The 56948-nt window shown below is 41.3% G+C and carries 55 protein-coding genes, 11 tRNA genes, 3 rRNA genes and 1 other RNA gene (2 of these 70 cut by a window edge); 61 read left to right on the top strand and 9 right to left on the bottom strand.

Annotation, left to right across the window (positions count from 1 at the left end):
• A protein-coding gene (recU, locus tag SM123_RS08360) for a Holliday junction resolvase RecU (RefSeq protein ID WP_320909421.1) crosses the window boundary here: on the bottom strand, positions 1–236 show its start. The gene continues 358 nt to the left of window position 1, outside the view; 236 of the gene's 594 nt are visible here — the first part of the coding sequence; its start codon is at positions 234–236; its stop codon lies beyond the left edge, outside the window.
• Positions 237–300: 64 nt separating this feature from the next.
• Here recU and SM123_RS08355 point away from each other — a divergent pair, with 64 nt between their 5' ends.
• The 5 genes from SM123_RS08355 to SM123_RS08335 all read left to right on the top strand — a co-directional run bounded on the left by SM123_RS08355 (position 301) and on the right by SM123_RS08335 (position 4281).
• A complete protein-coding gene (locus SM123_RS08355) occupies positions 301–828 on the top strand; it encodes an SLOG family protein (protein WP_320909420.1) in 528 nt (175 codons plus the stop codon).
• A gap of 69 nt (positions 829–897) precedes the next feature.
• Entirely contained in the window at positions 898–1239 is a 342-nt protein-coding gene (gene gpsB, locus SM123_RS08350; protein ID WP_049496141.1) for a cell division regulator GpsB, read from the top strand.
• A gap of 16 nt (positions 1240–1255) precedes the next feature.
• Positions 1256–1621: RNase P RNA component class B (gene rnpB, locus SM123_RS08345), an RNA gene on the top strand.
• A gap of 66 nt (positions 1622–1687) precedes the next feature.
• Positions 1688–2845 carry a THUMP domain-containing class I SAM-dependent RNA methyltransferase gene (locus SM123_RS08340; protein ID WP_320909419.1) on the top strand — a complete coding sequence of 386 codons (1158 nt, stop codon included), beginning with the start codon at positions 1688–1690 and terminating at the stop codon, positions 2843–2845.
• Between the two features lie 11 nt (positions 2846–2856).
• On the top strand, positions 2857–4281 hold the full coding sequence (locus tag SM123_RS08335; RefSeq protein ID WP_320909418.1) for a cell division site-positioning protein MapZ family protein: 1425 nt from the start codon (positions 2857–2859) through the stop codon (positions 4279–4281).
• A 229-nt stretch (positions 4282–4510) separates the two neighbouring features.
• Here the strand turns inward: SM123_RS08335 and SM123_RS08330 are convergent, their stop codons facing one another.
• Positions 4511–4993: an S-ribosylhomocysteine lyase gene (locus SM123_RS08330; protein WP_009732333.1), complete on the bottom strand. Its 483-nt coding sequence runs from the start codon at positions 4991–4993 to the stop codon at positions 4511–4513.
• 234 nt (positions 4994–5227) lie between these two features.
• On the opposite strand from SM123_RS08330, the gene SM123_RS08325 reads away from it, so the two are divergent.
• The 13 genes from SM123_RS08325 (at position 5228) to SM123_RS08265 (ending at position 19533) form a co-directional block, all read left to right on the top strand.
• The gene (locus SM123_RS08325; RefSeq protein ID WP_049492366.1) at positions 5228–6835 is read left to right on the top strand and encodes a ribonuclease Y; all 1608 of its coding nucleotides are present in this window, start codon (positions 5228–5230) and stop codon (positions 6833–6835) included.
• A gap of 106 nt (positions 6836–6941) precedes the next feature.
• Positions 6942–7574 carry a guanylate kinase gene (gene gmk / locus SM123_RS08320; RefSeq protein WP_049516131.1) on the top strand — a complete coding sequence of 211 codons (633 nt, stop codon included), beginning with the start codon at positions 6942–6944 and terminating at the stop codon, positions 7572–7574.
• 25 nt (positions 7575–7599) lie between these two features.
• Positions 7600–7914, top strand: a complete 315-nt coding sequence (gene rpoZ / locus SM123_RS08315) for a DNA-directed RNA polymerase subunit omega (protein ID WP_003010339.1) — start codon at positions 7600–7602, stop codon at positions 7912–7914.
• Between the two features lie 64 nt (positions 7915–7978).
• Positions 7979–10387, top strand: coding sequence for a primosomal protein N' (locus tag SM123_RS08310; protein ID WP_129299751.1), 2409 nt, complete (start codon positions 7979–7981; stop codon positions 10385–10387).
• 11 nt (positions 10388–10398) lie between these two features.
• Entirely contained in the window at positions 10399–11334 is a 936-nt protein-coding gene (fmt, locus tag SM123_RS08305; RefSeq protein ID WP_049483471.1) for a methionyl-tRNA formyltransferase, read from the top strand.
• A complete protein-coding gene (rsmB, locus tag SM123_RS08300; protein ID WP_320909416.1) occupies positions 11324–12637 on the top strand; it encodes a 16S rRNA (cytosine(967)-C(5))-methyltransferase RsmB in 1314 nt (437 codons plus the stop codon). Before fmt ends, rsmB begins: the two co-directional genes overlap by 11 nt.
• A 21-nt stretch (positions 12638–12658) precedes the next feature.
• Entirely contained in the window at positions 12659–13399 is a 741-nt protein-coding gene (locus SM123_RS08295; RefSeq protein ID WP_195487762.1) for a Stp1/IreP family PP2C-type Ser/Thr phosphatase, read from the top strand.
• A complete protein-coding gene (gene pknB / locus SM123_RS08290) occupies positions 13396–15267 on the top strand; it encodes a Stk1 family PASTA domain-containing Ser/Thr kinase (protein WP_320909415.1) in 1872 nt (623 codons plus the stop codon). Before SM123_RS08295 ends, pknB begins: the two co-directional genes overlap by 4 nt.
• A gap of 116 nt (positions 15268–15383) precedes the next feature.
• Positions 15384–16079 (top strand): cell wall-active antibiotics response protein LiaF, encoded by a 696-nt coding sequence (gene liaF, locus SM123_RS08285; protein ID WP_003003865.1) that lies wholly within the window; start codon positions 15384–15386, stop codon positions 16077–16079.
• Positions 16076–17092, top strand: coding sequence for an envelope stress sensor histidine kinase LiaS (locus SM123_RS08280; protein WP_118096436.1), 1017 nt, complete (start codon positions 16076–16078; stop codon positions 17090–17092). The genes liaF and SM123_RS08280 overlap by 4 nt, the downstream gene beginning before the upstream one ends.
• A complete protein-coding gene (locus SM123_RS08275) occupies positions 17089–17721 on the top strand; it encodes a response regulator transcription factor (RefSeq protein WP_003004009.1) in 633 nt (210 codons plus the stop codon). The genes SM123_RS08280 and SM123_RS08275 overlap by 4 nt, the downstream gene beginning before the upstream one ends.
• A gap of 44 nt (positions 17722–17765) precedes the next feature.
• A complete protein-coding gene (locus tag SM123_RS08270; protein WP_320909414.1) occupies positions 17766–19166 on the top strand; it encodes a bifunctional Cof-type HAD-IIB family hydrolase/peptidylprolyl isomerase in 1401 nt (466 codons plus the stop codon).
• Between the two features lies 1 nt (position 19167).
• Complete coding sequence (locus SM123_RS08265) at positions 19168–19533, top strand: S1 RNA-binding domain-containing protein (protein WP_320909413.1); 366 nt, start codon at positions 19168–19170, stop codon at positions 19531–19533.
• Between the two features lie 50 nt (positions 19534–19583).
• On the opposite strand, the gene cysK is transcribed toward SM123_RS08265, so the two are convergent.
• Both cysK and SM123_RS08255 read right to left on the bottom strand, forming a co-directional pair.
• Positions 19584–20507, bottom strand: a complete 924-nt coding sequence (cysK, locus tag SM123_RS08260; protein ID WP_003004014.1) for a cysteine synthase A — start codon at positions 20505–20507, stop codon at positions 19584–19586.
• Between the two features lie 122 nt (positions 20508–20629).
• Positions 20630–21271: a YigZ family protein gene (locus SM123_RS08255; protein ID WP_320909412.1), complete on the bottom strand. Its 642-nt coding sequence runs from the start codon at positions 21269–21271 to the stop codon at positions 20630–20632.
• A 55-nt stretch (positions 21272–21326) separates the two neighbouring features.
• On the opposite strand from SM123_RS08255, the gene SM123_RS08250 reads away from it, so the two are divergent.
• The 17 genes from SM123_RS08250 (at position 21327) to SM123_RS08170 (ending at position 30056) form a co-directional block, all read left to right on the top strand.
• Entirely contained in the window at positions 21327–22625 is a 1299-nt protein-coding gene (locus tag SM123_RS08250) for an ATP-dependent helicase ComFA (RefSeq protein ID WP_129824778.1), read from the top strand.
• Complete coding sequence (locus SM123_RS08245) at positions 22622–23287, top strand: ComF family protein (protein ID WP_320909411.1); 666 nt, start codon at positions 22622–22624, stop codon at positions 23285–23287. Before SM123_RS08250 ends, SM123_RS08245 begins: the two co-directional genes overlap by 4 nt.
• An 81-nt stretch (positions 23288–23368) precedes the next feature.
• Entirely contained in the window at positions 23369–23911 is a 543-nt protein-coding gene (gene hpf / locus SM123_RS08240) for a ribosome hibernation-promoting factor, HPF/YfiA family (protein WP_021154569.1), read from the top strand.
• Between the two features lie 310 nt (positions 23912–24221).
• A 16S ribosomal RNA gene (locus tag SM123_RS08235) occupies positions 24222–25769 on the top strand.
• A gap of 53 nt (positions 25770–25822) precedes the next feature.
• A tRNA-Ala gene (locus tag SM123_RS08230) sits at positions 25823–25895 on the top strand.
• Positions 25896–26018: 123 nt separating this feature from the next.
• A 23S ribosomal RNA gene (locus SM123_RS08225) occupies positions 26019–28920 on the top strand.
• A 79-nt stretch (positions 28921–28999) separates the two neighbouring features.
• A 5S ribosomal RNA gene (gene rrf, locus SM123_RS08220) occupies positions 29000–29115 on the top strand.
• Together the 16S, 23S and 5S rRNA genes with 11 tRNA genes alongside form the textbook arrangement of a ribosomal RNA operon.
• A gap of 34 nt (positions 29116–29149) precedes the next feature.
• A tRNA-Val gene (locus SM123_RS08215) sits at positions 29150–29222 on the top strand.
• 2 nt (positions 29223–29224) lie between these two features.
• Positions 29225–29297 (top strand) — tRNA-Asp (locus tag SM123_RS08210).
• A gap of 24 nt (positions 29298–29321) precedes the next feature.
• Positions 29322–29394: transfer RNA gene (locus tag SM123_RS08205), tRNA-Lys, on the top strand.
• 6 nt (positions 29395–29400) lie between these two features.
• Positions 29401–29482, top strand: a tRNA-Leu gene (locus SM123_RS08200).
• A 17-nt stretch (positions 29483–29499) separates the two neighbouring features.
• Positions 29500–29572, top strand: a tRNA-Thr gene (locus SM123_RS08195).
• Between the two features lie 23 nt (positions 29573–29595).
• Positions 29596–29667: transfer RNA gene (locus tag SM123_RS08190), tRNA-Gly, on the top strand.
• 7 nt (positions 29668–29674) lie between these two features.
• A tRNA-Leu gene (locus SM123_RS08185) sits at positions 29675–29760 on the top strand.
• Between the two features lie 19 nt (positions 29761–29779).
• Positions 29780–29853: transfer RNA gene (locus SM123_RS08180), tRNA-Arg, on the top strand.
• Positions 29854–29889: 36 nt separating this feature from the next.
• A tRNA-Arg gene (locus SM123_RS08175) sits at positions 29890–29963 on the top strand.
• A 19-nt stretch (positions 29964–29982) separates the two neighbouring features.
• A tRNA-Pro gene (locus tag SM123_RS08170) sits at positions 29983–30056 on the top strand.
• Between the two features lie 97 nt (positions 30057–30153).
• Here SM123_RS08170 and ntdP read toward each other — a convergent pair.
• The gene (ntdP, locus tag SM123_RS08165) at positions 30154–30687 is read right to left on the bottom strand and encodes a nucleoside tri-diphosphate phosphatase (protein ID WP_003005798.1); all 534 of its coding nucleotides are present in this window, start codon (positions 30685–30687) and stop codon (positions 30154–30156) included.
• A gap of 95 nt (positions 30688–30782) precedes the next feature.
• Complete coding sequence (gene recX, locus SM123_RS08160) at positions 30783–31565, bottom strand: recombination regulator RecX (RefSeq protein WP_254728042.1); 783 nt, start codon at positions 31563–31565, stop codon at positions 30783–30785.
• Positions 31566–31602: 37 nt separating this feature from the next.
• On the opposite strand from recX, the gene rlmD reads away from it, so the two are divergent.
• The 12 genes from rlmD (at position 31603) to SM123_RS08100 (ending at position 44229) form a co-directional block, all read left to right on the top strand.
• A complete protein-coding gene (gene rlmD / locus SM123_RS08155) occupies positions 31603–32955 on the top strand; it encodes a 23S rRNA (uracil(1939)-C(5))-methyltransferase RlmD (protein WP_320909410.1) in 1353 nt (450 codons plus the stop codon).
• A 10-nt stretch (positions 32956–32965) separates the two neighbouring features.
• Positions 32966–33409 carry a cytidine deaminase family protein gene (locus tag SM123_RS08150; protein ID WP_070673735.1) on the top strand — a complete coding sequence of 148 codons (444 nt, stop codon included), beginning with the start codon at positions 32966–32968 and terminating at the stop codon, positions 33407–33409.
• Between the two features lie 13 nt (positions 33410–33422).
• Positions 33423–33656, top strand: coding sequence for a DUF1858 domain-containing protein (locus SM123_RS08145; RefSeq protein WP_320909409.1), 234 nt, complete (start codon positions 33423–33425; stop codon positions 33654–33656).
• A complete protein-coding gene (locus SM123_RS08140) occupies positions 33656–35002 on the top strand; it encodes a DUF438 domain-containing protein (RefSeq protein WP_320909408.1) in 1347 nt (448 codons plus the stop codon). Before SM123_RS08145 ends, SM123_RS08140 begins: the two co-directional genes overlap by 1 nt.
• Positions 35003–35004: 2 nt before the next feature.
• The gene (locus SM123_RS08135; protein ID WP_195623312.1) at positions 35005–35259 is read left to right on the top strand and encodes a DUF1912 family protein; all 255 of its coding nucleotides are present in this window, start codon (positions 35005–35007) and stop codon (positions 35257–35259) included.
• Between the two features lie 180 nt (positions 35260–35439).
• Positions 35440–35787: a helix-hairpin-helix domain-containing protein gene (locus SM123_RS08130; RefSeq protein ID WP_003011968.1), complete on the top strand. Its 348-nt coding sequence runs from the start codon at positions 35440–35442 to the stop codon at positions 35785–35787.
• Positions 35788–36053: 266 nt separating this feature from the next.
• Positions 36054–36632 (top strand): flavin reductase family protein, encoded by a 579-nt coding sequence (locus SM123_RS08125; RefSeq protein ID WP_320909407.1) that lies wholly within the window; start codon positions 36054–36056, stop codon positions 36630–36632.
• Positions 36619–37185, top strand: a complete 567-nt coding sequence (locus SM123_RS08120; RefSeq protein ID WP_320909406.1) for a GNAT family N-acetyltransferase — start codon at positions 36619–36621, stop codon at positions 37183–37185. Before SM123_RS08125 ends, SM123_RS08120 begins: the two co-directional genes overlap by 14 nt.
• Before the next feature lie 64 nt (positions 37186–37249).
• A complete protein-coding gene (locus tag SM123_RS08115) occupies positions 37250–38338 on the top strand; it encodes a hypothetical protein (protein ID WP_320909405.1) in 1089 nt (362 codons plus the stop codon).
• The gene (locus SM123_RS08110) at positions 38331–40982 is read left to right on the top strand and encodes a valine--tRNA ligase (RefSeq protein ID WP_320909404.1); all 2652 of its coding nucleotides are present in this window, start codon (positions 38331–38333) and stop codon (positions 40980–40982) included. The genes SM123_RS08115 and SM123_RS08110 overlap by 8 nt, the downstream gene beginning before the upstream one ends.
• Positions 40983–41056: 74 nt before the next feature.
• Positions 41057–41983, top strand: a complete 927-nt coding sequence (locus SM123_RS08105) for a HamA C-terminal domain-containing protein (protein WP_070589677.1) — start codon at positions 41057–41059, stop codon at positions 41981–41983.
• Positions 41953–44229 (top strand): helicase-related protein, encoded by a 2277-nt coding sequence (locus tag SM123_RS08100; protein WP_070589675.1) that lies wholly within the window; start codon positions 41953–41955, stop codon positions 44227–44229. Before SM123_RS08105 ends, SM123_RS08100 begins: the two co-directional genes overlap by 31 nt.
• A gap of 151 nt (positions 44230–44380) precedes the next feature.
• Here the strand turns inward: SM123_RS08100 and SM123_RS08095 are convergent, their stop codons facing one another.
• Positions 44381–44785, bottom strand: a complete 405-nt coding sequence (locus SM123_RS08095; RefSeq protein WP_070589673.1) for a hypothetical protein — start codon at positions 44783–44785, stop codon at positions 44381–44383.
• A 126-nt stretch (positions 44786–44911) separates the two neighbouring features.
• On the opposite strand from SM123_RS08095, the gene dcm reads away from it, so the two are divergent.
• The gene (dcm, locus tag SM123_RS08090) at positions 44912–46132 is read left to right on the top strand and encodes a DNA cytosine methyltransferase (protein ID WP_320909403.1); all 1221 of its coding nucleotides are present in this window, start codon (positions 44912–44914) and stop codon (positions 46130–46132) included.
• Positions 46133–46209: 77 nt separating this feature from the next.
• Complete coding sequence (locus tag SM123_RS08085) at positions 46210–47784, top strand: hypothetical protein (protein WP_315378428.1); 1575 nt, start codon at positions 46210–46212, stop codon at positions 47782–47784.
• Positions 47785–47851: 67 nt separating this feature from the next.
• Here the strand turns inward: SM123_RS08085 and SM123_RS08080 are convergent, their stop codons facing one another.
• Positions 47852–48466 (bottom strand): TVP38/TMEM64 family protein, encoded by a 615-nt coding sequence (locus SM123_RS08080; protein WP_009732361.1) that lies wholly within the window; start codon positions 48464–48466, stop codon positions 47852–47854.
• Positions 48467–48648: 182 nt separating this feature from the next.
• On the opposite strand from SM123_RS08080, the gene SM123_RS08075 reads away from it, so the two are divergent.
• The 12 genes from SM123_RS08075 (at position 48649) to SM123_RS08020 (ending at position 56754) form a co-directional block, all read left to right on the top strand.
• Positions 48649–49176, top strand: a complete 528-nt coding sequence (locus SM123_RS08075) for a YqeG family HAD IIIA-type phosphatase (protein WP_045759146.1) — start codon at positions 48649–48651, stop codon at positions 49174–49176.
• A gap of 2 nt (positions 49177–49178) precedes the next feature.
• On the top strand, positions 49179–50285 hold the full coding sequence (gene yqeH, locus SM123_RS08070; protein ID WP_049472983.1) for a ribosome biogenesis GTPase YqeH: 1107 nt from the start codon (positions 49179–49181) through the stop codon (positions 50283–50285).
• A gap of 222 nt (positions 50286–50507) precedes the next feature.
• Entirely contained in the window at positions 50508–50819 is a 312-nt protein-coding gene (gene yhbY / locus SM123_RS08065; RefSeq protein ID WP_003005853.1) for a ribosome assembly RNA-binding protein YhbY, read from the top strand.
• A gap of 21 nt (positions 50820–50840) precedes the next feature.
• Positions 50841–51473 carry a nicotinate-nucleotide adenylyltransferase gene (locus tag SM123_RS08060; RefSeq protein WP_320909402.1) on the top strand — a complete coding sequence of 211 codons (633 nt, stop codon included), beginning with the start codon at positions 50841–50843 and terminating at the stop codon, positions 51471–51473.
• Entirely contained in the window at positions 51470–52066 is a 597-nt protein-coding gene (gene yqeK / locus SM123_RS08055; protein ID WP_302693040.1) for a bis(5'-nucleosyl)-tetraphosphatase (symmetrical) YqeK, read from the top strand. The genes SM123_RS08060 and yqeK overlap by 4 nt, the downstream gene beginning before the upstream one ends.
• Positions 52067–52567: a cysteine hydrolase family protein gene (locus SM123_RS08050; RefSeq protein ID WP_320909401.1), complete on the top strand. Its 501-nt coding sequence runs from the start codon at positions 52067–52069 to the stop codon at positions 52565–52567. It abuts the gene before it with no gap.
• A gap of 14 nt (positions 52568–52581) precedes the next feature.
• Entirely contained in the window at positions 52582–52935 is a 354-nt protein-coding gene (rsfS, locus tag SM123_RS08045) for a ribosome silencing factor (RefSeq protein WP_003005865.1), read from the top strand.
• Positions 52936–53258: 323 nt separating this feature from the next.
• Positions 53259–53999, top strand: coding sequence for a class I SAM-dependent DNA methyltransferase (locus SM123_RS08040; RefSeq protein ID WP_320910006.1), 741 nt, complete (start codon positions 53259–53261; stop codon positions 53997–53999).
• Positions 54000–54005: 6 nt separating this feature from the next.
• Positions 54006–55100 (top strand): nucleotidyltransferase, encoded by a 1095-nt coding sequence (locus tag SM123_RS08035; protein WP_320909400.1) that lies wholly within the window; start codon positions 54006–54008, stop codon positions 55098–55100.
• Between the two features lie 250 nt (positions 55101–55350).
• Positions 55351–55605, top strand: a complete 255-nt coding sequence (locus SM123_RS08030; RefSeq protein ID WP_003014291.1) for a type II toxin-antitoxin system Phd/YefM family antitoxin — start codon at positions 55351–55353, stop codon at positions 55603–55605.
• 3 nt (positions 55606–55608) lie between these two features.
• A complete protein-coding gene (locus SM123_RS08025; protein WP_006595728.1) occupies positions 55609–55863 on the top strand; it encodes a Txe/YoeB family addiction module toxin in 255 nt (84 codons plus the stop codon).
• Between the two features lie 174 nt (positions 55864–56037).
• On the top strand, positions 56038–56754 hold the full coding sequence (locus SM123_RS08020) for a YebC/PmpR family DNA-binding transcriptional regulator (RefSeq protein ID WP_003005873.1): 717 nt from the start codon (positions 56038–56040) through the stop codon (positions 56752–56754).
• A gap of 52 nt (positions 56755–56806) precedes the next feature.
• Here the strand turns inward: SM123_RS08020 and SM123_RS08015 are convergent, their stop codons facing one another.
• Positions 56807–56948, bottom strand: the 3' portion of a protein-coding gene (locus SM123_RS08015; RefSeq protein WP_070594369.1) for a DUF5960 family protein. Its footprint extends 185 nt past the window's final position; only the last 142 of its 327 coding nucleotides appear in the window; its start codon lies beyond the right edge, outside the window; the stop codon is at positions 56807–56809.

Here is a 56948-nt window from a genome sequence, read left to right as displayed (position 1 = left end):
TGCCTGAAATAGGCTTCAACAATCTTTGCCCGACTGCGACGTGGATAATCCACTTTCACGATTTGAATCGGTGTTGGTTTTTTATGGATGACAGCTAGACCTCGAGAAAGATAGTATTGATTGCTTTCATTGATCATTTTTTCAAATGTCATCCCACGATTCGCAAAGTCGACTGGATGTTTCCTTTGTGTAGAGACCAAGGTTTTTTTGGCTACTTTATGTGGATAGTTGACCATAGTTCTCCTTATTGGTACAATTACATCACTCTATTATATCATAAATTAGAATAATGAGGAAAAAATGAATACCATACTTGTTGCAGGTTATAAGAGTTTTGATGTGGGCGTCTTTTCCAATAAGGACCCTCGACTGACCATTATCAAAAAAGCCATTGAAAGAGATCTTCGTCGTTTATTTGAAGAAGGAGTGAAATGGCTAGTCTTTTCTGGTAATTTGGGATTTGAGGCTTGGGTACTAGAGGTCGCCTTTGCATTAAAAAATGATTACGATTTTCAAATGGCGACGATCTTCCTATTTGAGAATGTTGGCGAAAATTGGAATGAAAGCAATCAGGAATTATTAGCACGCTTCAAACAGGTGGATTTCGTGAAATATGCCTATCCCCACTATAGCAATCCGGGTCAACTAAAAGAATACAATCAGTTTTTGATAGATAATGCGGATGGAGCTTATGTTTTTTATGATCCAGAAAATGAAACCAATTTAAAATATCTTTACAAAATGATGTTAGAAAAAGAACCATTTTATGTCAAAGAATTAAGTTTTGATGACTTAAATGAACTTGCTGAAAATTTTTACGAAAACTAAGTGTTATACCTTGATTTTTCTTACCATTTTTTTATATAATTGAGATGATGAACTAGATTGGAGAGAGTAATGGCGAGTATTATTTTTACTGCGAAAGATATTTTTGATCAAGATTTCAAACGAGAAGTTCGTGGTTATAATAAAGATGAAGTAAATGAATTTTTGGATGATGTCATAAAAGACTATGAAACCTATGCTGCTTTGGTGAAGGAATTGCGTGAAGAAAACGCCCGCCTTCGTGAAGAACTTGCCCAAAAAGCACAGGAAACACCACAAACATCTCCGATTGCTAGCACTGCTACGCAAGAATACCCGCAAGTGACAACAGCGACGAACTTTGATATTCTCAAACGTCTCAATCGTTTGGAAAAAGAAGTTTTTGGGAAACAGATCGTAGATCGCGATTATTAATCCCATAGATTGTGCAATTTTTGGATAATCGCGTGAGAGAATCCTCTCATGAGGAAAGTCCATGCTAGCACAGGCTGTGATGCCTGTAGTGTTTGTGCTAGGTGAATCCATAAGCCTAGGGACTTGGTATTCAAGTTACGGCGAGTGAAGGAGCTAAGTCTAAGGATAAGCTCTAGTAACTCTGAAAGTGCCACAGTGACGTAGTTTTTAGGGAAACCTAAAAAGTGGAACGCGGTAAACCCCTCAAGCTAGCAACCCAAACTTTGGTCGGGGCATGGAATGCGTGGAAACGAACATAGCATTCTGACTGGAAACAGTAGACAGATGATTATCGAAGGAAATGGTACCTAGTCATTTCTGGAACAAAACATGGCTTATAGAAAATTGCATATAGGTTGATGAGGTGGAGAGAGATCTCAACCTCCTTTTTTAAAGTGATAGGAATAAGATGAAAAAACAATTTGAATTGATTGCAACGGCCTCTGCTGGCTTAGAGGCTGTTGTTGGTCGAGAACTACGCGATCTCGGCTACGATTGCCAGGTTGAAAATGGACGGGTTCGATTTCAAGGAGACCGTCGAGCAATCATAGAGACCAATCTCTGGTTGCGCGCGGCTGATCGAGTAAAAATTGTGGTTGGGACTTTTCCAGCCAAAACCTTCGAAGAACTCTTTCAAGGTGTCTTTGCTTTGGATTGGGAAAATTATTTGCCTTTAGGAGCACGTTTTCCCATTTCTAAGGCTAAATGTGTCAAATCAAAACTTCATAATGAACCTAGCGTTCAGGCCATTTCGAAAAAAGCAGTGGTTAAAAAGTTACAAAAACACTATGCCCGACCAGAAGGTGTTCCTCTCATGGAAAATGGGGCAGAGTTCAAGATCGAAGTATCGATCCTTAAAGATCAAGCCACTGTCATGATTGATACCACTGGTAGTAGCCTCTTCAAACGTGGTTATCGGACTGAAAAAGGGGGAGCCCCTATTAAGGAAAATATGGCAGCAGCAATTCTTCTGCTGTCAAACTGGTATCCAGATAAACCCTTGATTGACCCGACATGTGGTTCTGGAACGTTTTGTATTGAGGCGGCGATGATTGCGAGAAATATGGCACCTGGTTTACGTAGGACCTTTTCTTTTGAAGAATGGAACTGGATGGATGATCGCTTGATTCATGAAGTCCGTCAAGAAGCAAGCAGAAAAATCAATCGCGAGATCGAATTGGATATTATGGGAACTGATATCGATGCGCGGATGGTTGAGATTGCCAAAGAAAATGCCCAGAAAGCGGGCGTTAGCAGTGACATTACTTTTAAACAAATGCGAGTCCAAGATCTTCACTCAGATAAGATCAACGGGGTGATTATCTCCAATCCTCCATATGGAGAACGATTATCTGATGATGAAGGTGTGACGAAATTGTATACTGAAATGGGGCACGTATTTGCACCTCTCAAAACCTGGAGTAAATTTATCTTAACCAGTGATGAAGGTTTTGAATCTAAATTCGGTAGTAAAGCAGATAAAAAACGAAAACTTTATAACGGAACCCTAAAAGTTGATCTCTATCAATATTTTGGGGAACGAGTAAAACGGCAGATAAAGGCATAGAAAGGATTTTTATGACAGAGAAGGATAAAAAGCCATTAGAGCAAGAAACAGAATCAATTTTAGAGTTTGAAGATGCTAAAGAGATGACGATTGGGCAGGCCAATCGAAAGGCAGAAGAAATCGAAGCAGGTGTAACGGAAGGTGATAATGTCTTAGACAAATACATCAAACAACACCGAGCAGAAATTGAAGCGGAAAAATACGATACAAAGATCTTAGCTAAGGAAGAGTTGGCTAAAGCTGAAGAGGTGGCAGCTTCAGAAACAGTTGCCGAAGTAGCTGAAGCAGTGGAGGCACCGGAAGTAACGGAAACAGTCTTGGAACAAAGGCCTGAAATGGATGCTATCTCAACAGAATTACCTGCTAAGATTAAATTTGGACCTACACCAACTGAACCAATTGTAGAAGCAGAGGAGCTTCCTGAGGAAACACCAAGCAATGCGGGCAAACGAATCAAAGCAGTTCTATACTCTGCCTTAGGTCTAGCGATTGTCGGGTCGGCCATTTTTGTGACCTATAACTGGATGCACAGTCGTGGAAAATCTGGTGGTACAACTGTTGTATCGTCTTCATCTAGCAAGTCATCTTCTACTTCTAAATCAAGTAGCAGTGAAACACAGGCTCAAAAATTGGAAGAGTTTACCAAAGCCTACGATGCCTTTTTTGTAGATGAATCAAAAAGTGCTCTTAAAAATGATAAATTCGGAGACTTGGAAAATCTGAAGAAACTGCTGGACAAATTAGAAGGAAGCAGTGATTATAATGCGGCTAAAACAAAATATGAAGACCTTGTGAAGCAAGTTTCTGCTATTCAAAAAGTGAATTCTCAATTTAGTTCTCCAGTCATCAAAGATGGAGTTCTTGATGCAACTGCCAAAGCGAAAAGTGATGCGACCTTTGCAGAAACAAAGACAGGCAATGAAAAATTAGATAGCTTATTGAATGAGGCGGTTGCGCAAGGACGTTCACAACAAGTTGCGACACCGGCACCAGTGACAGGAACAGGTGGTACAGATTCTTCTAACGCAGCCCCAGCCCCAGCTCAAGCAGCAACGCCTACGGCCCCAGCTGTCAATGCTGCTACAGGTGGTGCAGGAACGGCAAGTCCAGGCTATTCAGGGTACGGTCTTCCAAGCGATGGTGTCCCACTTCAGCGGAACTTGAGTCGTGTGCCATATAACCAAGCAGCTATCAATGATGTCAATAACCCGGCCTGGGTATTTGGTGATGGTATCCTTGAAAAAGTATTGAATATTGCTCGTAAACGTGGACATATCACTGGCAATCAATACATTTTAGAGCGTGTCAATATCATTAACGGTAATGGCTATTACAACCTCTTCAAACCAGATGGAACCTATCTCTTTAGTATCAATGCCAAAACTGGTTATTTCGTAGGAAACGGAAAAGGTCATTCAGATGCTCTGGATTATTAATGCTTGATCAGACATCCCCTTTTTGGGAAAAATGACAATAAAAAAGAGAGTGGGACAGAAATCGGTAATTCGTTAGAATTCGATTTCGTCGTCCCACCTCCGCACAGTTGAGTAGGGCTGTAAAAGCTGATGAAATCAGCGTAGTAGAGCCCACTCAACCACTGCGTCTTGCTCGACAATCCAAAAATAATTGAGAGGCTAGGACTTTTGTCCCAGCCTCTTTTTCGTATTAAACAAGATGACGTTCAAATGGATCATCTGAGATTCCTTGATCTAGAATCAAGCGACACCATTCTTTGGCTGAGAAGAGGCTGTGATCCTTGTAATTTCCGCAAGACTCAATGGTTGTGCCTGGGACATCCTCCCAAGTGCTGATAGAAGCAATTTCTTCTAGAGAATCTTTAATCACTTTAGCAATTTCCGTACTTGAATGCTGTCCCCACATGATCATATGAAAACCGGTGCGACATCCAAATGGGGAACAATCAATCATTCCATCGATGCGTTTGCGAATAAGCATTGCAAGAAGGTGCTCGATCGTGTGGAGTCCTGCCGTTGGAATCGCATTTTCATTGGGTTGCACCAGACGAATATCGAAGTTAGAGATGATGTCTCCTTTGGGTCCAGTTTCCTCACCAATCAAGCGTACATAGGGAGCCTTCACAGCTGTGTGGTCCAATTCAAAACTTTCAACAATTACTTCTTTTGTCATACTCAAATCCTTCTTTGTTTTTCTTGATTATAGCATAAAAAAGCAGATTCAACAAAGTGGAAATAAATGAATGTCTCACAGATGTTCCATGAAAGAAAAGTCGATAAAAGAACAAGCGTTAAGCAAAAATATAAAAGGTTTTTCCTGTTTTTTTAGATTGTTAATTTTAGTAATTTATGGTAAAATGTAAAAGAATTTTTAATTCAACTAATTAAATAGATTTGGGGTAAAAGCATGAATTTTGTTATTACAGGTGTTTTTGCCGCGGTCATTGGTTTAGTCATTGGATATGTGGGAACTGCTCTTAAAATGAAAGCTTCAAAAGAAGCTGCGGAACTCACCCTTTTGAATGCTGAACAAGAAGCAACGAATTTACGTGGACAGGCTGAACGCGAAGCCGATTTGATTTTAAAAGAGGCGAAGCATGAGTCAAGTTCACTTAAAAAAGAAGCACTTTTGGAGGCAAAGGAAGAAGCCAGAAAATATCGTGAAGAGGTCGATGCTGAGTTTAAGTCAGAACGACAAGAATTGAAGCAATTAGAAAGCCGTTTGGCAGAACGTGCTAGCAATCTTGATCGCAAAGACGACATTTTAACAAGCAAAGAACAGTCTCTTGAACACAAAGAGCAAAGTCTTACAGATAGAACTAAACACATTGATGCGCGTGAACAACAGCTGGAAGAGCTTGAACACAAGAAAGTAGAAGAACTGGAACGTGTCGCTGCTCTAAGTCAAGGAGAAGCGCGTGACATTATTTTGAGTCAGACGGAAGAGCAACTTTCAAAAGAAATTGCCTCACGGATTCGTGATGCTGAATTGGAAGTGAAAGAACGTTCTGATAAAATCGCAAAAGACATTCTCGTGCAAGCTATGCAGCGAATGGCGGGTGATTTTGTTGCTGAGCAAACAAACTCAACCGTTCATTTGCCGGACGATAGTATGAAGGGTCGGATTATCGGTCGTGAAGGTCGCAATATTCGTACCTTTGAGAGTTTGACAGGTGTCGATGTGATTATTGATGATACGCCTGAAGTGGTGACCTTGTCAGGGTTTGATCCGATTCGTCGTGAAATCGCCCGTATGACAATGGAGAGCCTTCTCAAAGATGGTCGGATCCATCCAGCCCGTATCGAAGAGCTGGTTGAGAAGAACCGTCAGGAAATTGACAACCGGATTCGTGAATACGGTGAAGCAGCTGCCTATGAAATTGGTGCGCCAAACCTCCATCCAGATTTGATGAAAATCATGGGACGGTTGCAATTCCGTACTTCTTATGGTCAAAATGTTTTGCGTCACTCCATTGAAGTTGCCAAACTTTCTGGTATTATTGCTAGCGAGTTGGGTGAAAATGCTACCTTGGCACGACGTGCAGGATTCTTACATGATATCGGTAAAGCGATTGACCGTGAAGTGGAAGGAAGTCACGTTGAGATTGGAACTGAATTGGCACGGAAGTACAAGGAACACCCAGTGGTGGTCAATACCATTGCCAGTCACCATGGTGACGTGGAACCAGAAAGTGTCATCGCAGTCATTGTCGCTGCAGCGGATGCCTTGAGTGCAGCTCGACCTGGAGCACGAAGTGAGTCACTTGAAAGCTACATCAAACGCTTGCAAGATCTTGAAGAAATTGCAAATAGTTTTGAAGGAGTTAAGACAAGTTTCGCCCTTCAAGCGGGTCGTGAAATCCGTATTATGGTTAGTCCTGAGGCAATCAAGGATGATAAAGTGACGATCTTGGCTCATGATATTCGTGAGAAGATCGAGTCCAATCTTGAATATCCTGGAAACATTAAGGTTACCGTTATTCGAGAATTGCGTGCAGTCGATTACGCAAAATAAACGAAAAGCTTGAGATCTAGCATCTCAAGCTTTTTGAATGAAAAAATCAGTTGAAAATTAGGCTGATTTTTGTTACACTAGATAGAAAGACATTGAAGGAGAAATCATGGCGGATCGTGGCTTATTAATTGTATTTTCTGGCCCTTCAGGGGTTGGAAAAGGAACGGTCAGACGAGAAATTTTTGAAAACTCGGACAATCAGTTTCAGTATTCTGTATCGATGACGACGCGTGCACAACGTCCAGGTGAAGTGGATGGTATCGATTATTTTTTCCGTACACGTGAAGAATTTGAAGATTTGATCCGTCAAGGGCAAATGTTAGAGTATGCTGAGTACGTTGGAAATTACTATGGGACTCCTTTAACTTATGTGAATGAAACCTTGGACAAAGGAATTGATGTATTCCTTGAAATTGAAGTTCAAGGTGCGCTCCAAGTAAAGAAAAAAGTGCCAGATGCAGTTTTTATCTTCTTAACCCCGCCTGATTTGGATGAATTACAAGATCGATTAGTGGGACGCGGAACAGATAGTGCAGAAGTCATTGCGCAACGGATTGAAAAAGCAAAAGAAGAAATCGCCATGATGCGTGAATATGACTACGCAATTGTGAACGATGAAGTTCCTCTTGCTGCTCAACGTGTCAAACGTGTGATCGAAGCAGAACATTTCCGTGTAGACCGTGTCATTGGGCATTATCTGGATATGTTACCAAAAACACAAACTATTGTGAAGAGATAAATAATTAGAAATTAGGTATAGGAATATGATGTTAAAACCTTCTATTGATACATTGCTTGACAAAGTACCCTCAAAATACTCATTGGTCATACTTGAGGCAAAACGGGCCCACGAATTGGAAAGTGGTGCAGTGCCAACTCAAGAATTCCAATCGGTCAAATCAACATTACAAGCGCTTGAAGAAATCGAGTCAGGAAACGTAGTTGTTCACCCGGATCCAGAAGCAAAACGTGAAGCGCTTCGTCGTCGGATTGAAGCAGAGCGAATCCGCAAAGAAGAAGAAGAGCGCAAAATTAAGGAACAAATTGCCAAAGAAAAAGAAGATGGTGAAAAAATTTAAGGTTGGGGACTTCTCAATCTTATTTTTTGCTATTTAAAGGGTTCCGTGATAAAGTAAAGCTCATATGATAGAGGCTGGAGGTGAAAAAGTGATAGCAAAAGTCATCGTAGATGTTCCATTGATGCAGACGGATAAACCCTATTCCTATCAGATTCCATCAGAATTTGAAGATATGGTTGAGGCGGGAATGCGAGTTCATGTCCCCTTTGGTAAAGGGAATCGCCTCATTCAAGGGATTGTGGTAGACGTTGTAGAAGAGGCAGATACAAGCGAGGAATTGAAGGCGATTGGAGAGGTATTAGACTACACTCCTGTCTTAAATCAAGAGCAGTTCTGGTTGGCAGATCAATTGCGAAAAAGTGTCTTTTCCTACAAAATAACGATTTTAAAAGCCATGCTTCCCTCACTTCTTAATTCCAGTTATGACAAGATTTTGTATCCTCAACCATCTTTGGATCCAACTCTCAAAGTGAAACTTTTTGGTGAAAAAAATGAAGTTTCTTTTTCTTCTCTAGATGCGGCCGATCAAGCCCAAGTGATGCGGTTGGTCAGAAAAGGAGATTTGGTACTTGAATACAAGGCCAAGGATAAGAAACAAATTAAAACAGAAAAATGGTATCGCGTTAACCAGGAAGGATTAAAAGAACTTCAACTATCAGCGAGAGCTAAAAAAAGGCTAGCATTGAAAGAGCGCCTGTTACTAGAGCAAGGGGAGCAACCTTTAGCAGGATTGTATCAGGATTTTTCACGAGAAGTAGTGGCCTATTTTATTGATCAGGGTGTTTTAGAAATAACAGAACGAGAAGTGAATCGGGCGGCTGCATATTATGAAGGCAAAGGACAGACCCAGGCTCTGCTTTTAAATTCAGAGCAAGCAAAAGCTGTCGAAACAGTAGTTTCTCAAATTGGGAAAACATCAAAGCCTTTTTTATTAGAAGGTGTGACTGGAAGTGGGAAAACAGAAGTTTATCTGCAGATTATTCAGGAAGTTCTAAATAAGGGGAAAACGGCTATTATGTTGGTTCCTGAGATTTCCTTGACGCCACAGATGACGGATCGCTTTATCTCTCGTTTTGGCCAGGAAGTAGCGATTTTACACTCGGGCTTATCAAACGGTGAGAAGTATGATCAATGGCGAAAAGTTGAACGTGGTGAGGCCAAGGTAGTCGTTGGAGCGCGCTCAGCCATCTTTGCTCCTTTAAAAAACATCGGAGCCATTATCATTGATGAGGAGCATGAGGCTTCCTACAAACAAGATAGTAACCCACGCTACCACGCAAGGGAAGTCGCGGTCTTAAGAGCTCAGTACAATCAAGCAGTTTTGCTTCTTGGATCTGCTACACCAAGTTTAGAATCGCGGGCTCGTGCAACAAAAGGGGTTTATGAATTAATTCGTCTGACCCAACGGGCCAATCCGGCAGCCAAAATTCCAGAAGTTAAAGTCGTTGATTTTCGTGATTATATTGGCCAAAATGAAGCTGGTAACTTCACTCCGGTTCTAGTGGAAGCTATTGCTGATCGCTTGCAGAAAAAAGAGCAGGTTGTCTTGATGTTGAACCGCCGTGGTTATTCCAGTTTTGTCATGTGTCGCGAGTGTGGAACTGTAGATACTTGTCCCAATTGTGATATCTCACTGACCCTCCACATGGATACTAAAACCATGAACTGTCATTATTGTGGCTATAGCAAAGCGATTCCTCGACACTGTCCAAATTGCCAAAGTCCTTCCATTCGTTATTACGGGACAGGAACGCAAAAAGCCTATGATGAATTACAAGAGATCTTTCCTGAAGCTAAAATTTTGCGCATGGATGTGGATACCACTCGAAAAAAAGGGAGCCACGCAGCGATATTAGATGCTTTCGGGAATGGAGAAGCGGATATCTTGTTAGGGACGCAAATGATTGCGAAGGGCTTGGATTTTCCAAATGTGACGTTAGTGGGTGTCTTGAATGCAGATACTTCTTTAAATTTACCGGATTATCGATCCTCTGAGAGAACCTTTCAACTCTTGACTCAGGTGGCAGGAAGAGCCGGACGAGCAGAGAAAGAAGGAGAGGTTATCATTCAGAGCTACAACCCCAATCATTATGCGATTCGATTTGCCAAAGACCAAGATTATGAAGGCTTTTTTGCTTATGAAATGCAGATTCGACGGCAGTTAGGTTATACGCCTTATTACTTCACAGTTGGGTTAACCCTATCCCATAAGAGTGAGGAAATTGTGATGGAGAAGTCACATCAGGTTATGGAAATCCTCCGTTCTGGCTTATCCGATCAGGTCCAAATCTTAGGACCAACTCCTAAACCAATTGCACGCACACATAATTTGTATCATTATCAAATCATTGTGAAATATCGTTTTGAAGAAGGCATGACTCAGGTCTTGAATCAAATCTTAGAATTTACACAAGAAAGAGGCAACCAAGATCTCCGTGTCAGTATTGATAATGAACCTCAAAGCTTTATGTAAGGAAGAAAGAAATGACAAAATTAATTTTTATGGGAACGCCTGATTTTTCAGCGACGGTTTTAAAGGGATTGTTAGCAGATTCGCGCTATGAAATTTTGGCAGTTGTGACGCAACCAGACCGCAAAGTAGGTCGCAAAAAAGAGATTCGAATGACCCCGGTGAAGCAGGTAGCTTTAGAACATCGACTACCAGTTCTTCAGCCGGAGAAATTATCGGGTAGTCCAGAAATGGAAACGCTCTTATCACTAGATGCAGATGGAATTGTGACCGCTGCTTTTGGACAATTTTTACCGACAAAATTGTTGGAGAACTTCCAATTCGCGGTGAATGTCCACGCGTCTTTATTACCTAAATATAGAGGTGGAGCTCCCATTCACTATGCCCTGATCAATGGTGACGAAGAAGCTGGGGTTACAATTATGGAAATGGTCAAGGAAATGGATGCCGGAGACATGATTGCAGCTCGTTCTCTCCCAATTTTAGATGAGGACAATGTGGGAACTTTGTTTGAAAAATTGGCAGTCCTTGGACGTGACTTACTCCTAGATACTTTGCCAGCTTACCTAGCAGGGGAGATCAAGCCAAGTCCACAAGATCCAAGTTTGGTCACATTTTCACCGAATATTTTGCCGGAAGAAGAGGTTTTGGACTGGACCAAAACCAACCGCCAAGTCTTTAATCAGATTCGAGGGATGAATCCTTGGCCGGTCGCTCATACGTTATTAAATGGTCAACGCTTTAAAGTCTACGAAGCAGAGCTATGCAAAGGAAATGGAAATCCAGGAGAAGTGATTGGTTTGAGCAAAAAAGAGTTGGTGGTCGCTGCAGGAGAAGGAACGCTGTCCCTTAAAGTTGTGCAGCCAGCAGGAAAACCTAAAATGTCTATCACAGACTTTTTGAATGGAGCTGGCCGTCAATTGAAAGTAGGCGATCACTTTGGAAGTTAAACAAATGAATGCGCGTGAACAGATCGTTCGAGTGTTAGAAGAGGTTTTTGAACAGGGAGCTTATTCTAATATTGCACTAAATCAAGCGCTAGAACACTCTCAACTTTCAGGTAAAGATAGAAGCTTTGTTACGGAAGTTGTATACGGTACGGTAGCACGGAAGATAACACTCGAGTGGTATCTCGCCCACGTAATTGAAGACCGGACGAAATTAGATCCTTGGCTCTATTATCTTTTGATGATGAGTTTGTATCAACTTGTCTATTTAGACCGCATTCCCGATCATGCCATCGTCAATGAAGCTGTCCGGATAGCAAAACGTCGAAAAGAAGGCAGTGAGAAGTTTGTCAATGCTATTCTTAGAAAGCTCCTCCGCGAGGGACTACCAGCTATTGATACGATCAAGCGAAAGAACAAACGTTATTCGGTAGAGTATTCCCTACCTGTATGGTTGGTCAAAGCATTGATCGAAGAATACGGTGAAGAACGTGCTTGTGCTATTTTTAAAAGTCTTTATCAGCGTAATAAATCCAGTATTCGTGTCGTTGATCTGAGTGAAAAAGAAAAACTCGCTCAGGAGTTGGAAGCAAGTGCATCCCTCATTGCTTCTTCTGCCCTCGTGAAAGATCAGGGACATTTTGCGGCGCACTCCTTGTTTAAAGAGGGCCGGATCACCATTCAAGATGAATCTAGTCAATTGGTGGCACCGGCCTTGGATTTAAAAGGCGATGAATGGGTTTTAGATGCCTGTGCGGCGCCAGGTGGAAAGACGACTCACCTGGCTTCTTATCTCACAACTGGGAAAGTCACAGCCTTGGATCTCTATGACCATAAGCTCAAATTGATTCAAGAAAATGCTAATCGGCTCCATGTTGCGGACAAAATTTTGACAAAGAAGTTAGATGCGACAAAAGTCTTTGAAACATTTGGACCTGATGCTTTCGATAAAATTTTGGTGGATGCGCCTTGTTCAGGGATTGGTTTGATACGGAGAAAGCCTGATATCAAGTACAATAAAGAGAGTGCAGATTTTGTATCTTTACAAGCTATTCAATTGGCCATTCTGGATAGTGTTTGTCAAAGTGTGCGTAAAGGTGGTATAATAGTGTACAGTACGTGTACAATTATGGGCAAAGAGAATTTTGAAGTAGTGGACCAATTTTTGAAAGACCATCCAAATTTCGAACAAGTCCCATTGGGTCACGAAAGAAAAGATATTCTTAAAAATGATTGTATTCTTATTACACCCGAATTATATGGAAGCGACGGCTTCTTTATCAGTCGTTTTAAGAGAATCTCATAATATCAGGAGGAAACTGACAGTATGGATATTACGATCTTAACCGATGTAGGTCAAAGACGGACAAATAACCAAGACTATGCAAATCAATATAAAAACAAGGCAGGAAAATCTATGGTTTTACTTGCTGATGGTATGGGAGGACACCGTGCCGGAAATATTGCTAGTGAAATGGCAGTCACAGACCTAGGTGCGGCTTGGGTTTCTTCTGAGATCGAGACGGTTAATCAAGTACGGGAATGGTTTGCAGAACATTTAGAAGCTGTGAACCGTCGGATCCATTTAGCTGGGCAAGATGATGAGCACAAAGGAATGGGAACGACACTGGAAGCTTTGGCTTTTGTAGAAGGACAAGTGATTTATGCCCATGTTGGAGATTCGCGGATTGGCCTCATTCGTCAGGGCGAATACCAGCAGTTGACCAGTGATCATTCTCTTGTAAATGCTCTTTTGCGAGCAGGTCAAATCACAGAGGAAGAAGCAGCCCATCATCCTCAACGTAACATCATCACTCAGTCCATTGGCCAAAAAGATGAGTTGGAGCCGGATTATGGTTTGGTGACGGTTGAAGCAGATGATTATATTTTGATCAATAGTGACGGTTTAACTAATATGATTGGCCCGGATGAAATCAGAGATATTGTCTTGAGTGATGTTTCACTGGACGAAAAAGCTCAAACCTTGATTCGTTTTGCCAATAATGCTGGAGGCTTGGATAATATCACTGTTGTACTGCTCCACTTTACTGAGGAGGACGCAGCATGATTCAAATCGGCAAAATTTTTGCCGGGCGATATAAAATCATCCAACAAATTGGACGCGGCGGGATGGCAGATGTTTATCTTGCGCGTGATTTAATTTTAGATGGGGAAGAAGTTGCAGTCAAGGTACTGCGTACGAATTACCAGACGGATCCCATTGCGGTTGCGCGTTTTCAGCGTGAAGCAAAGGCGATGGCAGAGCTGGACCATCCAAATATCGTTCGGATTACAGACATTGGCGAAGAAGAAGGACAACAATACCTTGCAATGGAATATGTTGCAGGTTTAGACTTGAAACGCTATATCAAAGAAAATGCTCCTTTATCAAATGAAGAAGCTGTTCGTTTGATGGGGCAGATCCTTCTAGCTATGCGTCTTGCCCATACGCGTGGCATTATCCATAGAGATTTAAAACCACAGAATGTCCTCTTGACACCAGATGGAACAGCAAAAGTTTCAGACTTTGGGATTGCAGTGGCCTTTGCAGAGACTAGCTTGACCCAGACCAACTCGATGTTGGGGTCGGTTCATTATTTGTCCCCTGAGCAGGCGCGTGGTTCAAAAGCTACGGTGCAAAGTGACATCTACGCGATGGGAATCATTTTCTATGAGATGTTGACAGGACACATTCCTTATGATGGAGATAGTGCAGTCACAATTGCTTTGCAGCATTTTCAAAAGCCACTCCCCTCTATTCGTGAAGAAAATAAGAATGTTCCACAAGCTTTAGAAAATGTGGTGATCAAAGCGACAGCTAAAAAACTGACGGATGGCTATAAATCAGTGGCAGAGATGTATGTGGACCTTTCAAGTTGCTTGTCCTATGAGAGAAGAAATGAGAAAAAACTGATTTTTGAAGATCAATCGAAAGCTGATACAAAGACTCTTCCAAAAGTGAGTCCAACTCCAAAGACGGCTCCTGTTCCAATCTCTGAGGTACGCAGTGAAATCAGTTCGGTAGATCCTAATCGACCATTATCTGACCAGCAGACAATGGCACCAAGTAAAAAGCCAAGAAGACGCTTGCGGGCGCGCTACAAGGTCTTGTTTGTTGCCATTGCACTAGTTCTTGCAGCCTTTACTTTTTTGTTGTATATGAGCCCAGCCAATAAAACAGTTCCAGATGTTTCCGGCAAAACCATTGCCGAAGCTAGAGCGGTTATTGAGGGACAAGACCTTCAAGTCGGTGAAGAGAAAGAAGAGTACAGTGATTCGGTTGCAGAAGGCTATGTGATTCGGACCAATCCAAATGCAGGTGCTCAAAAGAAAGAACAAAGTCGCATTGATTTGATTGTTTCAAAAGGTCCAAATAGTTTTGAAATGCCAAACTATGTAGGAGAAACACGAGCTAAAGCAGAGGAAGATCTGAAAAATACTTATAAAGTATCAAGCAAAATGATCACGATTGAAGAAGTTGAGACCTTCGATTATGCTGCAGGGACAGTTCTTGAACAAACCCCAGCTCCAGGAGAGCAATATTCTCTGAATTCAAAAACCAAGATTGTTTTGAAAGTAGCGAAAGAAACGACTTCAATTGAAATGCCAAACTATGTTGGATCAACTTATGATTTTGCTAGAAGTAATTTGATTGAGATCTATGGTATTAAAGAAGCCAATATCGAATTAAGAAAAACGGAACATCTCCCTGATGGGGTAGTTGTTTCTGCCGGTCAAATTGTCAGTCAAACTCCAGAAGTTTCGAGTACGGTGGATATTAACCGAACACGAATTGTTTTGACTGTATATGAGCCTAAAGTGACGGCTTCTTCAAGTACGAAAGCCTCATCAAGTTCAGATGCATCTAGTTCATCCTCTGCTGAACGATCAGATACAGAAAGTTCTAGCAGTAGTGCAACTGGTGGAGATTCATAAATCAGTCTAAGACTCAGATGGATTTCTGAGTCTTTTTGATTGTCTGCTATTATCCAACCACAGACGGAAGTCAAATGAGGAAAAATTTGATAAAATAGGAAAAGATGAGGTAGACTATGTGGAAAATACAAATTTTTATTTTCGTTGAAGCCGTTTTGTTAACATTAGCAGCGATCACCATTTTATCAATCGATTTTTCCAGATTTGTTGTCTTGATGGTTCTCTTTTTGCTCCTTTTATATTACTATTTTGGCAAACAAAAAGCGAATTTTCTATTAATCGCGCTGAGTGTCCTCTTGTTTTTTATCGTGATGCTGAATCCTTTTGTGATTGCAGCCATTTTATTTGCGGTGGTTTATGGTTTATTGATTGCCTACCCTTATATGTATAAGGAAAATGAAGCCGTTGTGTTTGATGTTGAAGAGGATACGAAAATTCGTCAGGAAAAAACTCGATGGATTGGTGATTTACAACATTTTTCAAAGCAAAGTCGGGGGTATCGAGATCTGAATGTGATCCGAGTTTTTGGGAATGACACCCTCCATTTAGAGGAGGTAGCCATTTGCAATTGGGACAATGTAGTGATCATTCGGAAAGGGTTTGGAAATACAAAAATTATCTTACCGATTGATTTGGAATTGCATTTACAAATTAACACCCTGTATGGAGATCTGAAGTTCTTGGATCTTCCTGTCCGTAAAATGAGGAATGAAACCATAGACATTGAAACGGCACATTATCGGAGATCGCACCGTTCTATAAAAATTGTGTTAGTTGGTATTGTTGGGGATGTTGAGGTGATTCGCGCATGAAGAAATTAGACTATCTCCTATTGTATTTCTATTCCCTAATGGTGGTTGCGGTCATTTGTCATACCATTTTCCATTTTGTTGGTTTTCAGTGGGGCAAACTTCTTTCAGATCTTTCCTTGCTTCAGTCATTCCTATTTTTGGTTTTTAGTCTGACGCTTGCATTGACGGCTTTGGTTGTCTTAATTATTAAAATCACGCAATTTGTAACGGTTCATGCAGTACAACAAAAGGTAGAATCTATCCTGACTGCTTCACAGCGAAAAGAAATTGCCCCCAAAGAATTGAATCAACAGTTAGATTTATTGGACAGCAAATTGCTTCGACTAGAAGAAAATTTACAAAAAAGTGAAAATCGTGTGATGCGAAATGAGGAAGAAATTGTGGAAATCGAGCGTAAGAGAATTGCGCGTGATCTACATGACACGGTTAGTCAAGAATTGTTTGCAGCCAATATGATTTTATCTGGAGTGGCAGCACAGGCCCTTGAGTTAGAGAAAAGTCAGATCCAGCAGCAACTAAATGGTGTGTCAGATATTCTAGGTACAGCCCAAAATGATTTACGCGTCTTGCTCCTACATCTTCGTCCTACAGAATTGGAAGGAAAAAGCCTGGTAGAAGGTATGGAGATGATTTTTAGAGAATTGAAGGAAAAGAGTAACCTAACAGTTGTCTTCCATCATAATGACGTGAGCATTCCAAAAGAAATGGAAGAACATCTATTTCGGATCGTCCAAGAAATTGTCAGCAATACCTTGAAACACGCTAGAGCTCAACAAATGGATGTCTTTTTGCATCAGGAAGGAAAACAACTTCATTTACGGATGGTAGATGATGGAATCGGCTTTGAGCAGGAAAAATTGGAACGATTGAGTTATGGGTTGAAAAATATTCAAGAACGTGTAGAGGACATGGCGGGAACCATTAAAATAAGAACGAGTCCCCAAAAGGGAGTGGCTGTGGATATTCGCGTTCCCCTCCTTGTAAAAGATAAAAATGAAAAGGAAACTGTATGAAAGTATTATTAGTAGACGACCATGAAATGGTCCGATTGGGATTGAAAAGCTTTTTGTCCATGCAAACCGATATTGAGCAAGTCTTAGAGGCGAAAAATGGGCAAGAAGGGGTGGAGTTGGCGCTGAAAGAAAGACCAGACGTCATCATCATGGATATTGTGATGCCAGAGCTAAATGGAATCGATGCGACTCTAGCCATCCTAAAAGAGTGGCCGGAAGCTAAAATTGTCATTTTGACGTCTTATTTAGATAACGAAAAGATTTACCCTGTCTTAGATGCCGGTGCAAAAGGGTATATTTTAAAGACCTCGTCAGCGACTGAGATCTTACAGGCTGTCCGAAAGGTTGCAAAGGGAGAATTTGCGATTGAGACAGAAGTTAGTCAAAAAGTTGAGTCACGAAAGAACCATGCTGAATTGCATGATGATTTGACAGCTAGAGAACGAGATATTCTGGCTTTATTGACGAAAGGATATGAAAATCAACGAATAGCAGATGAACTCTTCATTTCTTTAAAAACGGTGAAAACCCATGTTTCCAACATCTTATCGAAATTAGAAGTCAGTGATCGGACGCAAGCAGTCGTTTATGCCTTCCGACACCATCTGGTGAATCAAGAAGATTTTTAAAGGGAAACATGCTATAATAGAGCATGATCATAAGGGGGAGATAAGTGGACGCAAAATTACGTTATAAAGCTAAAAAAGTTAAAATCGTCTTTTTTGATATTGATGATACATTACGTGCAAAAGAAACTGGATTGATCCCAGAATCTGTCAAAGAAGTCTTTCATCAGTTGAAAGAAAAAGGAATCCGAACAGGGATTGCAACGGGTAGAGGGATTTTTGGGGTTGTTCCTGAAATCATGGACTTAAAGCCTGATTTTCTAGTAACCTTAAACGGTGCCTATATAGAAGATACAAAAGGAACTGTGATCTACCAATCACCAATCAATGAAGCAATCGTTTCTTCTTTTGTGGATTGGGCCAAAGAATTCGAGATTGATTATGGGTTAGTGGCTAGCCATCAAGCTGCCCTGTCTAATCGGACACCCTTGATCAGTGATGCTATTGACATCATTTATCCTAACTTACCCGTAGATCCAGATCTGCATTTGAAAGAACCTATTTTCCAAATGTGGACCTTTGATGAACAGGATAGTGAGCTAGAGTTGCCCCCTTCTTTGCAAGAGAACTTGCGCCTAGTTTCGTGGCATCCCCATTCATCAGATGTTGTTCGCTTTGAAGCTTCAAAAGCTTCAGGAGTTTCTCATCTTGTAAATCATTTGGGCTTGAAGCCAGAGAATGTTTTAGTATTTGGGGATGGATTAAATGATCTAGAACTGTTTGATTACGCTGGAATTAGTATCGCAATGGGAAAATCTGCTCCAGAGTTACAAGAAAAAGCTGATTATATCACTAAGAATTTAGAAGAAGATGGCATATTCTATGCCTTAGAGGAGTTAAATATGGTTGAAAAAGAATTGACATTACCACAGTTAGAACTTGCTACGGTTGACGGTCCTGTCGCTGTGATCAAAACCAATCACGGTGAGATGAACATTCAATTGTTCCCAGATCAAGCGCCAAAAACAGTTGCAAACTTTGTAGCTCTTGCTAAGTCTGGCTATTATGATGGTGTCATTTTCCATCGGATTATTAAAGATTTTATGATCCAAGGGGGAGATCCAACAGGCACAGGTATGGGTGGTGAATCCATCTATGGGGAGAGCTTCGAAGACGAGTTTTCAAAAGAATTGTACAATATTCGCGGAGCCCTTTCGATGGCAAATGCTGGACCAAACACAAATGGCAGCCAATTCTTTATTGTACAAAATCAACATCTTCCATATTCGAAAAAGGAATTGGTCCGCGGTGGCTGGCCTGAAAAAATCGCAGAAATCTATACGACAGAAGGGGGAACTCCTCACCTAGATCAACGTCATACAGTATTTGGTCAATTGATGGATGAAGCTTCTTTTGCTGTGTTGGATGAGATCGCGGCTGTTGAGACAGGGATGATGGATAAGCCAGTAGAAGATGTCGTGATTGAAACCATCGAAATTGAGGACTAATATGAAAATTGGAGATAAGTTAGAAGGAACCATCACAGGAATTCAACCTTACGGCGCCTTTGTCGAACTAGAGTCGGGTGTGACGGGCTTGATTCATATCTCAGAGATTCGAAGTGGTTATGTAAGTAATATTCATGATATTCTTTCGATTGGAGAAAAAGTTTTTGTCCAAGTCATCGATGTTGATGAATATTCTAAGAAAGCCAGCCTCTCTCTGAGAACACTAGAAGAAACACCACAACGAAGCATTCGACACCATCGTTTTTCAATTGACCGCCACAAGAGTGGTTTTGCGCCCTTAGCTCAACAGATGCCGACCTGGGTCAAAGAAGGAAAGGTATTCTTTAGCAAACAAGAAAAAAAATAAAAACTTCGATAGGTTGAGGAAACCTATCGAAGTTTTTTTGATGTAGAGAATTATTCAAATTCGTAAAGGGTAGTAGAAAGGTAACGTTCCCCATTATCTGGTGCAAGAGCAAGAACTTTTTTACCGCTACCCAATTCTTTTGCGACTTCAATAGCAGCATAGATAGCAGCTGCGCTTGAGATACCGACTAAGAATCCTTCAGCTCCACCGATAGCGCGTGCAAGTTCGAAAGCTTCTTCTGAAGATACGCGACGAACACCATCATATGCATTAGTGTCTAAAGTATTTGGGATAAAACCAGCTGAAATCCCTTGGATTTTATGTGGTCCAGGTTTTTCGCCAGAAAGGACTGCAGATTCATTGGCCTCAACGGCATAGACTTTGACAGCAGGATTATTCTTTTTCAAAGTATGAGAAATACCAGAAACAGTACCACCAGTACCAACACCTGCGACAAAAGCATCTAAACCATCTTTTCCAAAGGCATCAACGATTTCTTGTCCTGTTGTTCTTTCATGTACCTCTGGGTTAGCAGGGTTTTCAAATTGAAGAGGAAGGAAGCCATTTCTTTCTGCAGCGATTGCTTCAGCTTTAGCGATAGCGCCTTTCATTCCTTCACTTCCAGGAGTCAAAACGAGTTCAGCTCCATAGGCTTGGATGATTTTACGACGTTCCACACTCATGGTTTCAGGCATGACAATCACAACTTTGTAGCCTTTAGCTGCGCCAACCCATGACAAGCCAATCCCTGTGTTCCCACTAGTTGCTTCGACAATGGTATCACCTGGTTTGATCAAGCCATCCGCTTCAGCTTTTTCAATCATGCTCAAAGCAATCCGGTCTTTGACAGATGATCCAGGATTGAAGGCTTCGAGTTTGACATAGACATCTGCAGCTCCTTCAGGAACAAGACGGTTCAATTTGACAATAGGAGTGTTCCCAATCAATTCTGTAATATTTTCATAAATAGCCATAATATACCTCAGTTCTAGGTTTTCTTGATACTAACAAGTATAGTCTCTTGCGAGAAGAATGTAAAATATAGAAATTTTATGGGTGTGATAAAAAAAAACTATCGTTGCCGATAGTATTTTAATTATTTTTCTACAGAAAGTAGGGGTACTTCAACCTCACGAATTCCTTGGTCCTCAATAATGACTTTGCCATTGTAAAATTCGACTAAAGCTGCTGTGATAGAACTTGTGTTTTCTTTATCTACAAAAATAGTTGTCATCACCTGATCTGTAAACATCGGATCTTGTTCCGCCAATTGATGGTCTTTTAAGAAATTAGCAAATTCTTGGTATTGGGAGTAAGAAAGTGTGATCCCAAGAATCACTTGCTCTTTGATTTCTACCAGTCCAATTTCTCGAACTGCTTGTGCAACACTTCCAGCATAAGCACGAATCAGACCGCCAGCGCCTAATTTAATACCTCCGAAATAGCGGGTAACCACGACACAACTATTAGTGATGCGATGATTCTCCAAAACTCCTAACATCGGTACCCCAGCGGTTCCACTAGGCTCTCCATCGTCACTGGTCCGTTTGATGTCACTTTGTTCCCCAATGATGAAAGCAGAGCAGTTATGTGTAGCCTTATAGTGTTCCTTTTTGATGGCATTGATAAAATCTCTAGCTTCCTCTTCAGAGGAGACTCGCTTTATATGACAAATGAATTTTGATTTTTTGATTTCTTCTTGAACAGTGCCGTTCTCTTTAAATGTAACATATTCCATATTCTTATTTTACAAAAAAAGAATGATTTTCTCCAACTTTTGCGAATTAATAAGTATGAAGATAGAAGAATCTTATGGAAGACTCTTAACGGAGAGTCAAATGACAAATGATTTAAAAGAAATTGCCCAAGAACTTCCCGCTATAGAAAAACAGAATGGAAGGTACCAATGCTTTCGATGTGGCAGTTTGATTGATCAAAAACTGTGGAAGTTGAGTGAAGAGGTACTGTATTGTAGAGCCTGTATCCAATTGGGGAGGATCCGGAGTGATCAAAAACTTTATACTATTGCACAGCAAGACTTTGAAGGACAGGAGGTGTTAAACTGGAAGGGAACCTTGACTTCCTATCAACAAGAGGTATCCGAAGGTCTTATCCAAGCAGTTAAGGCAGGAAAACATGCCTTGGTACATGCTGTGACAGGAGCTGGAAAAACGGAAATGATGTATCAGGTTGTAGCAACAGCGATCAAGGCAGGAAAAGGAGTCTGTATTGCTACCCCGAGAATCGATGTCTGTATCGAACTGTACGGAAGGATGAAGGAAGATTTTTCCTGCCCCATCTCTTTACTTCATGGAGAATCGGAACCCTATTTTAGAACACCCTTGGTGATCGCTACAACCCATCAATTGCTAAAGTTTTATCAGGCCTTTGATCTCCTTATTATAGATGAAGTAGATGCGTTTCCCTATGTGGACAATCCAATCTTATATAAAGCAGCTCAGAATGCAATAAAAAAAGAGGGAAATACCCTATATTTAACAGCAACCTCTACAGATGAGTTAGATAAAAAGGTCAAGAAAAAAGAAATCATTCGTTATAGTCTTCCAAGAAGATTTCATGGGAACCCACTAGTGGTCCCTGAAATAAAATGGGTGCCGAAAATTAGAGAAAAAATAGAAAAAGGAAGAATTCCTTACGAACTATTGCAACTGATCAAGAAACAAAGACAGACTCACTACCCATTGTTAATCTTTGTATCTGAGATAGAATTAGGACAACAATTTACTGAGAACTTAAAAAAATACTTTCCAAAAGAAACAGTAGGTTTTGTATCCTCACAGACAACAGACCGCCTACGAATGGTAGAAGAGTTTAGAAACAGAGCCATAACCATGCTAGTCTCGACAACAATTTTAGAAAGAGGAGTGACTTTTCCATTTGTAGATGTCTTTGTTTTAGAAAGTAATCACAAATTATTTACTAAAAGTGCCCTCGTACAAATTTCAGGAAGGGTCGGTCGAAGTAAAGAAAGACCAACAGGTAAACTACTTTTTCTATCAGATGGTATAACACGAGAAATGAAGAAAGCGATCAAAGAAATAAAGGAAATGAATCAGGAGGCTGGATTTTGAAAGAATGTCTGCTTTGTACTAAAGAGTTGAAAACTGGTGAACATTTTACAGACCTTATTTTTATGAAACAACAAGAAGAATGGATTTGTAAAGAATGCAAAGAAGACTTCGAACAAATTGGCGAAATCCATTGTCCTAGATGTTTTAAAGATAAGGAGGAGAAAGTATGTAAAGATTGCGAATACTGGATACAAAAGGGGAATATGGTCGAACATGAAGCATTATATAGATATAATACAGCAATGAAGGACTATTTCAAGCGATATAAATTTGAAGGCGATCGTTTATTAGGAATGGTATTTGCATGTGACATCAAAAAAGCCTTGAAAAAGTATAAAAGCTATACGATAATACCGACTCCAATCAGCCATGAAAAAAACCAGGAGAGAGGATTCAATCAAGTCTCGACTATACTAGATTTTGCAGAGATAAAGTACAACAATCTATTCCAAAAAGAAGACACTTTAGCCCAATCAAAAAAAACAAGAGAAGAACGATTAAAAACCTCTCAACACTTTCAATTAAAAGGAGAAGTTTCAAAAAAGCAGAAATATCTTATCTTCGATGATATCTACACAACTGGCAAAACAATCGAATTAATGAAGCGCCTACTAATTGAAAAAGGTGTGAAAGAAATAAAGACATTTTCAATCGCAAGGTAAAAAAAGATTTGCAAAAAGTTTATGAAAGCGTTATAATATACATATAAATAAAAACATAATGTTTAGAAAGTAGGTACTAATATGATTAAATATAGTATCCGTGGTGAAAACCTAGAAGTAACAGAAGCCATTCGCGACTATGTCGTTTCTAAACTCGAAAAGATTGAAAAATATTTTCAGGCAGATCAAGAGCTAGACGCTCGAGTAAACTTAAAAGTTTACCGTGAAAAGACCGCAAAAGTAGAAGTAACCATTCCGCTTGGATCTATCACACTTCGTGCAGAAGATGTCTCTCAAGATATGTACGGTTCAATTGATCTAGTTGTAGATAAAATTGAACGTCAAATCCGTAAGAATAAAACAAAAATCGAAAAGAAAAATCGTGTTAAATCTGGTGCAGGTAAATTGTTTACCGATGCAGTTGTAGAAGAAGCAGCAACCACAGAAAAAGTTGTTCGCTCAAAAACAATTGATCTAGAGCCAATGGATTTAGATGAAGCGATCCTTCAAATGGATCTATTAGCACACGACTTCTTCATTTATCGTGATGCAGAAGACAACACAACAAATGTGATCTACCGTAGAGAAGATGGAGACATCGGTCTATTGGAAGTAAAAGAATAGAGATCAAAAAGAGATTGAAAACATCAATTAAATTATAGAGGAATCAGGAGCATTTATGCTCCTGATATTTTTATATAAACCAAAAAAGTAAAAAAACTTTCAAAAAAATAAATTTTTTTGGAAAAAAGTGTTGACAGTAAGGGTAGGTCATGATATACTAATATAGTTGTCGCGCGAGAGCGACAAAGACCTTTGAAAACTGAACAAGACGAACCAATGTGCAGGGCGCTATAACTAAGGTTATAGTAACTGAACAATAAAAAAACAATAAATCTGTCAGTGACAGAATGAGTTTAAGACAAACAATTATTTTAATGAGAGTTTGATCCTGGCTCAGGATGAACGCTGGCGGCGTGCCTAATACATGCAAGTAGAACGCTGAAGCTTGGTGCTTGCACCGAGCGGATGAGTTGCGAACGGGTGAGTAACGCGTAGGTAACCTGCCTCTTAGCGGGGGATAACTATTGGAAACGATAGCTAATACCGCATAAAAGTCGATATCGCATGATATTGATTTGAAAGGTGCAATTGCATCACTAAGAGATGGACCTGCGTTGTATTAGCTAGTTGGTGAGGTAACGGCTCACCAAGGCGACGATACATAGCCGACCTGAGAGGGTGATCGGCCACACTGGGACTGAGACACGGCCCAGACTCCTACGGGAGGCAGCAGTAGGGAATCTTCGGCAATGGGGGCAACCCTGACCGAGCAACGCCGCGTGAGTGAAGAAGGTTTTCGGATCGTAAAGCTCTGTTGTAAGAGAAGAACGAGTGTGAGAGTGGAAAGTTCACACTGTGACGGTAACTTACCAGAAAGGGACGGCTAACTACGTGCCAGCAGCCGCGGTAATACGTAGGTCCCGAGCGTTATCCGGATTTATTGGGCGTAAAGCGAGCGCAGGCGGTTAGATAAGTCTGAAGTTAAAGGCTGTGGCTTAACCATAGTACGCTTTGGAAACTGTTTAACTTGAGTGCAGAAGGGGAGAGTGGAATTCCATGTGTAGCGGTGAAATGCGTAGATATATGGAGGAACACCGGTGGCGAAAGCGGCTCTCTGGTCTGTAACTGACGCTGAGGCTCGAAAGCGTGGGGAGCAAACAGGATTAGATACCCTGGTAGTCCACGCCGTAAACGATGAGTGCTAGGTGTTGGGTCCTTTCCGGGACTCAGTGCCGCAGCTAACGCATTAAGCACTCCGCCTGGGGAGTACGACCGCAAGGTTGAAACTCAAAGGAATTGACGGGGGCCCGCACAAGCGGTGGAGCATGTGGTTTAATTCGAAGCAACGCGAAGAACCTTACCAGGTCTTGACATCCCTCTGACCGCTCTAGAGATAGAGTTTTCCTTCGGGACAGAGGTGACAGGTGGTGCATGGTTGTCGTCAGCTCGTGTCGTGAGATGTTGGGTTAAGTCCCGCAACGAGCGCAACCCCTATTGTTAGTTGCCATCATTCAGTTGGGCACTCTAGCGAGACTGCCGGTAATAAACCGGAGGAAGGTGGGGATGACGTCAAATCATCATGCCCCTTATGACCTGGGCTACACACGTGCTACAATGGCTGGTACAACGAGTCGCGAGTCGGTGACGGCAAGCTAATCTCTTAAAGCCAGTCTCAGTTCGGATTGTAGGCTGCAACTCGCCTACATGAAGTCGGAATCGCTAGTAATCGCGGATCAGCACGCCGCGGTGAATACGTTCCCGGGCCTTGTACACACCGCCCGTCACACCACGAGAGTTTGTAACACCCGAAGTCGGTGAGGTAACCATTTGGAGCCAGCCGCCTAAGGTGGGATAGATGATTGGGGTGAAGTCGTAACAAGGTAGCCGTATCGGAAGGTGCGGCTGGATCACCTCCTTTCTAAGGAAATGGAAACCTGTACGTTGGTCTTGTTTAGTTTTGAGAGGTCTTGTGGGGCCTTAGCTCAGCTGGGAGAGCGCCTGCTTTGCACGCAGGAGGTCAGCGGTTCGATCCCGCTAGGCTCCATTAACACTGTAAGGGTGTTAAGATTGAACATTGAAAATTGAATATCTATATCAAATAGTAACAAGAAAATAAACCGAAACGCTGTAAATATTTAAAGAGTTTAGGTCGCAAGACCAAAAATAAGGTTAAGTTAATAAGGGCGCACGGTGGATGCCTTGGCACTAGAAGCCGAAGAAGGACGTGACAAACGACGAAATGCTTTGGGGAGCTGTAAGTAAGCGACGATCCAGAGATGTCCGAATGGGGGAACCCACTAGCTGATGGCTAGTACTCCTATCTGTTAAGGATAGGTAGAGGAAGACGCAGTGAACTGAAACATCTAAGTAGCTGCAGGAAGAGAAAGCAAAAGCGATTGCCTGAGTAGCGGCGAGCGAAACGGCAGGAGGGCAAACCGAAGAGTTTACTCTTCGGGGTTGTAGGACTGCAATGTGGACTTAAAGATTATAGAAGAATGACATGGGAAGGTCAGCCAAAGAGAGTAAGAGCCTCGTATTTGAAATAGTCTTTATACCTAGCAGTATCCTGAGTACGGCGGGACACGAGAAATCCCGTCGGAATCTGGGAGGACCATCTCCCAACCCTAAATACTCTCTAGTGACCGATAGTGAACCAGTACCGTGAGGGAAAGGTGAAAAGCACCCCGGGAGGGGAGTGAAATAGAACCTGAAACCGTGTGCCTACAACAAGTTCGAGCCCGTTAATGGGTGAGAGCGTGCCTTTTGTAGAATGAACCGGCGAGTTACGATATGATGCGAGGTTAAGTTGAAGAGACGGAGCCGTAGGGAAACCGAGTCTGAATAGGGCGTCTTAGTATTATGTCGTAGACCCGAAACCATGTGACCTACCCATGAGCAGGTTGAAGGTGAGGTAAAACTCACTGGAGGACCGAACCAGGGCACGTTGAAAAGTGCTTGGATGACTTGTGGGTAGCGGAGAAATTCCAAACGAACTTGGAGATAGCTGGTTCTCTCCGAAATAGCTTTAGGGCTAGCGTCGACATTAAGATTCTTGGAGGTAGAGCACTGTTTGGGTGAGGGGTCCATCCCGGATTACCAATCTCAGATAAACTCCGAATGCCAATGAATTATGGTCGGCAGTCAGACTGCGAGTGCTAAGATCCGTAGTCGAAAGGGAAACAGCCCAGACCACCAGCTAAGGTCCCAAAATAATTGTTAAGTGGAAAAGGATGTGGGGTTGCACAGACAACTAGGATGTTAGCTTAGAAGCAGCTATTCATTCAAAGAGTGCGTAATAGCTCACTAGTCGAGTGACCCTGCGCCGAAAATGTACCGGGGCTAAAACAATTTACCGAAGCTGTGGATACCTTTATAGGTATGGTAGGAGAGCGTTCTATGTGTGGAGAAGGTGTACCGTGAGGAGCGCTGGAACGCATAGAAGTGAGAATGCCGGTATGAGTAGCGAAAGACAGGTGAGAATCCTGTCCACCGTAAGACTAAGGTTTCCAGGGGAAGGCTCGTCCGCCCTGGGTTAGTCGGGACCTAAGGAGAGACCGAAAGGTGTATCCGATGGACAACAGGTTGATATTCCTGTACTAGAGTATGTAGTGAAGGAGGGACGCAGTAGGCTAACTAAAGCGTGCGACTGGAAGTGCACGTCTAAGCAGTGAGGTGTGAATTGAGTTAAATGCTTAATTCTATAACATTGAGCTGTGATGGGGAGCGAAGTTTAGTAGCGAAGTTAGTGACGTCACACTGCCAAGAAAAGCTTCTAGCGTTAATCATACTCTACCCGTACCGCAAACCGACACAGGTAGTCGAGGCGAGTAGCCTCAGGTGAGCGAGAGAACTCTCGTTAAGGAACTCGGCAAAATGACCCCGTAACTTCGGGAGAAGGGGTGCTGGCTTAAAGTCAGCCGCAGTGAATAGGCCCAAGCAACTGTTTATCAAAAACACAGCTCTCTGCTAAATCGTAAGATGATGTATAGGGGGTGACGCCTGCCCGGTGCTGGAAGGTTAAGAGGAGTGCTTAGCGGTAACGCGAAGGTATGAATTGAAGCCCCAGTAAACGGCGGCCGTAACTATAACGGTCCTAAGGTAGCGAAATTCCTTGTCGGGTAAGTTCCGACCCGCACGAAAGGCGTAATGATTTGGGCACTGTCTCAACGAGAGACTCGGTGAAATTTTAGTACCTGTGAAGATGCAGGTTACCCGCGACAGGACGGAAAGACCCCATGGAGCTTTACTGCAGTTTGATATTGAGTGTCTGTGCCACATGTACAGGATAGGTAGGAGCCATTGAGATCGGGACGCCAGTTTCGATGGAGGCGTTGTTGGGATACTACCCTTGTGTTATGGCCACTCTAACCCGGTAGGTTCATCATCTACGGAGACAGTGTCTGACGGGCAGTTTGACTGGGGCGGTCGCCTCCTAAAAGGTAACGGAGGCGCCCAAAGGTTCCCTCAGAATGGTTGGAAATCATTCGCAGAGTGTAAAGGTATAAGGGAGCTTGACTGCGAGAGCTACAACTCGAGCAGGGACGAAAGTCGGGCTTAGTGATCCGGTGGTTCCGTATGGAAGGGCCATCGCTCAACGGATAAAAGCTACCCTGGGGATAACAGGCTTATCTCCCCCAAGAGTTCACATCGACGGGGAGGTTTGGCACCTCGATGTCGGCTCGTCGCATCCTGGGGCTGTAGTCGGTCCCAAGGGTTGGGCTGTTCGCCCATTAAAGCGGCACGCGAGCTGGGTTCAGAACGTCGTGAGACAGTTCGGTCCCTATCCGTCGCGGGCGTAGGAAATTTGAGAGGATCTGCTCCTAGTACGAGAGGACCAGAGTGGACTTACCGCTGGTGTACCAGTTGTCTCGCCAGAGGCATCGCTGGGTAGCTATGTAGGGAAGGGATAAACGCTGAAAGCATCTAAGTGTGAAACCCACCTCAAGATGAGATTTCCCATGATTTTATATCAGTAAGAGCCCTGAGAGAAGATCAGGTAGATAGGTTAGGAGTGGAAGTTGTGTGAGCAATGGAGCGGACTAATACTAATAGCTCGAGGACTTATCCAAAGAGTCAGAAGATATTGACAACGAAAGGTTAACTTGTTAGAATATAGATGTTCAATTTTGAATGTTTAATCATTCAGAGTTAAGTGACGATAGCCTAGGAGATACACCTGTACCCATGCCGAACACAGCAGTTAAGCCCTAGAACGCCGGAAGTAGTTGGGGGTTGCCCCCTGTGAGATAAGGTAGTCGCTTAGCAAGAGATTGAGCCTAGTAGATACTAGGCTCATTTGGGAGTTTAGCTCAGCTGGGAGAGCATCTGCCTTACAAGCAGAGGGTCAGCGGTTCGATCCCGTTAACTCCCATAGGTCCCGTAGTGTAGCGGTTATCACGTCGCCCTGTCACGGCGAAGATCGCGGGTTCGATTCCCGTCGGGACCGTTAAGATAATGAAAATTATTTTAAGACTCGTTAGCTCAGTTGGTAGAGCAATTGACTTTTAATCAATGGGTCACTGGTTCGAGCCCAGTACGGGTCATATTTTGCGGGTTTGGCGGAATTGGCAGACGCACCAGATTTAGGATCTGGCGCTTTACGGCGTGGGGGTTCAAGTCCCTTAACCCGCATAAGAGAATAATAATGAGCCGGCTTAGCTCAGTTGGTAGAGCATCTGATTTGTAATCAGAGGGTCGCGTGTTCAAGTCATGTAGCCGGCATTTTTTTATATAAAGAAAGCAATGCGAACGTAGTTCAGTGGTAGAACACCACCTTGCCAAGGTGGGGGTCGCGGGTTCGAATCCCGTCGTTCGCTTGAGGAGGCCGGGGTGGCGGAACTGGCAGACGCACAGGACTTAAAATCCTGCGATTGGTAACGATCGTACCGGTTCGATTCCGGTCCTCGGCATAGACAAAGGTTGAAAGAAGCTCCCTTAGCTCAACTGGATAGAGTACCTGACTACGAATCAGGCGGTTAGAGGTTCGACTCCTCTAGGGTGCATGGTCGCAAGGCTATGTAATAATTGAATAGGAACGAGCACCCTTAGCTCAACTGGATAGAGTACCTGACTACGAATCAGGCGGTTAGAGGTTCGACTCCTCTAGGGTGCATAAAGCGGTAGCTTTAGATCGGGAAGTAGCTCAGCTTGGTAGAGTACTTGGTTTGGGACCAAGGTGTCGCAGGTTCGAATCCTGTCTTCCCGATAGTGTATCGAAAAAGTCTAATGGTTGACATTAGACTTTTTTTGTAGTTATTTTTTTATTAATTTTCAAGAAAAAAGAGCTTGCGCTCTTTTCAACTTTATTTATTTCGCAGTTCAACATAACGGTTATACCAAATTTTGATATATTCCTCAGAAAAAGGACCTTTGTTTTGGTTTATCCAATCTACTAGAACCTTAACATTTTCCTTTAAAATAAAGTCGATGTCATCTGAATAGTGCATTTTTTCTTTATGCTGCTCGTATTCTTCAACATCTAACAATTTTTTTTCACCATTGGTAAAGACTTTGACATCGAGATCATAGTCGATATATTTTAAGGCTTCTTGGTCAATGTGAAAAGGACTTGCTAGGTTACAGTAGTAAGACACACCATTGTCACGGATCATGGCGATGATGTTAAACCAATATTTTTTATGGAAATATACGATCGCTGGTTCACGTGTAATCCAACGTCTACCATCACTTTCAGTAACAAGTGTATGATCATTTACTCCAATAATTGCATTTTCGGTTATCTTTAATACCATGGTGTCACGCCATGTACGGTGTAAACTGCCATCATGTTTATAACTTTGAATTGTAATAAAGTCGCCTTCTTTAGGTAGTTTCATAACTTACCAACTTTCTACAATCTAAGTATATCCTCTATATTGTATCATATTTTTTCAAATTTTTTCTTATTTTTCTATTTAATTTTCAATTTGGTTTATGAATCTAAGTATTCTCTAATGGTTGACGTTATATCACTATAATCGTAGCCTTTTCTGGCTAGTGCCTGAGTCAAGCGTTGTTTGAGGTCATAGCCTTCATATTTTTTACTGTATTTACGGTATTGTTTTTCTAACTCTTTTAGAATGAGCTCATTGGTTGTTTCTTCATCTGTTTCGAGCTCGAGATTTTGGAATGCTATCTTTGCTTGGTTGTAAGCAAAGCCTTTTGAAATGAGGGCTTGGATGATTTTCGTTTCAATGGCTTTTAACGGGTATTTTCCTTGGTATTTTTTTAGGAGTTTTATTGCGGTACGGTCGATCACTTCTGAAAAATCATAGTCTGCAAGAATTTCTTGAAGGATAGATTTTGGGATCCCTTTTTGTTGAATTTTTTGTTGTAATAAGATAGGACCCTTATCGCCACTGAGAAGGTTGGCTTCTATCAGGTTTCTTGCATATTGACGATCATCTAACCACTTGTCTTCTTTTAGGTGTTGGACCACTTTATCAATAATGCCACTTTCAATCTCATACTTTGTCAGGTAGTCTCTGACTTCTTTTGTTGTCCGAGCTTTAAAAGAAAGATGGTAAAGGGCCAGGTTTTTACCATAGGAGTATTGAGCAAACTCTTGGATTTCTTTTAGTTCCTCTTCACTGATTTCTTTCTCTTTGGAAAGGAAATATTTGACGATGGTGTCTTCTGTAATATAAAGTTTTTGATCACTGTCTAATTCTAGGAGGTAGAGTCTTTTTTTCTTTTCTAGTTTTGTAATTTTCATGTTTTTATTATACCGAAAAATGTGTTAAGATAGGGATATGAACGTTAAAGTAAAACAAAAAATTCCTTTGAAAATTAAACGAATGGGAATTAATGGAGAAGGGATTGGCTTTTATAAAAAAACACTTGTCTTTGTACCAGGTGCTTTGAAGGGAGAAGATATCTTCTGCCAAATTACAAGTGTCAAGAAAAATTTTGCGGAAGCCAAACTCCTATCTGTGAATAAGGCGTCTAAGTTTCGTGTGACGCCCATGTGTGATATCTATGAGACCTGTGGTGGTTGCCAAATCATGCATTTGAAGTATGAGAAGCAGCTGGAGTTTAAGACAGATTTATTGCAACAGGCCTTGAAGAAGTTCTCACCTGAAGGCTTTGAACAGTATGATATTCGGCCGACAATTGGAATGCAGGAGCCGCTTTACTATCGGGCAAAATTGCAATTTCAAACAAGGAAATTCAAAGGCCAGGTGAAGGCAGGACTCTATGCTCAAAATTCACATTATTTGGTGGAATTAAAAGATTGTTTGGTTCAAGATCCGGTTATTCAAGCTATCGCCAACGATCTAGCGGATTTATTGACCTATTATCAGATTCCAATTGCTGATGAGCGTAAAGAACTGGGTGTCAGAACCATGATGGTTCGACGGGCTCGGAAGTCTGGGCAGGTTCAGATCATTGTGGTCACCAGTCGTCAGATTAACGTAAAGAATTTGGTGGAAGACTTGGTCACGAAACACCCTGAGATTGTCACAGTTGCTGTTAATAAAAATACGTCTCGTTCCAGTGAGATCTATGGGGAACAAACGCAGATTATTTGGGGAGAAGAGGCCATTTTGGAAGGTGTTTTGGATTATGAATTCTCCCTATCTCCTCGAGCCTTTTACCAGTTGAATCCGGAACAAACTGAAGTATTGTATAGTGAGGCTGTCAAGGCTCTAGATGTTTCTCCAGAGGATCACCTGATTGATGCCTATTGTGGGGTTGGAACGATTGGGTTTGCTTTTGCGAATAGAGTAAAAAGTGTGCGGGGGATGGATATCATTCCTGAAGCGATTGAAGATGCTAAATACAATGCCAAACGGATGGGATTTGAGAATACCCACTATGAGGCTGGGACAGCAGAAGAGATCATTCCTCGCTGGTACCAGGAAGGCTATCGGGCTAATGCTGTGATCGTGGATCCACCTCGTACGGGCTTGGGGACAAAATTAATCGAGACCTTGTTGCACTATGCACCTGAAAAGATGGTCTATGTCTCTTGTAATGTCTCTACTTTGGCACGGGATCTAGTAGCTTTGACGAAGGTTTATCAGGTTGAATATATTCAATCAGTGGACATGTTTCCCCATACTGCAAGGACGGAAGCAGTTGTGAAGTTAGTGAAGAAGTGAAAGTAGAAGAATGGATATTTGGGAAAAACTTTATCTTGAGGCGAAAGCTCTCTATGCGCCTCAAGAGGTTTCAGATTTTGTCTATGCTCGACATGTGGTTGCTGCTGTTGAGGCTGCAGATGGTCAGATTTTTACGGGCTTTTGTATGGAAGGAACCTGCGGTGTCTTTCATTTATGTGCCGAACGAGCGGCCCTTTTCAACATGTATCAACAATCAGGACAGACCAAGGTCAAGCGCATTATTGCTTTTCGAGACAAGCCTCCTTATGGAGAAGGTTCTGGGATGCCTTGTGGGGCCTGTCGTGAATTTCTCCTTGAGCTAAATGCAGAGAATCGTCATCTAGAATTTATGGTGGATTATGAGAGTCGCAAGACCATTACTTTAGGTGAATTGATGCCTCTTTGGTGGGGCGAAGAACGGGCTCGTCAGAGAGAGAATAAAGGGAAGAAGTAGAGGAAATAAATAAATGGACAATGTTATTGATATATCGATTCCAGTTGCTCAAGTTATTGATCAACATCCGGAGGTATTGGATTTGTTGGTGGAGTTGGGCTTTAAACCCTTAGCCAATCCGATCATGCGCAATACGGTTGGGCGCAAGGTTTCCTTGAAACAAGGATCAAAATTAGAGGGTACTCCCATGGAAAAGATTGTGCGAACATTAGAGGCCAATGGCTATGAAGTAGTGGGGTTAGGCTAATGAGCGATGAACGAATTCACGTCTTAAGAGATATCTTATTAGACCTGCATCATGGAGCATCTCCTGAGTCGGTCCAAGAACGATTTGATGCGACCTTTGCGGGGGTTTCTGCGATTGAGATCTCTCTCATGGAGCATGAACTGATGAATTCAGATTCAGGTGTTACTTTTGAAGATGTTATGGAGCTTTGTGATGTCCATGCCAATCTCTTTAAGAATGCGGTTCAAGGGGTCGAAGTGGCAGATACTGACCATCCAGGTCATCCGGTTCAGATCTTTAAACAGGAGAACCTAGCCCTTCGAGCCGCTATGATGCGGGTTCGTCGCTTGCTGGATAATTATGAGACGACAGAGGATCCTGAGATGATCCAGGAGATTCACAAAGGCCTCTTGCGTCAGCTTGGCTTGGTGGGTCAATTTGATCGGCATTACCGCCGTAAGGAAGAGCTGATGTTTCCGATTATGGAAAAATACGGCCATGATTCACCTCCGAAAGTGATGTGGGGGGTGGATGACCAGATTCGGGAACTCTTTGCGAAAGTTTTGGATGCGGCCAAGAAATTACTGGATTCTAGTATTTCTGAAGTCAAGGAAGGCTTTGAAGCATTTGCACAAGAGTTTGAGGGCATGATCTTCAAGGAAGAGTCGATCCTCTTGATGATTTTGCTGGAGGCCTTTAGCCAGGATGATTGGCTCTCCATTGCAGAAGAAAGTGATGCTTATGGTTATGCCATTATTCTCCCAAGTGAAAAGTGGGTACCAAAACGCGTGGACTTCAAGGAAGAAGGAGCAACAGAGACAGAAGATTTAGGTGAAGTCCTTCCTTCTTCAAATGGAAGCGAGCATCGTCAGGTCATTGAGACTCCTGATGGGCAGTTGACCATTACCTTCACGCCTAAGAAAAAAGAAGAGAGTTTCGATCGCCAGCAGCCACAAGCTTTTGGAAATGGCTTTCTATCTGTGGAGCAAGCGAATTTGATCTTGAACCAGTTACCGATGGAGATCACCTTTGTCAATAAGGATGATGTTTTCCAATATTACAACGATGCTGCGCCTTTTGAGGAAATGATTTTTAAGAGGACGCCGTCGCAGGTAGGACGCAATGTTGAGCTGTGTCACCCGCCAAAATACTTGGAAAAGGTCAAAGCGATCATGCAGGGGCTTCGAGAAGGGAAAAAAGACAAGTACGAAATGTGGTTCAAATCAGAATCACGTGGGAAATTTGTCCATGTCACCTATGCGGCAGTGCGTGATGAAGCTGGAGACTTTCAAGGTGTCTTGGAATATGTTCAGGACATTCAACCTTATCGGGAGATCGATACGGATTTTTATAGAGGAATGGAGTAAAGATGAGTTACGAAACAGAGTTTATGAAGGAGTTTGAGGAGTGGATCAAGACCCAGGTCATGATCAATGAAATGGCTCTAGAAGAAAGTAAGAAGGTTTTTGATGAAGACCAGGATGAACGAGCTAAAATCGCAATGATTCGCTATGAAAGCCGTTTGGATGCTTATCAGTTCTTGCAAGGGAAGTTTGAAAATTTCCATGCTGGAAAAGGATTTCATGATTTACCAGATGACCTCTTTGGTAAAAGAAAATATTAAAATGGTCTTATTGAAGGCGTTTTACTGGCTAGATTTATCTGAAAATTGAGCAATGACTTGATTTTTTAAGGGATTGTGATACAATAAAAAAGTTGAAATGACATCAACGGATTATTGAATGGAATGATAGTGATGAAACCTTGTTGCCTTAGGAATTGATCACTGAATTTAGGAGGAAAAATGGCAAAGAAGAACGTAAACCGTGCGAAACAATACAAACATCAAAATAGACATCTTTTGAAAAAAGCTGTCGCAACTGTAACTGCAGCTGTGAAAGAAGCACCTAAAAAGGTTGAGAAAGCTACAAAAGCAGTGGCGAAAGAAGTGAAACAAGCGGCTTCTTCAGTGGAAGAATTTGCTGCAAGTTTGGAAGGTGTGGCACTTGATCGTGCGCAAACATTCTATGATGAAGGTATTCGCTCTGTTGCGGACTTCGCAAACTGGACAGAAAAAGAGTTGTTGGCCCTTAAAGGAATCGGCCCAGCTACAATCAAGAAATTGAAAGAACTAGGCGTTAAATTTAAATAATCGCTTTTATGATTTCTTGCTATTTCCAGGAAAACTTGCTAAAATGAACCTATTAGAGGTGTTTTGAATCCCACATTTTACAGAAAGTGGCGGTGCTGAGAAGTCCACAAATGTGTCAAAACTGGTAGCTAATGGATGAAAATGAAATAAACAAAGTTGCGGGCGCTGCCCGAAATTGGGTGGTACCGCGGATAAACACATTCGTCCCTGTCATGTAGATGGCAGGGGCGATTTTTCTTTTCCACCCCTAGCCAAAGGAGCTTGTCATGAAACAATCTTTTAAAACAAGTAAGCTCTATTATGGTTTTCCTATCTTCATCTTGGGGTATCAGGACCAGAACTTTGGGTACAATATCACGACCTGCAGTTCCTCTTATAGCCTGGGAGATTGGCTGGTCATCGGGGTTGGTGCTGAGGAAAATGCGGCTGACCAGATTAAGCATTATCAACAGTTCACTGTGAACATCCCTGACGAAAATCTCATGCTCCAGATGGAGCAGGCTGGCTTTATCAGCCATCGGGAGAAATTGAAACACCTGGGGCTAGACTATGAGATTTCTGAACGGACTCAGGCTCCTATTTTGGGGGCTTGTCCAGTCGTTTTGGATTGCCAGGTAGATCGGATTATCGAGGAAGACGGCATCTGCCATATCTTTGCCAAGATTCTCGAACGACTGGCTGATCCAGAGCTCTTAGATGACAAGGGGCATTTTAAAAATGACCGTTTTGCGCCGACTTACTTTATGGGGGACGGCCATCAGCGCGTTTACCGTTATCTAGATGACCGAGTTGATCCCATGGGGAGCTTTATCAAGAAAGCGAGGAAGAAGAATGACAAGAGCTGAACTGCCAGAACGAATCGAAACGGAGCGTCTGGTCTTACGAGTCCGAACAGTAGCTGATGCAGAGGACATCCATGCTTATGCTAGTCTTCCAGAAGTTTCTTACCCAGCAGGTTTTCCACCCGTCAAGACCTTGGAAGATGAGATTTATTATCTAGAGCATATCCTTCCCGAGCGCAATCAAAAAGAAAATCTTCCAGCTGGTTACGGCATTGTGATCAAAGGAACCGATAAAATCATTGGCTCTGTTGACTTCAACCATCGCCACGAAGACGATGTGCTGGAGATTGGCTATACCTTGCACCCAGACTATTGGGGCCGGGGTTATGTACCCGAAGCAGCGCGTACCTTGATTGACCTGGCTTTTAAAGAATTTAACCTTCACAAGATAGAATTGTCTTGCTTTGGTTACAACTTTCAAAGTCAACGTGTCGCTGAGAAGCTTGGTTTCACCCTTGAAGCACGCATAAGAGACCGCAAAGATGCCCAAGGCAATCGCTGTGATGATTTGAGGTACGGCTTGCTGAAGAGTGAGTGGGAAGCTATAAGTTGCTAGTTGAACTGTTCGAGAATTTCGAACAGTTGGATTTATTGAAGAATTTCGAAAGAGAGGTAAAAAATTGGAAACAAGTCAGATTATTACCCTGATCAGTGGAGCTGGTATAGGGGCTATCTTGAGCGCAATCTTAGTATTTGCGAACAATAGTAAGAGAAATCAGCTTGATTATATTACTAAGGAAAGATCAGAATGGAGAAAGAGTATAAAGCTGATAATTGTTGACTTACTTGATGGAAAAAATAGAAAATCTGCAGTTAGTAGACTTAAGTCACAAATCAATCCATATGGATTTGATACGAATGTCAAATATAATAATGAGTATTACATGAAAGATGGACATATTTGGGATTTATTAAGTGATTTTGATTATTCAGAAGAAAAGTCACAAAAGCTCAGCCAATACCTAGAACTGCTTCTGAAATATGATTGGGAACGTTCAAAAAATGAGGTGGGATTTAGTCAGACTTTTCTATGGAATCTCTTAAGATGGGGACTAATATTCTTAAATACAATTATGTTATTTTGGACAAACACTGGAAATAGTCTACTGAACAAAATAATGTCTGTCTCGAAAGATGCTAAGAATATTATTTTTTATAAATTGATAACTTTCTGGTTCAGTACTGAAAATAGTATATTGAGACTATCTATTACGCTTTTTTTTATTACTTGTTTGTTTTCTCAAAATTATCTAATTAAACGCTTGCCCAAATCCAATTTATATTCACCTAAAAACGTTAGATTTTTAATAATGATTTTCATAATGGTGTTTTTATTTCCTTATTTATATTCACTTTTTTTATCAATTATTTTATTAGCTATTTTCAACTTATTTGAAATAAATTTAATAATAGGTATTTTCCCAATAATCATAATATTAATTACAGTTTCTTCTGAGTTGTTTTTCCTATATCAGATTTTCAATATAGACTTTAAGTATATATCTCAAATAAATAGGATAGAAAAAAGTAAGACAAGTTTAGAGTTAGAATATTACAAAATTTATAATAACAATTATAAAATGAAGCAAAAAATATTGAATATGAAATATTATATAACAAGAAAAGATGTCAATATACTTGAAAAAAAATATACAAGATTAAGAAAGAAAATAACTAAGAAACAAGATAAGGAGAACACACATGTCTAAAGAACTTTCACCTAAATACAATCCAGCCGAGGTTGAGGCTGGTCGTTACCAAAAATGGCTTGATGAAGATGTTTTCAAGCCTTCAGGCGATAAAAAGGCTAAGCCTTATTCAATCGTGATTCCACCACCAAACGTAACTGGTAAACTTCACCTTGGTCACGCTTGGGATACAACTTTGCAAGATATCATCATCCGTCAAAAACGGATGCAAGGTTTCGATACGCTTTGGCTTCCAGGGATGGACCATGCTGGGATTGCCACTCAAGCTAAAGTAGAAGCGCGTTTGGCTGAAGATGGCATCTCTCGTTATGACCTGGGTCGTGAAAAATTCCTTGAGAAAGTCTGGGAATGGAAAGACGAATATGCTACTACCATCAAGGAACAATGGGGCAAGATGGGGCTCTCTGTAGACTACTCTCGTGAGCGTTTCACTCTTGACGAAGGTTTGTCAAAAGCCGTTCGTAAGGTCTTTGTAGAGCTTTACAAGAAGGGCTGGATTTACCGTGGTGAATTTATCATCAACTGGGATCCAAAAGCTCGTACAGCCCTTTCTGATATCGAGGTTATTCACAAGGATGTGGAAGGTGCCTTCTACCACATGAATTACATGTTGGAAGACGGTTCACGTGCCCTTGAAGTAGCAACTACACGTCCTGAGACTATGTTTGGGGATACTGCTGTAGCGGTTAACCCAAATGATGACCGTTATAAAGATTTGATTGGTAAAAATGTTATCTTGCCAATCTTGAACAAGCCAATCCCAATCGTTGGGGACGAACACGCAGACCCTGAGTTTGGTACTGGTGTGGTGAAGATCACTCCTGCCCACGACCCTAATGACTTCTTGGTTGGTCAACGTCATAATCTTCCTCAAGTCAATGTTATGAACGATGATGGTACCATGAATGAATTGGCTGGTGAATTCAACGGTATGGACCGCTTTGAAGCACGTAAGGCTGTTGTTAAGAAATTGGAAGAAATCGGTGCCCTTGTCGAAATTGAAAAAATGACTCACTCAGTTGGTCACTCAGAGCGTACAGGTGTGCCCGTTGAGCCACGTTTGTCTACCCAATGGTTTGTGAAGATGGATCAATTGGCTAAGAATGCTATCGCAAACCAAGACACAGACGACAAGGTTGATTTCTACCCACCTCGTTTCAACGATACCTTCCTTCAATGGATGGAAAATGTCCATGACTGGGTAATCTCTCGTCAGCTCTGGTGGGGTCACCAAATCCCTGCTTGGTACAATGCTGAGGGTGAAATGTACGTTGGCGAAGAAGCACCAGAAGGTGACGGATGGAAACAAGACGAAGATGTCTTGGATACTTGGTTCAGTTCTGCCCTCTGGCCATTCTCAACTATGGGTTGGCCTGACGTGGAAGCAGAAGACTTCAAACGTTACTTCCCAACTTCAACCTTGGTAACAGGTTACGATATCATCTTCTTCTGGGTGTCTCGTATGATCTTCCAATCATTGGAATTCACAGGACGCCAACCATTTAAGAATGTCCTTATCCACGGCCTTATCCGTGACGAGCAAGGACGCAAGATGTCGAAATCTCTTGGTAACGGTATTGACCCAATGGATGTTATCGAGAAATATGGTGCCGATGCCCTCCGTTGGTTCCTTTCAAACGGTTCTGCACCAGGGCAAGACGTGCGCTTCTCTTACGAGAAAATGGATGCTTCATGGAACTTCATTAACAAGATTTGGAACATCTCGCGCTACATCCTCATGAACAATGAAGGGTTGACCTTGGATGCGGCACGTGAAAATGTAGCTAAAGTGGCTGCTGGTCAAGCAGGTAACGTGACAGACCGCTGGATTCTCCACAACCTCAATGAAACGATCGGTAAGGTCACTGAAAACTTTGATAAGTTTGAATTCGGTGTGGCTGGTCATATTCTCTACAACTTCATCTGGGACGAGTTTGCGGACTGGTATGTTGAGTTGACTAAGGAAGTGCTTTATAGCGATAACGAGGACGAAAAAGTCATCACACGTTCTGTTCTTCTTTACACCTTGGATCAAATCTTGCGTCTCCTTCACCCAATCATGCCATTCGTGACTGAGGAAATCTACGGTCAAATCTCTGAAGGAACAATCGTGACTGCTGAATACCCAGTGGTTCGTCCAGAGTTTGAAAACGAAGAAGCAGCAGCCGGAGTTGAAGCTCTTAAAGATGTGATTCGCTCCGTTCGTAACTCACGTGCAGAAGTGAACGTAGCGCCAAGCAAACCAATCACTATCTTGATTAAGACTAGCGACAGCAAGCTCGATGCCTTTTTCAATGATAATGTCAACTACATCAAACGCTTCACAAACCCAGAACACCTGGAAATTGCAGCAGATGTCGAAGTACCTGACTTGGTTATGTCAAGCATCATCACAGGTGCAGAAATCTACTTGCCACTAGCAGACCTTCTTAATGTTGAAGAAGAATTGGCTCGTCTTGAAAAAGAATTAGCCAAATGGCAAAAAGAACTGGATATGGTCGGTAAGAAGCTCTCTAACGAACGCTTCGTAGCCAATGCCAAACCAGAAGTCGTCCAAAAAGAACGCGACAAACAAGCCGACTACCAAGCTAAATATGATGCGACCGTAGCACGGATTGATGAGATGAAGAAGTTGGTTAAATAAGCACAGAAACACGGCGGTATGCCGTGTTTTTTTGGTATAATGAAATCAATATCTATTGGGTTGGGAGTGGGATATTGAGAGATAATCTTAAAAAATTAATAAATAGTGCAATAGTAAAATATACTTTTCCTATTATACTTACTGACGAACAAGGACAAGTAACTTCAATTAATAAGAGTAATTTAACAACTGCTGGAAAGGATGAATATTGTTTTAAAGGCAATGATAATGACATTTCAAAAATAATTTATAATGGGATTGTTGAATTCGCTGAGAATGAGTTTAAGATTGATTATGATAATTTGGATAGAGAACAAACAAAGGTGATCAAAACTAAATTAAAATATAATAAAAATGATTGCCCTCAAACAAAACTTCAATACGGATTTTATGGGGAAGTACTTTTAGATTTATTTTTAAGAAATTATTTTCATACTGATGTTCTAATTGCTAGAGGTTATTTTTATTCACCTCTTGAAAATTCTGAACCAAAAGGGTTTGATGCTTTTCATATTATTGACAACAAAGGTAGATTAGAACTCTGGTTTGGAGAAGCAAAATTTTATCAAAGTTTCACATCTGGAATTAACTCTGTACTTTCCAAGATAAATTATTCTATTTCAGATGACTATTTGAATAATCATATGTTTGCAATTATTAATGAGAAAGATAATATCTCTCATTCGCATCCAATTTTTGAAGGAATAATTAAAAGATGGGAGAATAATCCTGACCTCATTCTTATCGATGAATTACAAAATAATAATATTGAGTTAGTGTATCCTATTTTTATTGCATTTCAAAAACAGCAAACCTACAGTTACGAAAAATCAATTGCATCTTGTGTGGATAAAATTAATAGGGAGTTAGGAAAATATTCGTTAACTTTAACTGTTAAAATAAAGGTTAGTATATTTGTAATGCTCTTACCTGTTGATGACTCAAATAAATTAAAGGAAGAAGTGATTGAATGGATAGAAACGAAAGAACCGCTCATCTAATCAAAGAATTGAATTTATATAAGCGATACCCTGAAAGAAGAGGTGCCTTTGTCAAGGCAACTTGTGACTATTACGACGCTGTTAAAATAGACGAACTTACAAGTAATGATTTAAATTTCTTGCGTTATGTAGCAAATGAAGCTGGAGTTCCACAATATTATCAGTTACTTGAAAATAAATATCAAGCAGGTAAAACTATTAATAAAGAGAGCATGAATTTATTATCTATGAGTTCTTTTATTAATGAAGCGGCTTTAATTGTAAAAGATGAGATGCTACATAAATATCAAAAAGAAGTCACTGACTTGTTTGAAATTAATACTGAAAATAGATATATTCTTTCTGCGCCAACTTCTTTCGGTAAAACTTTTACAGTTTATACTATTATAAAAAAAATGGGTTACTCTAATATATTATTAGTATTTCCTACAATCAGTTTATTATCGGAAAATTTGTTGAAGCTACAAAATGATGAGTTCTTTTCTACATATAAAATTCATAGCTTAAGTGAAATAAAAAAAGAAGAGTTTGGAGAAAAGAATATATTCATCTATACTCCTGAGCGATACCTCTCATTTTTAGATAATAATAGTTTGAATTTTGATTTTACATTCGTAGATGAAATATATAAAATTGACAATGATTTTATTATCAATAATGAGACTCCAGAAGAAAATGAGCGAGATACTGCATATAGACTTGCCTTAGAATACGCTTGTCGAAATAGTCGGGATTTATTACTTGCCGGACCGTATATTCAATTTCAAAAACCAGAAACTAGAGTAAACTCATTTAATAATTTTACTTCAATAAATAGATTTAATAAATTGGAATACAATGATATTGAAATTGTTTCAAAAAATATAACCCATATTAAAAGAAATAAATTTGAAATTGGGAATAAAGTGCATAGATTAAAAGCTGGTACATCAACTATGCAAGATAAAGTTGCACAATCTATTATAAATTTAGATGAAAATACCCTGATTTATTGTGGAAGAAAGTATGATGTAGAACGATTCGCAGGTTTTTTGTTGAGAAATCCTGAATATAATTCACTTTTATTAAAAAAAGATGACAATGAATTGTATTCAATATTTTTAGAACACGTAGAAAAAAATTTTGGTTCAGATTGGATTCTGTTTAAAGCACTTGAAAAAAGAATTGGAATCCATCATTCAGGAATACCAAAATATATACAAAATGAAATGATTAATTTATTTAATAAAGGTGAACTACTATGTCTTTTTTCTACAACAACAATTACTGAAGGTGTTAATACGACTGCAAAAAATTTAATTATTACTTCTGTCAAAAAGGGAATAAAGTCATTGAAACAGTTTGATGCTAAAAATATTGCTGGGAGAGCAGGCAGATTTAATGTACATTATAGTGGTAATGTCATTGATTTAACTGAAGAATTTGAAGCTGTTATTGAATCGCAACAGGACGAAATTGAACATAAAAATTATGATAATAGCCGAAACAAAACGGATGTAGATTTAGAAGTGACACTTGATGAATTTTTGACAGATGATGATAAAAATTTCAAGGCTGAAATTAATATAGCTAAGGTAAAATCAGGATTACCAGATTTTATTTTTCAATCTTACAGAACAATAGGCCCTTTGGAGAAAATCTCAATCTATAATCGTATAAAAGAGATGTCGTTAGTCGAATTTCATAAAATTGATCAGTTGAAGCAGGTATTGAATTTGAGCAACGGCACAGAAATTCATTGGGAAGGTTTTCAAACAGTAGTTGATATTTGTCATAATTTTGTCTCTAATTCAGATTTAAAACATATAATGGAAACTAGGGTAGGAAAGAAACATTTTTCTTTAATTGTGATACAGTTATCAGAGTTTTTACAAAAAGGTTTTTTAGGGATAGTTGATTATTATGTCAAAGAACAGAATAAAAACAAAGATATGGCAATTAGAATAACTGCAAAATTAATCTACACAATATTTAAATATCATCTCGTAAAGTATTTAGGAGTGTTTGATTTGCTATATAGATTCCATTATTCAAAGGTCTACAAAAGAAACTTTGATGATGTTACTGGAATTAAAATTCTTCTGCAAAGGCTAGAGTATAATGCTCTGACTGATATTGGACGCAAATTGAGTGATTATGGAGTTCCTTTTGAATTAGTAAAATATTATGATGGAAGTGTAACTACTAAAAATTTTGATTTATATGAAAGTTATGTAGATAGAAGAATACAAAGATTACTTGGATAAAAGATAAGACTGGGCAAAAACTCAATTTCAGGAGAAAATGAAGTAAATCTTCCCACAATAAAACGCATAGTATCAAGGTTTTTCAATACCTGATATTATGCGTTTTGGATTTTAAAGACTTTTTTGCCCAGCCTTATCTCAGTAATTATATTTAGATAATCGTAAACAAAATATCAGTAGGACTAGTCCATTCTACTTTGATTCTTGTCCCAACGGTTACATTCATTTGATTGAACCAGTAGTTAAAGGCTCTCAAGTTACCTTTACCGGAAAGATTTTTAGCATAGGGATCTCCTGCTTGAGAATTCCCTGATGCCTTTACTACTCCATTGAAGCATCCATCTGTCGATTTAGCATTAAATATATTCTGCCCTAAAATATCTCTTCCTTGAGTATGTATAGAATTATATATTCCATACCGATGTGCATCTAAACTTGGAATCGGGATATAGCATTCTCCTTCAATCTGAGGTCGAGAATTGGTGTATCTGTACATCCCCCATCCAATATGAGTTTCTTTAAGTTCTACTATGAATTGATCTCCTTGTTTTGGCATTATGCACCTCCTTAAGTTTATATATTCATTATATCATTTATATTTGAGATGTGTTTATATTCCAGTATTTTTTTAAAAATGATATACTAGTTTAGTTAATCATATTTTTAGAAAGCAGGTTACTACATGACAAATTCTGTAAGTTCGAACCGACCTGAGAAGTACAACATTGCAGCCTTCTTCTCAGGTGTTGGGGGAATTGAGTTGGGATTTGAACAGACCAACGAGTTCAGAGTGGTGTATGCCAATGAATTTGATAAGTATGCGCGTCAGACTTATCGTTTAAATTATCCAAATACGCATTTGGATAGTCGTGATATTCATGCGGTGCAGCCGGAAGAAATTCCAGCTGAGCGTGTGGATGTGATTATGGGAGGATTTCCTTGTCAAGCTTTTAGTATTGCGGGCTACCGCAAGGGCTTCGATGATGATCGTGGCGATCTTTTCTTTGAGTTGCTTCGTATGATTGAAGGGCGTAAACCTCGCGCTATCTTCATCGAAAACGTCAAGAACATGGTCGGTCATGACCACGGGAATACCTTCAAGGTTATTCGTGAAGCCTTGACCGAGAACAACTACTTCATCAAGTGGAAGGTTCTCAACGGGAAAGACTATGGAAATATCCCACAAAACCGTGAGCGGATCTACATCGTTGGTTTTGATACCAAGGAAGCTTATGACTTGTTTGAGTTCCCAGAGGAAATCAAGCTGACAACGACCTTGGCTGATGTCATTGATTTTGGTGCCAAGCCAGATGAGGCTTACTATTATCGAGAAGGCAAGCAAAATTTCTACGCTGACCTCAAGGCCAATGTGACTAGTCAAGATACGGTCTACCAGTGGCGTCGTCAATATGTTCGGGAGAATAAAAATGGCGTTGTTCCAACCTTAACAGCCAATATGGGAACAGGTGGGCACAATGTCCCTCTGATTCTGACTGATACTGGGGAAATTCGTAAGTTAACACCAAAGGAAACCTTCAATGTACAAGGTTATCCAAAGACCTTTAAGTTGCCTGAGGGGGTTTCCAATGGTCAACTCTATAAACAAGCTGGAAATAGTGTGGTCGTCCCTGTGATTAAACGCATTGCAGAGCGGATTGCTTATGCTCTTAATGAGAGTAATGGACCGTCACAGCTTGACCGCTCCGGAAAATTCGCGATTATCTATACCAAGATGAATGGCCAGTTTGAAGGCAAGTCTTATGTGAAAGATTTTGTCTCCACTTATGAGGAGGCAGAGAAGAAGATTGCGTCCTATGAGGATGGTCTTGCTATTTTATCAGATGAAGATTATTTCAGATTTGTAAAAAAACGTGGCAATTTGGAGTTTTACAGCATTATTTAACGAATTATATAAGTAAGGGGACTAGTGAAAATCTAGTCTTCTTTTGATATACTTAGATAAGAAGTGAGGAATGAATGATGTGGGAAAACCTTAAACATGAACAAAAAGAAAAATACAAGACGCTCATTACCAACTTTGCTAGTCTGAGTGAGGCATTTTCTCAAAAGGCAGAAGCCGAAGATTCTAATGATCGAGAAAACTACGTTGCTCCGATTATCAATTCAAAATTCCAAGAGACTGTTTTTCAGAAGGCTTTTCATGCGGTTGGGGAGGATATTGCCAATACCTCCTATGATGTTTCGCTGGTCGTTGACGAGCAACATAAGTATTTGGTTGGGATTAAATCCTTTGGTTTGGACTCAGGGGATCAAAAGATTGCTCAGTTCAAGAAAGATTCACAGTCTTGGAATGAGTTATTGGGCGAAATTCGATTTCATGCTGATATTTCACCGGACAAGGAAACAGCTGATAAAGAAAATGATGCCCGCTATGAAAAACTGGCCCGTGAGATTGCGACCTTACGAAATCAACGGATTGAATCTTCCAAAGCACTCATAAAGGGGTTTCATTCTGATTCTAGTCATGTAGAAGCCGTCTATCATGTCTTGATGCCGACCTCGAAAGGTCACAAACCTCAGATCCATGTGGGAGAGACGACTTATTTGCCCGTTGATCTAGACCATCTTAAGATTTTAGGCTCGACAACCAAGAACAATCCAACAAATTTCCGTTTCACAGATGGTCATCATGACTACAAATATACGGCTGCAGATAGTCAGCTCCATATGACCTTTAGGAATAAGGAGATTGTGGTTGATACTTGGGATGTGAATTATGTTGAAGATCCCTTTTATCTCTTTGAACACCTTCACTTATTGACCTCAGAAAAAAGTGATTCGGATATTCTTGAGACGGTTTCTTGGGTGATCACAGACAAGCACGGAAATGTAGAAGAAAATTCAGGATTTAATGCCTTTAATGGTGGATCCAAGTTGGCCAAGAAGGATCGTTTGCCACGGATTTTAAAGATTCAGGACAAATTTAAAGACAGTCTCGCTCCAGAAGAACTAGCTTTTGTGACCTTTTCTTTAGAAGAAATCCTATTGAAAAAATGGTCTACCAAGGAAGAAAAAGCCCAGATGAAATCTATTCGCGATGACTTGATTCACTTTGTACACGAGACAGGGAATGAAAAACTAATCAAAGAAATTGAACAGCTGGTGTATCGTCCAGTCAGTGAAGTGTATATTCCTCTTCCAGATTCTAAACATTTTCATGAGGAGCGTCCAGACTTTTTTGGTAAAGATATTGGAAGGTTTGAGCCAGGTACAAGTAAACTTGTGCTCCCAAAAGAAGAACGGACCTTTAAGCTACGATTTTTATCATCAGGTGATGTGATTACTGCCTATATCAACCAAGAAGCTGGGAAGGCCATTCAATCAACTGATAAGCAAGAAATTCTTGGTAATTGGATTCTTCGTGGGGTCTTTCAGCTAAAAGATAGAGAGATCTTAACGGGTAAGAAACTTTCTCAGCTAGAAATCAATGGTATCCGTCTTTCCAAATTCAAAAACGGTGAAATTGGCATTGACTTCATCTGGATTGATGTGGACAATCCTCCTGCAGATGCGATTGGTTGGGTTGCGAAATAGAGAGTAACCGACTATTCATAGGACTACAAAAACACCACCTCCTAGTCTTAGGGGGTGGTGTTATGCTTTAGACCATTTTCCAGAAATAATCGATGATATAGGTCAGGCCGTAGGTGTAGATGACGAGGGTGATGGGTTTGCAGAGGATGATGATGGTCATGTAGCGTTTGAAGGTCATATTGGTCAGACCTGCCAGCATACAGATGAAGTCGGCGGGACTAACCGGCCAGATCATCATGAAGATAAAGAAGCGATCGAACCGCTTGCCTTCATTGAGCCAGCCAATGTACTTGTCGTAGGTTTTCTGACTGACCATGGATTGGACGAACTTAGGTCCGTACATTCTGGCTAGGTGGAAGATAATGGCACAGCCAATGACGATCCCGATGTAATTGTAAATGGTCCCGATAATATGACCATAGATGAAGACACCTGCTACAGATGTCAGGGCGCCGGGAATAATAGGGACCACTGTCTGAAGGATCTGAAGAAAGATAAAGAGAGGTGGTCCAAAAATACCTGCTTGCAAAATAAAGGCAGACAGAGTTTCCTTGGATTGAAGGATGCCAGCAAAGTAGGCCCAGATACAAAAGGCCAAGGTCCCAAGAGCTCCAATGATGGACGACCAATTAATGATGCGCTGGAGAAGAGGAGAGACCTCTTTTAAGCTTGTTTGTTTCATAAAAAATTCCGAGTTCTTTTTCTTCTACTATACCATGTTTTTGGAACTTTGTAAGGATTTTGTCTATTTTTTGAGTAGTGAAAGCGACCTGATCGGAGTCTGTCGCTGTTTTAGTCGTGAAGCGGGTGCAAAATGGGCCTTTTTATGCTACAATGAAAGGAGTATAAAAAATGGAGAAAAACGTGTCAATCGAAAATTACAAACCAGATTTTGCGGTGGAAGCAGCCTATGATCTCACCGTTGCAGACTTGAAAAAACAGGGTATCAAGGCGGTCCTTGTGGATTTGGATAATACCTTGATTGCTTGGAATAATCCGGATGGAACTCCTGAGATGCGCCAGTGGTTGCATGACCTTCGTGATGGAGGGATTCGGGTTATCGTGGTGTCTAATAATAGTCCCAAACGGGTCAAGCGCGCTGTTGAGAAATTTGATATTGACTATGAAGCCTGGTCGCTCAAGCCCTTTACTTTTGGGATTGATCGTGCGCTCAAACGTTTCCACTATGAGAAAAATGAAGTGGTCATGGTCGGGGATCAACTGATGACGGATATCCGTGCTGCCCATCGGGCGGGCATTCGTTCGATTTTGGTCAAGCCTTTGGTTGAGCATGACTCGATCAAGACCCAGATCAACCGGGCGCGTGAACGCCGTGTTATGAAGCAAATGGCCGAGAAATATGGTCCGATTGTATACAAAAAAGGAATTTAAGAATGGAAGAATTATTCTGTATCGGCTGTGGAGCCCCCATTCAGACAGAAAACAAAGAGGGGCTAGGCTATACTCCCCAATCAGCTCTTGAAAAAGGCTTGGAAACAGGAGAAGTCTATTGCCAACGCTGTTTCCGTCTGCGTCACTACAATGAAATCACAGATGTGCATCTGACAGATGATGATTTTCTAAAGCTCCTTCACGAGGTAGGAGATAGTGATGCACTGGTGGTCAATGTAGTCGATATTTTTGACTTTAATGGCTCCGTCATTCCTGGCCTACCACGCTTTGTAGCAGGAAATGATGTCCTTTTGGTCGGAAACAAAAAAGACATCTTGCCCAAGTCTGTCAAGGATAGCAAGGTGACCCATTGGTTGATGGAGCGGGCCCACGAAGAAGGCATGCGTCCTGTCGATGTGGTCCTCACCTCTGCTCAAAACAAGAGTGCTATCAAGGACTTAATGGAAAAGATTGAGCAGTACCGTAAGGGCCGTGATGTCTATGTGGTGGGTGTGACCAACGTTGGGAAATCGACCCTCATCAATGCGATTATCCAAGAAATCACTGGGGATAAGGATATCATCACGACTTCTCGCTTCCCAGGAACGACACTGGACAAGATCGAAATTCCATTGGACGATGGATCCTATATCTACGATACACCAGGGATTATCCATCGTCACCAGATGGCTCATTACTTGACAGCAAAAAATCTCAAGTATGTCAGCCCTAAAAAGGAAATCAAGCCTAAGACTTATCAGCTCAATCCAGAGCAAACCCTCTTCTTGGGTGGTCTGGGACGCTTTGACTTTATTAAGGGAGAAAAGCAAGGTTTCACCGCCTTCTTTGATAACGAACTCAAGCTTCACCGAACTAAGCTAGAAGGAGCGACTGCCTTTTATGACAAGCATGTCGGTGGCTTACTAACTCCTCCTAACAGCAAGGAAAAAGAAGAATTCCCACCCTTGGTTTCTCATGAGTTTACCATCAAGGACAAGACAGACCTGGTCATCTCAGGACTGGGCTGGATCCGCGTCAATGGAGAAGCTAAAGTAGCCGTATGGGCACCAGAAGGCGTCGCCGTCGTTACCCGCAAAGCTATTATTTAAAAAAACAGGAAAAAATATATCTGAAGAGCGAACAAAGTGAGCTCATAAAGAGATCGTTATTGCCGTGGTGTAGTTGCCAATCGATCGATTGGCAAGGGCAAAATGGAGACCAAGGCTCCATTTTGAGGTGAGGAAATCCATTTTTCAAAGATGAGATCTTTGAAAAATTAGTTCCGGCCGTCCCCACCACTTAAAATAACGATCAAAAAAGGAAGTAAAAATATGACATTAACATCTAAACAACGGGCTTTCCTCAACAGCCAAGCCCACAGCCTCAAACCCATTATCCAAATCGGGAAAAACGGGCTCAATGACCAAATCAAAACCAGTGTGCGCCAAGCGCTAGATGCGCGCGAACTGATCAAGGTGACTCTTCTTCAAAATACGGATGAGAACATCCATGAAGTAGCAGAAATCTTGGAAGAAGAAATCGGTGTGGAAACGGTCCAAAAGATTGGTCGGATTCTCATCTTGTTCAAACAATCAAGCAAAAAAGAAAATCGTAAAATTTCAGCGAAGGTAAAAGAAATTTAGGACATCGAGGAGAGCAAACCTATGGCAATTGAACTATTGACTCCCTTTACCAAGGTAGAGTTAGAGCCAGAGATCAAAGACAAGAAACGCAAACAAGTTGGTATTTTGGGTGGAAATTTCAATCCGGTCCACAATGCCCATTTGGTCGTTGCGGATCAAGTGCGCCAACAATTAGGGTTAGATAAGGTGCTCTTGATGCCTGAGTATGAGCCACCGCATGTCGATGCCAAGGGGACGATTGCAGAGCACCATCGCCTTAAGATGCTGGAATTAGCCATTGAAGGCATTGAAGGTCTGGAGATCGAGACGATCGAGCTCGAGCGTAAAGGGATTTCCTATACCTACGACACCATGCTCTTGCTCAATGAACGGGATCCAGACACAGATTATTACTTCATCATTGGTGCAGATATGGTGGATTATTTACCAAAATGGCACCGCATCGATGAATTGGTGGAGATTGTGCAATTTGTCGGGGTACAGCGACCACGCTATAAGGCAGGGACTTCTTATCCGGTGATCTGGGTGGATGTTCCTCTAATGGACATCTCCTCTAGTATGGTGCGTGATTTTGTAACCAAGGGTCGGACGCCGAATTTTATGTTGCCAAAACCAGTCTTGGACTACATCAAGAAAGAAGGATTGTATCAATGACCTATGAAAACTATCTAGGCTTTTCTCGTGAGGTCTTGCTTGAAAAAATGCGTCAAATCCTGCCAGAAAAGCGGCTAACTCACTGTTTAGGGGTTGAGAAGGCTGCGCGTGACTTGGCCAAACGCTATGGAGCAGATGAAGAGCAGGCTGGACTAGCAGGTTTGTTACATGACTACGCCAAGAAATTATCAGATCAGGAATTTCTGGACTTGATCGATCGCTATGAGCTGGATCCAGCATTAAAAAACTGGGGGAACAATGTCTGGCATGGGATGGTCGGGATTTACAAGATCCAAGAAGACCTCGGACTGACAGATCCAGCCATTCTTCGCAGTATTGAGATTCACACTGTGGGGAGTGGACAGATGTCGACCTTAGACAAGATTGTCTATGTGGCAGATTACATTGAGCACAACAGGTCCTTCCCAGGGGTAGATCAAGCACGTGACATCGCTCAAGTCTCTTTGGATCGTGCCGTGGCCTATGAGACGGCTCGCACAGTCGAACATCTGGCCCACCAAGGATTGCCCATTTATCCCCAAACCCTTGAAACCTATAACGCCTTTGTGAAGTATTTGAAAGAGGAGCAGTGAGTGAAGACAGCTTTTATCATTATTGATGTACAAAATATCTTAGTGGAGACAGGTTTTGAGACAGATAAGCTCTTAGAGAAGATTGCTTATTTGCAAGATCAGGCAAGAAAACAGCAGATTGAAATCATCTACATGCAGCATATTGAAACGCCAGAGGCTTTAACCTCGGAAGATTGGCAATTATCGCCCTTGTTGAAGAGGCAGGCAGATGAGAAGGTGTTTCAGAAGCGATACAATAGCATATTTAAAGAGACAGGATTAAAAGAATACTTGGATCAACAAGGGATTGAACAACTGGTCCTGTGTGGTATGCAGACAGAATATTGTGTCGATACATCCGTCAAAGTGGGATTTGAATATGGCTACAAGCTGGTCATTCCAGAAGGAGCTGTCACAACCTTTGATGGAGAGGATATTCCAGCAGAAACGCTTAATGAATTTTATGAAAATATTTGGGCAGAACGTTTTGCGGATGTCTTAGATTACAAATCAATTTTTTAAGGAAAGAGGATTACATGAAAGAAAAAGAACTACTTGAACTAGTTGTCAAAGCAGCAGATGAAAAGCGTGCAGAAGACATTGTAGCTTTGGATGTTCAAAGCTTAACCAGCGTGACAGACTACTTTGTCATCGCAAGCTCTATGAATAGCCGTCAATTGGAGGCTATCGCTGAAAATATTCGCGAGAAGGTCGTTGAAGCTGGTGGCAATGCCAGCCACGTCGAAGGTGATTCAGCTGGAGGTTGGGTCCTTCTTGACTTAGGTAGTGTGGTGGTCCATGTCTTCTCAGAAGAAATGCGTGCCCACTATAACCTAGAAAAGCTATGGCACGAAGCAAGTGCTGTCGATCTTTCAGCAGCCCTAGCATAAGCAGGTAAACTCAGTTGGTAGCAACTGAGTTTTGTTGGTTAAATTGAAAATTCTACGGAAAGAAAGGATGGAGCCTCGTGTTTAGTTGGTTTGATAATTGAACACGAGCTAAAAGCTGTGAGAAAAAGAGTAACTTCCTTTGTATCTGACGATAGGGCAGAAAGTTTCCTATTTTCTCTATGCTTTTAAGGCTCTTTGTATCTTAGAAAGGATTTGAACCCGTCCTGTACTCCTCGGAAAATAGATAGCTCTCCTTGGAGCTTAGCTCCATCGTCGTGCTCCTAATTTTCTAACGGATTACGGGCGGACTTGGTATCATGAATATGGCGACTTATGAAACGTTTGCGGCGGTCTACGATGCGGTCATGGATGATAGTCTGTATGACTTATGGACGGATTTTTCCCTCCGGCATCTTCCTAAAAGTAAGGACCGGAAAAAATTGCTAGAATTGGCTTGTGGGACAGGGATTCAGTCTGTTCGCTTTTCTCAAGCTGGGTTTGATGTGACAGGGTTAGACCTGAGTGCTGACATGCTGAAAATTGCTGAAAAAAGAGCTGCTTCAGCCAAGCAGAAGATTGATTTTATCGAGGGGAATATGTTGGATCTCTCGCAAGCAGGCACTTATGATTTCGTGACCTGCTACTCGGATTCTATCTGCTATATGCAGGACGAGGTGGAAGTAGGAGATGTCTTTAAAGAAGTGTATAATGCCCTCAATGAGGACGGAGTCTTTATCTTTGATGTCCATTCGACCTATCAAACGGATGAGATGTTCCCAGGCTACTCTTACCACGAGAATGCAGAAGACTTTGCCATGCTCTGGGATACCTATGAGGATGCAGCCCCTCACTCGATCGTCCATGAGCTGACCTTCTTTGTCCAAGAAGAGGATGGCAGCTTTAGTCGGCACGATGAAGTTCATGAGGAACGCACCTATGAAGTTTTAACCTATGACATCTTATTGGAGCAGGCTGGCTTTAAATCCTTTAAACTCTATGCAGACTTTGAAGACAAAGAGCCAACAAAGACCAGCAAACGTTGGTTTTTTGTAGCACAGAAGTAGGATAGCATGACAGTTACAGGAATTATTGCAGAATTTAATCCCTTTCACAATGGTCACAAGTACTTGCTGGAACAGGCAGAAGGGCTGAAGATTGTGGTCATGTCTGGGAATTTTGTTCAACGTGGCGAGCCTGCCATTGTAGACAAGTGGATTCGCGCGCAGATGGCGTTGGAAAATGGAGCAGATCTGGTGGTCGAGCTCCCCTTTCTCGTGGCTGTTCAGTCGGCTGATCATTTTGCCAAGGGAGCAGTAGAAATCTTGTCCCGTCTAGGAATCGACCAATTGACTTTTGGGACAGAAGAGGTCTTAGATTACCAAGCGATTGCGACTGTTTATTCGGAGAAAGAAGCGGAAATGGAAGCTTTCCTGCGAAGTCTTCCAGAAGATTTATCCTATCCACAAAAGACCCAAAAAATGTGGGAAACCTTTGCTGGAGTGGAGTTCACAGGAGATACTCCCAATCATATCCTGGGCTTGGCTTATGCCAAGGCCTGTGCTGGGAAGGGGATTGCGCTCAAGGCTATCCAACGGCAAGGTGCAGGCTACCATTCAGAAGAAAAAGAGGCGGCCTATGCTTCTGCGACTAGTCTACGCCTACACAAGGAAGATCAGGACTTTGTCGCTAAATTCATGCCCAATAGCCAACTCTTTCAGTCGGCTCCACAGGTATCTTGGGAGGATTATGACCAACTGCTCCGTTATCAAATCCTAACACATCCGGATCTGACACAGATTTTTCAAGTCAATGAAGAACTGGCCCATCGGATAAAGGATGCGATTCGAAGTGCTAACTCTGTGGAAGACCTAGTGGAGAAAGTCGCAACCAAGCGCTATACCAAGGCTCGTGTCCGCCGCATCTTGACCTACATCTTGGTAGGGGCGATGGATCAAGCTCTTCCCGACGCCATTCATGTCTTAGGATTTTCCGCAAAGGGGCAAGCCCACCTCAAAGGCTTGAAAAAATCAGTAGAAATTGTGACTCGAATTGGTAAGGAACCTTGGGACAGTTTGACCCAACAAGCGGATCAGGTGTATCAACTAGGGCATCCCCAATTGCCAGAACAGATCTGGGGGCGGGTGCCAGTGAGAGTGGAAGAATAAAATGTCTCACGGAAATCTCCTTTTCCCCAAAAATAAAGGTGTTTTTGTCACATAAGGTAAGAAGTTTATGATGCACGGAAACAATATTTATCTACTGTCTAAAAATTCCTTTTAGACAGTAGATTTTTTTACCAAATTTAGAAGCTTTTTTACGAATAATTAAGTGGAGAGGGAAAAACTTGTACAAGTTCCTGACAAGTTTTTCTTTTTCATGTATAATAAAAGAAAAGAGGTAGAATGAGGTATGGCAATGGAAGCAGTCGTTTATTCAACATTCCGCAATCATTTGAAGGATTATATGAAGAAGGTGAATGATGAGTTTGAGCCTTTGACGGTCGTGAATAAGAATCCAGACGAAGATATTGTGGTCATCTCTAAGAGCGAGTGGGACAGCCTACAAGAAACCCTGAGACTAGCTCAGAACAAGGAATTGTCAGATAAGGTCTTGCGGGGCATGGCAGAAGTCCGAGCTGGTCAGGTTCAACTCCATGAGATTGAGGGGTAACAGATGTTACTCAAGTTTACAGAAGATGCCTGGAAGGATTATTGTTACTGGCAAAGTCAGGACAAAAAAACACTGAAGCGAATCAATAGCCTTATCAAAGAGATCCAAAGGGACCCATTTGCTGGGATTGGTAAGCCTGAGCCCTTGAAATATGACTTTCAAGGAGCATGGTCAAGACGGATTGATGCAGAGAATCGCCTGATTTATATGCTAGATGAGTCAGGTGTCGCTTTCCTCTCTTTTAAAGATCATTATTAAGTCTTTAAAAGAGGAGCTTTTTGATAGTTAGGATAGCTATTTAAAATTCAGAACTCGAAGAAAATTCCTATAGAATCCCCTTGCTAAAAATAGAAAAATCTAGTCTAACTTCGATGATTTGTGATATAATGTTAAAGATTGAAAATAATTTGAAAAAATTTAAGGAGAATCCTCATGGGACGTAAATGGGCCAATATTGTTGCCAAGAAAACTGCCAAAGATGGTGCCAACTCAAAAGTGTATGCCAAATTTGGTGTGGAGATCTATGTAGCTGCTAAAAAGGGTGAACCAGATCCAGAACTAAATACTGCTTTGAGATTCGTTATTGACCGTGCGAAACAAGCGCAAGTGCCAAAACACGTGATTGATAAAGCGATTGATAAGGCAAAAGGAAACACTGACGAAACCTTTACAGAAGGACGTTACGAAGGATTTGGACCAAATGGTTCGATGTTGATCGTTGATACTTTGACTTCAAACGTTAACCGTACAGCTGCCAATGTCCGTGCTGCTTTTGGTAAAAACGGTGGGAACATGGGAGCTTCCGGTTCTGTATCTTACCTCTTTGACAACAAGGGAGTTATCGTCTTTGCTGGTGATGATGCCGATGCCATCTTTGAGCTTTTGCTTGAAGCAGATGTGGATGTAGATGATGTCGAAGCAGAAGAAGGAACGATCACAGTCTACACTGCTCCAACTGATCTTCACAAAGCAATCGTTGCTTTGCGTGAATCAGGTGTCGAAGAATTCCAAGTAACAGAATTGGAAATGATTCCTCAATCAGAAGTTGAGTTGTCAGGTGAAGATTTGGAAACATTTGAAAAACTTTACAGCGTTCTTGAAGACGACGAGGACGTACAAAAAATCTACACCAACGTAGATGGATTCTAATCACTCGTAAGGACTGTAGTGAATCCCATAAATCAAGAAAAAGGATAGCTTCTTAGATCAAGCTATCCTTTTTCTCTGTTTGATGAGGAACTATCTTTTGTAAGTGATGTCCTGTATAAGCGTAAATACGGGTCAGTGGTGATTGGGAGAGTGTGGAAACCTTAAAATAGAAATAATGGTCTCGATGATCCCGA

The sequence above is a fragment of the Streptococcus sp. S5 genome, from assembly GCF_034134805.1.
In the GTDB taxonomy this organism is placed as follows: domain Bacteria; phylum Bacillota; class Bacilli; order Lactobacillales; family Streptococcaceae; genus Streptococcus; species Streptococcus lingualis.
This window is presented reverse-complemented; position numbering and strand designations above follow the sequence as displayed.

Excerpts from the sequence above, each read along its gene's own strand:
- SM123_RS08020 (WP_003005873.1), top strand. The coding sequence starts at position 56,038 with ATGGGACGTAAATGGGCCAATATTGTTGCCAAGAAAACTGCCAAAGAT.
- SM123_RS08150 (WP_070673735.1), top strand. The coding sequence starts at position 32,966 with ATGGATATTTGGGAAAAACTTTATCTTGAGGCGAAAGCTCTCTATGCG.
- SM123_RS08025 (WP_006595728.1), top strand. The coding sequence starts at position 55,609 with ATGTTACTCAAGTTTACAGAAGATGCCTGGAAGGATTATTGTTACTGG.
- SM123_RS08135 (WP_195623312.1), top strand. The coding sequence starts at position 35,005 with ATGAGTTACGAAACAGAGTTTATGAAGGAGTTTGAGGAGTGGATCAAG.
- gmk (WP_049516131.1), top strand. The coding sequence starts at position 6,942 with ATGGCGGATCGTGGCTTATTAATTGTATTTTCTGGCCCTTCAGGGGTT.
- SM123_RS08100 (WP_070589675.1), top strand. The coding sequence starts at position 41,953 with ATGGATAGAAACGAAAGAACCGCTCATCTAATCAAAGAATTGAATTTA.
- yhbY (WP_003005853.1), top strand. The coding sequence starts at position 50,508 with ATGACATTAACATCTAAACAACGGGCTTTCCTCAACAGCCAAGCCCAC.
- SM123_RS08125 (WP_320909407.1), top strand. The coding sequence starts at position 36,054 with ATGAAACAATCTTTTAAAACAAGTAAGCTCTATTATGGTTTTCCTATC.
- yqeK (WP_302693040.1), top strand. The coding sequence starts at position 51,470 with ATGACCTATGAAAACTATCTAGGCTTTTCTCGTGAGGTCTTGCTTGAA.
- SM123_RS08355 (WP_320909420.1), top strand. The coding sequence starts at position 301 with ATGAATACCATACTTGTTGCAGGTTATAAGAGTTTTGATGTGGGCGTC.
- SM123_RS08145 (WP_320909409.1), top strand. The coding sequence starts at position 33,423 with ATGGACAATGTTATTGATATATCGATTCCAGTTGCTCAAGTTATTGAT.
- SM123_RS08325 (WP_049492366.1), top strand. The coding sequence starts at position 5,228 with ATGAATTTTGTTATTACAGGTGTTTTTGCCGCGGTCATTGGTTTAGTC.
- rlmD (WP_320909410.1), top strand. The coding sequence starts at position 31,603 with ATGAACGTTAAAGTAAAACAAAAAATTCCTTTGAAAATTAAACGAATG.
- SM123_RS08255 (WP_320909412.1), bottom strand. The coding sequence starts at position 21,271 with ATGGAATATGTTACATTTAAAGAGAACGGCACTGTTCAAGAAGAAATC.
- rsfS (WP_003005865.1), top strand. The coding sequence starts at position 52,582 with ATGAAAGAAAAAGAACTACTTGAACTAGTTGTCAAAGCAGCAGATGAA.
- ntdP (WP_003005798.1), bottom strand. The coding sequence starts at position 30,687 with ATGAAACTACCTAAAGAAGGCGACTTTATTACAATTCAAAGTTATAAA.
- SM123_RS08040 (WP_320910006.1), top strand. The coding sequence starts at position 53,259 with ATGGCGACTTATGAAACGTTTGCGGCGGTCTACGATGCGGTCATGGAT.
- rpoZ (WP_003010339.1), top strand. The coding sequence starts at position 7,600 with ATGATGTTAAAACCTTCTATTGATACATTGCTTGACAAAGTACCCTCA.
- yqeH (WP_049472983.1), top strand. The coding sequence starts at position 49,179 with ATGGAAGAATTATTCTGTATCGGCTGTGGAGCCCCCATTCAGACAGAA.
- SM123_RS08030 (WP_003014291.1), top strand. The coding sequence starts at position 55,351 with ATGGAAGCAGTCGTTTATTCAACATTCCGCAATCATTTGAAGGATTAT.
- SM123_RS08340 (WP_320909419.1), top strand. The coding sequence starts at position 1,688 with ATGAAAAAACAATTTGAATTGATTGCAACGGCCTCTGCTGGCTTAGAG.
- SM123_RS08095 (WP_070589673.1), bottom strand. The coding sequence starts at position 44,785 with ATGCCAAAACAAGGAGATCAATTCATAGTAGAACTTAAAGAAACTCAT.
- fmt (WP_049483471.1), top strand. The coding sequence starts at position 10,399 with ATGACAAAATTAATTTTTATGGGAACGCCTGATTTTTCAGCGACGGTT.
- SM123_RS08310 (WP_129299751.1), top strand. The coding sequence starts at position 7,979 with ATGATAGAGGCTGGAGGTGAAAAAGTGATAGCAAAAGTCATCGTAGAT.
- SM123_RS08080 (WP_009732361.1), bottom strand. The coding sequence starts at position 48,466 with ATGAAACAAACAAGCTTAAAAGAGGTCTCTCCTCTTCTCCAGCGCATC.
- SM123_RS08335 (WP_320909418.1), top strand. The coding sequence starts at position 2,857 with ATGACAGAGAAGGATAAAAAGCCATTAGAGCAAGAAACAGAATCAATT.
- SM123_RS08140 (WP_320909408.1), top strand. The coding sequence starts at position 33,656 with ATGAGCGATGAACGAATTCACGTCTTAAGAGATATCTTATTAGACCTG.
- SM123_RS08280 (WP_118096436.1), top strand. The coding sequence starts at position 16,076 with ATGAAGAAATTAGACTATCTCCTATTGTATTTCTATTCCCTAATGGTG.
- recX (WP_254728042.1), bottom strand. The coding sequence starts at position 31,565 with ATGAAAATTACAAAACTAGAAAAGAAAAAAAGACTCTACCTCCTAGAA.
- liaF (WP_003003865.1), top strand. The coding sequence starts at position 15,384 with ATGTGGAAAATACAAATTTTTATTTTCGTTGAAGCCGTTTTGTTAACA.
- SM123_RS08060 (WP_320909402.1), top strand. The coding sequence starts at position 50,841 with ATGGCAATTGAACTATTGACTCCCTTTACCAAGGTAGAGTTAGAGCCA.
- SM123_RS08275 (WP_003004009.1), top strand. The coding sequence starts at position 17,089 with ATGAAAGTATTATTAGTAGACGACCATGAAATGGTCCGATTGGGATTG.
- dcm (WP_320909403.1), top strand. The coding sequence starts at position 44,912 with ATGACAAATTCTGTAAGTTCGAACCGACCTGAGAAGTACAACATTGCA.
- SM123_RS08035 (WP_320909400.1), top strand. The coding sequence starts at position 54,006 with ATGACAGTTACAGGAATTATTGCAGAATTTAATCCCTTTCACAATGGT.
- gpsB (WP_049496141.1), top strand. The coding sequence starts at position 898 with ATGGCGAGTATTATTTTTACTGCGAAAGATATTTTTGATCAAGATTTC.
- SM123_RS08330 (WP_009732333.1), bottom strand. The coding sequence starts at position 4,993 with ATGACAAAAGAAGTAATTGTTGAAAGTTTTGAATTGGACCACACAGCT.
- SM123_RS08265 (WP_320909413.1), top strand. The coding sequence starts at position 19,168 with ATGAAAATTGGAGATAAGTTAGAAGGAACCATCACAGGAATTCAACCT.
- SM123_RS08295 (WP_195487762.1), top strand. The coding sequence starts at position 12,659 with ATGGATATTACGATCTTAACCGATGTAGGTCAAAGACGGACAAATAAC.
- SM123_RS08110 (WP_320909404.1), top strand. The coding sequence starts at position 38,331 with ATGTCTAAAGAACTTTCACCTAAATACAATCCAGCCGAGGTTGAGGCT.
- SM123_RS08085 (WP_315378428.1), top strand. The coding sequence starts at position 46,210 with ATGTGGGAAAACCTTAAACATGAACAAAAAGAAAAATACAAGACGCTC.
- pknB (WP_320909415.1), top strand. The coding sequence starts at position 13,396 with ATGATTCAAATCGGCAAAATTTTTGCCGGGCGATATAAAATCATCCAA.
- SM123_RS08120 (WP_320909406.1), top strand. The coding sequence starts at position 36,619 with ATGACAAGAGCTGAACTGCCAGAACGAATCGAAACGGAGCGTCTGGTC.
- SM123_RS08250 (WP_129824778.1), top strand. The coding sequence starts at position 21,327 with ATGAAGATAGAAGAATCTTATGGAAGACTCTTAACGGAGAGTCAAATG.
- SM123_RS08130 (WP_003011968.1), top strand. The coding sequence starts at position 35,440 with ATGGCAAAGAAGAACGTAAACCGTGCGAAACAATACAAACATCAAAAT.
- hpf (WP_021154569.1), top strand. The coding sequence starts at position 23,369 with ATGATTAAATATAGTATCCGTGGTGAAAACCTAGAAGTAACAGAAGCC.
- cysK (WP_003004014.1), bottom strand. The coding sequence starts at position 20,507 with ATGGCTATTTATGAAAATATTACAGAATTGATTGGGAACACTCCTATT.